Source organism: Thioalkalivibrio sp. ALM2T, assembly GCF_000381505.1.
GTDB classification, from domain to species: Bacteria; Pseudomonadota; Gammaproteobacteria; order Ectothiorhodospirales; family Ectothiorhodospiraceae; genus Thioalkalivibrio; species Thioalkalivibrio versutus.
Window position 1 is genome coordinate 446,229 of the sequence record NZ_KB906556.1, and the last position, 55,224, is coordinate 501,452.

Annotated in this window: 61 protein-coding genes and 1 tRNA gene (2 of these 62 running past the window's edge); 23 read left to right on the plus strand and 39 right to left on the minus strand. The window is 65.3% G+C overall.

All coding sequences use genetic code 11. From position 1 onward, the window contains the following. Positions 1-82, minus strand: the 5' portion of a protein-coding gene (locus tag F816_RS0101995; RefSeq protein ID WP_019593320.1) for a fatty acid desaturase. Its footprint begins 959 nt before the window's first position; the window shows 82 of its 1,041 coding nt (coding positions 1-82); the start codon lies at positions 80-82; its stop codon lies off the left edge, out of view. A 683-nt stretch (positions 83-765) separates the two neighbouring features. Between F816_RS0101995 and F816_RS0102000 the strand changes: the two genes are divergently transcribed. From F816_RS0102000 to F816_RS0102010, 3 genes are all read left to right on the plus strand, one after another. Continuing rightward, positions 766-1,419: a Crp/Fnr family transcriptional regulator gene (locus F816_RS0102000; protein WP_026333095.1), complete on the plus strand. Its 654-nt coding sequence runs from the start codon at positions 766-768 to the stop codon at positions 1,417-1,419. Positions 1,420-1,745: 326 nt separating this feature from the next. Beyond that, the gene (locus tag F816_RS0102005) at positions 1,746-2,066 is read left to right on the plus strand and encodes a rhodanese-like domain-containing protein (RefSeq protein ID WP_018169933.1); all 321 of its coding nucleotides are present in this window, start codon (positions 1,746-1,748) and stop codon (positions 2,064-2,066) included. A gap of 5 nt (positions 2,067-2,071) precedes the next feature. After that, positions 2,072-2,800 carry a glycosyltransferase gene (locus F816_RS0102010; protein ID WP_019593322.1) on the plus strand — a complete coding sequence of 243 codons (729 nt, stop codon included), beginning with the start codon at positions 2,072-2,074 and terminating at the stop codon, positions 2,798-2,800. Positions 2,801-2,822: 22 nt separating this feature from the next. On the opposite strand, the gene F816_RS0102015 is transcribed toward F816_RS0102010, so the two are convergent. From F816_RS0102015 to F816_RS0102025, 3 genes are read right to left on the minus strand one after another with little or no spacing between them, the layout of a single operon-like run. Next, the gene (locus F816_RS0102015) at positions 2,823-4,169 is read right to left on the minus strand and encodes a sigma-54 dependent transcriptional regulator (protein WP_019593323.1); all 1,347 of its coding nucleotides are present in this window, start codon (positions 4,167-4,169) and stop codon (positions 2,823-2,825) included. Then, positions 4,166-5,674, minus strand: coding sequence for a HAMP domain-containing sensor histidine kinase (locus tag F816_RS0102020; RefSeq protein ID WP_019593324.1), 1,509 nt, complete (start codon positions 5,672-5,674; stop codon positions 4,166-4,168). Before F816_RS0102020 ends, F816_RS0102015 begins: the two co-directional genes overlap by 4 nt. Position 5,675: 1 nt before the next feature. Then, positions 5,676-6,515 carry a PhnD/SsuA/transferrin family substrate-binding protein gene (locus F816_RS0102025; RefSeq protein WP_019593325.1) on the minus strand — a complete coding sequence of 280 codons (840 nt, stop codon included), beginning with the start codon at positions 6,513-6,515 and terminating at the stop codon, positions 5,676-5,678. Between the two features lie 320 nt (positions 6,516-6,835). On the opposite strand from F816_RS0102025, the gene F816_RS0102030 reads away from it, so the two are divergent. The 6 genes from F816_RS0102030 (at position 6,836) to F816_RS0102055 (ending at position 14,261) form a co-directional block, all read left to right on the plus strand. After that, positions 6,836-8,044, plus strand: coding sequence for a 4Fe-4S dicluster domain-containing protein (locus F816_RS0102030; RefSeq protein ID WP_019593326.1), 1,209 nt, complete (start codon positions 6,836-6,838; stop codon positions 8,042-8,044). Between the two features lie 66 nt (positions 8,045-8,110). Beyond that, the gene (locus tag F816_RS0102035; RefSeq protein ID WP_019593327.1) at positions 8,111-10,597 is read left to right on the plus strand and encodes a molybdopterin-dependent oxidoreductase; all 2,487 of its coding nucleotides are present in this window, start codon (positions 8,111-8,113) and stop codon (positions 10,595-10,597) included. A 23-nt stretch (positions 10,598-10,620) separates the two neighbouring features. Next, entirely contained in the window at positions 10,621-11,376 is a 756-nt protein-coding gene (locus F816_RS0102040) for a 4Fe-4S dicluster domain-containing protein (RefSeq protein ID WP_369773222.1), read from the plus strand. Between the two features lie 6 nt (positions 11,377-11,382). Then, entirely contained in the window at positions 11,383-12,570 is a 1,188-nt protein-coding gene (nrfD, locus tag F816_RS13975; RefSeq protein WP_019593329.1) for an NrfD/PsrC family molybdoenzyme membrane anchor subunit, read from the plus strand. 229 nt (positions 12,571-12,799) lie between these two features. Next, positions 12,800-13,756, plus strand: a complete 957-nt coding sequence (locus F816_RS14190; protein WP_081622651.1) for a molecular chaperone — start codon at positions 12,800-12,802, stop codon at positions 13,754-13,756. A 19-nt stretch (positions 13,757-13,775) separates the two neighbouring features. Beyond that, entirely contained in the window at positions 13,776-14,261 is a 486-nt protein-coding gene (locus F816_RS0102055) for a peptidylprolyl isomerase (RefSeq protein ID WP_019593331.1), read from the plus strand. Between the two features lie 182 nt (positions 14,262-14,443). On the opposite strand, the gene F816_RS0102060 is transcribed toward F816_RS0102055, so the two are convergent. From F816_RS0102060 to F816_RS0102085, 6 genes are all read right to left on the minus strand, one after another. After that, complete coding sequence (locus F816_RS0102060) at positions 14,444-14,857, minus strand: bacteriohemerythrin (protein WP_019593332.1); 414 nt, start codon at positions 14,855-14,857, stop codon at positions 14,444-14,446. Positions 14,858-14,892: 35 nt separating this feature from the next. Continuing rightward, positions 14,893-15,717 (minus strand): universal stress protein, encoded by an 825-nt coding sequence (locus F816_RS0102065; RefSeq protein ID WP_019593333.1) that lies wholly within the window; start codon positions 15,715-15,717, stop codon positions 14,893-14,895. A gap of 9 nt (positions 15,718-15,726) precedes the next feature. After that, positions 15,727-16,014, minus strand: coding sequence for a CC/Se motif family (seleno)protein (locus F816_RS0102070; protein WP_019593334.1), 288 nt, complete (start codon positions 16,012-16,014; stop codon positions 15,727-15,729). Further along, positions 16,011-17,102: an ACR3 family arsenite efflux transporter gene (arsB, locus tag F816_RS0102075; RefSeq protein WP_019593335.1), complete on the minus strand. Its 1,092-nt coding sequence runs from the start codon at positions 17,100-17,102 to the stop codon at positions 16,011-16,013. The genes F816_RS0102070 and arsB overlap by 4 nt, the downstream gene beginning before the upstream one ends. Before the next feature lie 35 nt (positions 17,103-17,137). Continuing rightward, positions 17,138-17,608: an ArsI/CadI family heavy metal resistance metalloenzyme gene (locus F816_RS0102080; RefSeq protein ID WP_019593336.1), complete on the minus strand. Its 471-nt coding sequence runs from the start codon at positions 17,606-17,608 to the stop codon at positions 17,138-17,140. Between the two features lie 113 nt (positions 17,609-17,721). After that, a complete protein-coding gene (locus F816_RS0102085; protein WP_019593337.1) occupies positions 17,722-18,072 on the minus strand; it encodes a helix-turn-helix transcriptional regulator in 351 nt (116 codons plus the stop codon). 58 nt (positions 18,073-18,130) lie between these two features. On the opposite strand from F816_RS0102085, the gene F816_RS14935 reads away from it, so the two are divergent. After that, positions 18,131-18,880, plus strand: a complete 750-nt coding sequence (locus F816_RS14935) for a VOC family protein (RefSeq protein WP_019593338.1) — start codon at positions 18,131-18,133, stop codon at positions 18,878-18,880. Between the two features lie 63 nt (positions 18,881-18,943). Here F816_RS14935 and F816_RS0102095 read toward each other — a convergent pair whose 3' ends face one another. Then, positions 18,944-19,570 (minus strand): histidine phosphatase family protein, encoded by a 627-nt coding sequence (locus tag F816_RS0102095; protein WP_231363372.1) that lies wholly within the window; start codon positions 19,568-19,570, stop codon positions 18,944-18,946. A gap of 22 nt (positions 19,571-19,592) precedes the next feature. Continuing rightward, the gene (locus F816_RS0102100) at positions 19,593-20,111 is read right to left on the minus strand and encodes a DsrE family protein (RefSeq protein ID WP_019593340.1); all 519 of its coding nucleotides are present in this window, start codon (positions 20,109-20,111) and stop codon (positions 19,593-19,595) included. Between the two features lie 332 nt (positions 20,112-20,443). On the opposite strand from F816_RS0102100, the gene dapC reads away from it, so the two are divergent. Genes dapC through F816_RS0102120 form a run of 4 tightly spaced genes read left to right on the plus strand, consistent with a single transcriptional unit; the run spans position 20,444 to position 23,391 of the window. Continuing rightward, positions 20,444-21,637 (plus strand): succinyldiaminopimelate transaminase, encoded by a 1,194-nt coding sequence (gene dapC, locus F816_RS0102105; protein ID WP_019593341.1) that lies wholly within the window; start codon positions 20,444-20,446, stop codon positions 21,635-21,637. A gap of 45 nt (positions 21,638-21,682) precedes the next feature. Next, the gene (gene dapD, locus F816_RS0102110; RefSeq protein WP_018145491.1) at positions 21,683-22,504 is read left to right on the plus strand and encodes a 2,3,4,5-tetrahydropyridine-2,6-dicarboxylate N-succinyltransferase; all 822 of its coding nucleotides are present in this window, start codon (positions 21,683-21,685) and stop codon (positions 22,502-22,504) included. Then, positions 22,497-22,850: an arsenate reductase gene (locus F816_RS0102115; protein ID WP_019593342.1), complete on the plus strand. Its 354-nt coding sequence runs from the start codon at positions 22,497-22,499 to the stop codon at positions 22,848-22,850. The genes dapD and F816_RS0102115 overlap by 8 nt, the downstream gene beginning before the upstream one ends. Before the next feature lie 13 nt (positions 22,851-22,863). Beyond that, positions 22,864-23,391: a DUF2062 domain-containing protein gene (locus tag F816_RS0102120; RefSeq protein WP_019593343.1), complete on the plus strand. Its 528-nt coding sequence runs from the start codon at positions 22,864-22,866 to the stop codon at positions 23,389-23,391. A 7-nt stretch (positions 23,392-23,398) separates the two neighbouring features. Here F816_RS0102120 and F816_RS0102125 read toward each other — a convergent pair whose 3' ends face one another. Genes F816_RS0102125 through F816_RS0102135 form a run of 3 tightly spaced genes read right to left on the minus strand, consistent with a single transcriptional unit; the run spans position 23,399 to position 25,189 of the window. Beyond that, entirely contained in the window at positions 23,399-23,620 is a 222-nt protein-coding gene (locus F816_RS0102125; protein WP_019571771.1) for a hypothetical protein, read from the minus strand. Continuing rightward, positions 23,608-24,390, minus strand: a complete 783-nt coding sequence (locus F816_RS0102130; protein WP_019593344.1) for a type III pantothenate kinase — start codon at positions 24,388-24,390, stop codon at positions 23,608-23,610. The genes F816_RS0102125 and F816_RS0102130 overlap by 13 nt, the downstream gene beginning before the upstream one ends. After that, on the minus strand, positions 24,383-25,189 hold the full coding sequence (locus F816_RS0102135; RefSeq protein WP_019593345.1) for a biotin--[acetyl-CoA-carboxylase] ligase: 807 nt from the start codon (positions 25,187-25,189) through the stop codon (positions 24,383-24,385). Before F816_RS0102135 ends, F816_RS0102130 begins: the two co-directional genes overlap by 8 nt. A 113-nt stretch (positions 25,190-25,302) precedes the next feature. On the opposite strand from F816_RS0102135, the gene F816_RS0102140 reads away from it, so the two are divergent. After that, entirely contained in the window at positions 25,303-26,046 is a 744-nt protein-coding gene (locus F816_RS0102140; protein WP_019593346.1) for a lytic transglycosylase domain-containing protein, read from the plus strand. 8 nt (positions 26,047-26,054) lie between these two features. Here the strand turns inward: F816_RS0102140 and F816_RS0102145 are convergent, their stop codons facing one another. Both F816_RS0102145 and F816_RS0102150 read right to left on the minus strand, forming a co-directional pair. Next, complete coding sequence (locus F816_RS0102145; protein ID WP_081622652.1) at positions 26,055-26,375, minus strand: DUF2007 domain-containing protein; 321 nt, start codon at positions 26,373-26,375, stop codon at positions 26,055-26,057. A gap of 49 nt (positions 26,376-26,424) precedes the next feature. Next, a complete protein-coding gene (locus F816_RS0102150) occupies positions 26,425-27,042 on the minus strand; it encodes a hypothetical protein (protein WP_019593348.1) in 618 nt (205 codons plus the stop codon). A 200-nt stretch (positions 27,043-27,242) separates the two neighbouring features. On the opposite strand from F816_RS0102150, the gene ppk1 reads away from it, so the two are divergent. Beyond that, on the plus strand, positions 27,243-29,327 hold the full coding sequence (gene ppk1 / locus F816_RS0102155; protein WP_019593349.1) for a polyphosphate kinase 1: 2,085 nt from the start codon (positions 27,243-27,245) through the stop codon (positions 29,325-29,327). Positions 29,328-29,550: 223 nt separating this feature from the next. On the opposite strand, the gene F816_RS0102160 is transcribed toward ppk1, so the two are convergent. The 4 genes from F816_RS0102160 to egtD form a co-directional block, all read right to left on the minus strand. Next, positions 29,551-29,766, minus strand: coding sequence for a hypothetical protein (locus F816_RS0102160; RefSeq protein ID WP_019593350.1), 216 nt, complete (start codon positions 29,764-29,766; stop codon positions 29,551-29,553). A gap of 118 nt (positions 29,767-29,884) precedes the next feature. Continuing rightward, on the minus strand, positions 29,885-31,384 hold the full coding sequence (gene ppx, locus F816_RS0102165; RefSeq protein ID WP_019593351.1) for an exopolyphosphatase: 1,500 nt from the start codon (positions 31,382-31,384) through the stop codon (positions 29,885-29,887). Positions 31,385-31,386: 2 nt separating this feature from the next. Beyond that, positions 31,387-31,899 carry a histidine phosphatase family protein gene (locus tag F816_RS0102170; protein WP_019593352.1) on the minus strand — a complete coding sequence of 171 codons (513 nt, stop codon included), beginning with the start codon at positions 31,897-31,899 and terminating at the stop codon, positions 31,387-31,389. A 5-nt stretch (positions 31,900-31,904) separates the two neighbouring features. Further along, positions 31,905-32,927: an L-histidine N(alpha)-methyltransferase gene (gene egtD / locus F816_RS0102175; RefSeq protein WP_019593353.1), complete on the minus strand. Its 1,023-nt coding sequence runs from the start codon at positions 32,925-32,927 to the stop codon at positions 31,905-31,907. Between the two features lie 71 nt (positions 32,928-32,998). Between egtD and egtC the strand changes: the two genes are divergently transcribed. Genes egtC through F816_RS0102190 form a run of 3 tightly spaced genes read left to right on the plus strand, consistent with a single transcriptional unit; the run spans position 32,999 to position 35,749 of the window. Next, on the plus strand, positions 32,999-33,781 hold the full coding sequence (gene egtC, locus F816_RS0102180; protein ID WP_018938513.1) for an ergothioneine biosynthesis protein EgtC: 783 nt from the start codon (positions 32,999-33,001) through the stop codon (positions 33,779-33,781). A gap of 15 nt (positions 33,782-33,796) precedes the next feature. Continuing rightward, complete coding sequence (locus F816_RS0102185) at positions 33,797-34,987, plus strand: SUMF1/EgtB/PvdO family nonheme iron enzyme (protein WP_019593354.1); 1,191 nt, start codon at positions 33,797-33,799, stop codon at positions 34,985-34,987. Between the two features lie 12 nt (positions 34,988-34,999). Further along, positions 35,000-35,749, plus strand: coding sequence for an SIMPL domain-containing protein (locus tag F816_RS0102190; protein WP_019593355.1), 750 nt, complete (start codon positions 35,000-35,002; stop codon positions 35,747-35,749). Positions 35,750-36,492: 743 nt separating this feature from the next. Here the strand turns inward: F816_RS0102190 and F816_RS0102195 are convergent. From F816_RS0102195 to F816_RS0102260, 14 genes are all read right to left on the minus strand, one after another. After that, positions 36,493-37,182 (minus strand): hypothetical protein, encoded by a 690-nt coding sequence (locus tag F816_RS0102195; protein WP_019593356.1) that lies wholly within the window; start codon positions 37,180-37,182, stop codon positions 36,493-36,495. 77 nt (positions 37,183-37,259) lie between these two features. After that, positions 37,260-38,516, minus strand: a complete 1,257-nt coding sequence (gene flgL, locus F816_RS0102200) for a flagellar hook-associated protein FlgL (protein ID WP_019593357.1) — start codon at positions 38,514-38,516, stop codon at positions 37,260-37,262. A gap of 21 nt (positions 38,517-38,537) precedes the next feature. Then, complete coding sequence (gene flgK, locus F816_RS0102205; RefSeq protein WP_019593358.1) at positions 38,538-40,415, minus strand: flagellar hook-associated protein FlgK; 1,878 nt, start codon at positions 40,413-40,415, stop codon at positions 38,538-38,540. A gap of 62 nt (positions 40,416-40,477) precedes the next feature. Then, on the minus strand, positions 40,478-41,518 hold the full coding sequence (gene flgJ / locus F816_RS0102210; protein ID WP_019593359.1) for a flagellar assembly peptidoglycan hydrolase FlgJ: 1,041 nt from the start codon (positions 41,516-41,518) through the stop codon (positions 40,478-40,480). After that, positions 41,518-42,735, minus strand: coding sequence for a flagellar basal body P-ring protein FlgI (locus tag F816_RS0102215; RefSeq protein ID WP_019593360.1), 1,218 nt, complete (start codon positions 42,733-42,735; stop codon positions 41,518-41,520). Before F816_RS0102215 ends, flgJ begins: the two co-directional genes overlap by 1 nt. 27 nt (positions 42,736-42,762) lie before the next feature. Beyond that, on the minus strand, positions 42,763-43,461 hold the full coding sequence (gene flgH / locus F816_RS0102220; protein ID WP_018145469.1) for a flagellar basal body L-ring protein FlgH: 699 nt from the start codon (positions 43,459-43,461) through the stop codon (positions 42,763-42,765). 4 nt (positions 43,462-43,465) lie between these two features. Further along, entirely contained in the window at positions 43,466-44,254 is a 789-nt protein-coding gene (flgG, locus tag F816_RS0102225) for a flagellar basal-body rod protein FlgG (RefSeq protein ID WP_018145468.1), read from the minus strand. Between the two features lie 36 nt (positions 44,255-44,290). Beyond that, positions 44,291-45,031: a flagellar basal-body rod protein FlgF gene (gene flgF / locus F816_RS0102230; protein WP_018145467.1), complete on the minus strand. Its 741-nt coding sequence runs from the start codon at positions 45,029-45,031 to the stop codon at positions 44,291-44,293. A gap of 32 nt (positions 45,032-45,063) precedes the next feature. Continuing rightward, a complete protein-coding gene (flgE, locus tag F816_RS0102235) occupies positions 45,064-46,308 on the minus strand; it encodes a flagellar hook protein FlgE (RefSeq protein ID WP_019593361.1) in 1,245 nt (414 codons plus the stop codon). A 43-nt stretch (positions 46,309-46,351) separates the two neighbouring features. Next, positions 46,352-47,026: a flagellar hook assembly protein FlgD gene (locus F816_RS0102240; RefSeq protein ID WP_018650013.1), complete on the minus strand. Its 675-nt coding sequence runs from the start codon at positions 47,024-47,026 to the stop codon at positions 46,352-46,354. A 10-nt stretch (positions 47,027-47,036) separates the two neighbouring features. Beyond that, entirely contained in the window at positions 47,037-47,456 is a 420-nt protein-coding gene (gene flgC / locus F816_RS0102245; protein WP_018145464.1) for a flagellar basal body rod protein FlgC, read from the minus strand. A 331-nt stretch (positions 47,457-47,787) separates the two neighbouring features. Beyond that, on the minus strand, positions 47,788-48,195 hold the full coding sequence (gene flgB / locus F816_RS0102250) for a flagellar basal body rod protein FlgB (RefSeq protein ID WP_038085186.1): 408 nt from the start codon (positions 48,193-48,195) through the stop codon (positions 47,788-47,790). Positions 48,196-48,411: 216 nt separating this feature from the next. Further along, complete coding sequence (locus tag F816_RS0102255; RefSeq protein WP_018145462.1) at positions 48,412-49,227, minus strand: protein-glutamate O-methyltransferase CheR; 816 nt, start codon at positions 49,225-49,227, stop codon at positions 48,412-48,414. A 204-nt stretch (positions 49,228-49,431) separates the two neighbouring features. Further along, positions 49,432-50,370, minus strand: a complete 939-nt coding sequence (locus tag F816_RS0102260) for a chemotaxis protein CheV (RefSeq protein WP_019593363.1) — start codon at positions 50,368-50,370, stop codon at positions 49,432-49,434. 522 nt (positions 50,371-50,892) lie between these two features. On the opposite strand from F816_RS0102260, the gene flgA reads away from it, so the two are divergent. The 4 genes from flgA to F816_RS0102280 all read left to right on the plus strand — a co-directional run bounded on the left by flgA (position 50,893) and on the right by F816_RS0102280 (position 53,324). After that, on the plus strand, positions 50,893-51,570 hold the full coding sequence (flgA, locus tag F816_RS0102265; RefSeq protein WP_019593364.1) for a flagellar basal body P-ring formation chaperone FlgA: 678 nt from the start codon (positions 50,893-50,895) through the stop codon (positions 51,568-51,570). Positions 51,571-51,709: 139 nt separating this feature from the next. Next, positions 51,710-52,024 (plus strand): flagellar biosynthesis anti-sigma factor FlgM, encoded by a 315-nt coding sequence (gene flgM, locus F816_RS0102270; protein ID WP_019593365.1) that lies wholly within the window; start codon positions 51,710-51,712, stop codon positions 52,022-52,024. A gap of 15 nt (positions 52,025-52,039) precedes the next feature. Continuing rightward, entirely contained in the window at positions 52,040-52,525 is a 486-nt protein-coding gene (locus F816_RS0102275; RefSeq protein ID WP_019593366.1) for a flagella synthesis protein FlgN, read from the plus strand. An 82-nt stretch (positions 52,526-52,607) separates the two neighbouring features. Continuing rightward, positions 52,608-53,324 carry a flagellar brake protein gene (locus F816_RS0102280; RefSeq protein ID WP_019568523.1) on the plus strand — a complete coding sequence of 239 codons (717 nt, stop codon included), beginning with the start codon at positions 52,608-52,610 and terminating at the stop codon, positions 53,322-53,324. Positions 53,325-53,407: 83 nt separating this feature from the next. On the opposite strand, the gene F816_RS0102285 is transcribed toward F816_RS0102280, so the two are convergent. The 4 genes from F816_RS0102285 to pheT all read right to left on the minus strand — a co-directional run. Continuing rightward, a tRNA-Pro gene (locus F816_RS0102285) sits at positions 53,408-53,484 on the minus strand. A 247-nt stretch (positions 53,485-53,731) separates the two neighbouring features. Beyond that, positions 53,732-54,088 (minus strand): MerR family transcriptional regulator, encoded by a 357-nt coding sequence (locus F816_RS0102290; RefSeq protein WP_018140933.1) that lies wholly within the window; start codon positions 54,086-54,088, stop codon positions 53,732-53,734. After that, positions 54,072-54,371 carry an integration host factor subunit alpha gene (locus tag F816_RS0102295; RefSeq protein ID WP_018140932.1) on the minus strand — a complete coding sequence of 100 codons (300 nt, stop codon included), beginning with the start codon at positions 54,369-54,371 and terminating at the stop codon, positions 54,072-54,074. The genes F816_RS0102290 and F816_RS0102295 overlap by 17 nt, the downstream gene beginning before the upstream one ends. 3 nt (positions 54,372-54,374) lie before the next feature. Further along, positions 54,375-55,224 carry the end of a phenylalanine--tRNA ligase subunit beta gene (pheT, locus tag F816_RS0102300; protein ID WP_019593367.1) on the minus strand. Its footprint extends 1,511 nt past the window's final position, so the window shows 850 of its 2,361 coding nt (coding positions 1,512-2,361); its start codon lies off the right edge, out of view; it ends in the stop codon at positions 54,375-54,377.

The following is a 55,224-nucleotide window of genomic DNA, read 5'->3' on the forward strand; positions in this document are numbered from 1 at the left end:
ACGGCGTACGATACTCGGACAGTGCGCGCTGTAACGCTCGGGGATCATCGGCGGTTGCGACAACCGCTGCTTGTGGCTCCATGCTGGGACTCCGTACTTGGCTCGACTCCAGCGGCCGGGTTCGCACCCCACCGCCGGCGAGCCGGTTTCTAACACCGGGCTTTCGGTCTCGATACTAGGAGCGGGTCCGAAAGCCATACACTTCCAGCCTATAGTGGGGCCCGGCGCACTCACCGTATGTTCGATCCCACACACTGCGCCCGCAGTACCATGGCAGTTTCGTCCCCTCCCCCCACGCACCTTGTCGTCTGTTCGCCTCCGCGAGGCTGTGCAGACACCCTGGTCACGCCAATGGGACACGCACATTGAACGTGGAACGTCCAAACCTCTGTAACACCCGGGTGTTACTCGATCTGCCCGCGATTCAGTCTCGGCTCCGCGTGGCCCAGGGCGACACGCATGCGGGTGGCCGCCCCCCGAAAGAATCCTTTCAAGTTCACGTTTACGTGAATAGAGCGTTGACGCCCAGCATCCGGAAGTCTATTAGAGCAACATGGCTTTGTAACGATCTCCATGAACACTTCAGCCAGCAGCGATGGGGCACCGTCGCGCTTGCGGCCACCGGGGGGTGCTTATGTACTGATTCAACCTTCGGGCAGGGGGGCCAGGATGCCGTACTCCGATAGACCACGCGCGAACGAGTTGCTCGCAGGACTTTCGCTCGACGATTACGCGCATCTTTCCCCGCAAATGGAGGCGGTACCCATGCCTTTGGGGGAAGTCCTCGCCGAGCCCGGACACCCGATGCGCTACGCCTACTTCCCCACCACGGCCATCGTGTCCCTCCTCAACGTGATGCAGGATGGCGCAACGACCGAAGTTGCCGTGGTTGGATACGAGGGCATGATCGGGGTCTCCTTGTTCATGGGCGGCGAAAGCACATCCAGCCGCGCTGTCGTGCATAGCGCCGGACACGGGTTCCGGCTGAAGGCCCAGGTCCTGAAAGACGAGTTCACCCACGGCGGGCACATGCAGCAATTGCTGTTGCGCTATACCCAGGCGCTGCTGACCCAGATGGCACAAACGGCGGTATGCAACCGCCACCACACCCTGGACCAGCAACTCGCCCGCTGGCTGCTACTGAATCTTGACCGTCTGCACGCGAACACCCTCGAAATGACCCAGGAACTGATCTCCCATATCCTGGGCGTGCGCCGGGAAGGCATCACCTGCGCCGCTGGAAAACTGCAAAAAGCGGGCCTGATCGAGTATCACCGCGGGCACATCACCGTGCTCGACCGGCCCGGTCTGGAGGCGTGTGCCTGTGAATGCTATGCGGCGGTCCGGGCGGAATACCTTCGGCTGCTGTCAACGCCGCCCGAGCGGCAGCCGGTGGGCCGATTAAGCGTGTCTCGCTGACAGCCCCCGCGATCGCAATGGATGCAGCGCCTCTGGTGCCAGACCCATCCACCACGAACGTCGCGGGCCCGGTCGCCATTCGCAGGCTCTCGCACGCCTCCCCATCGCCGCAGTGATACAAGAACCGCCGCAACCTCCAGCCAGCCCCCCTGCCGCAAACCAGGTGATGCGATCCCGAGCGCCTCGACCCGCCGTACCCATGAATTGGTGTCTCCCCCCGCGCCAGCATGCCGGTCGATCCCCCTCGACGCGGTAATGATCGTGTTTCTTGCGCCCCGGCCCGCCGCACCCTAGCGTGGCGGGCTTACTCAGGCACGGATCGACCCATGCGCCAGATGTCTCCCCGAGAACTACAGGACTACCTCGCCCAGGCGGAGCACCCGCCGCTGCTCCTGGATGTCCGCGAGCCCTGGGAATACGAACACTGCCACATCGGGGGCTCGCAACTGCTCCCGATGGGCCAGATCCCGACGGCCTATCAGGATCTGAACGCCGAGGACGAGATCGTGGTGATCTGCCACCACGGGGTGCGCAGCCAGCAGGTCTGCGGATTCCTGGACCGGGCCGGATTCCAGCACGTGATCAACCTGACCGGCGGCGTGGATGCATGGGCGCGCGATGTCGACCCCCACATGCCGACCTACTGACCCGCGTGTCCCGCAGACCGGCCCTGTCGATCATCATCCCGGCCTGGAACGAGGCCGAATGGCTGCCGCGCACCCTGGCGGCGGTGCAGGAAGCGCTATCCGGCATTGACCGGAATAGCGAGATCATCGTGGTCGACAACGCCTCGACCGACCGCACGCCACAGATTGCCCACGCTGCGGGATGCCGCGTCGTGTTCGAACCCGAGCGCCGCATCAGCCGCGCCCGCAATGCCGGCGCGACCGCAGCCTGCGGCGATTACCTCCTGTTCGTCGATGCCGACACCTGGCCCGACCGCGCCCTGTTGCAGGCAACACTGGAAGCGCTAGACAGCGGCGAGGTCTGCGGGGGTGGCGCACGGGTGACCTTCGACCACCTCAGCCACCGGATCTATCGCTGGGGTGCCACCGCGTGGAACACCCTCTCCGCGCGCCTGGCTCTGGCGGCTGGCTGCTACGTCTTCTGCACCCGCGAGGCCTTCGCGGCGGTGGACGGCTTTAGCGAGGCCGTGTACGCGGGGGAAGAGGTGTTCCTGTCCCGCGCGCTGAGACGCTGGGGCCGCGCGCACGGCCAGCGCGTCGAGATCCTGGAAACGCCCGTACTGACCTCCGGCCGCAAGGCGGACTGGTTCCATCCAGGTCGCCACATCCTCGTGGTGACGCAGGTGTTGCTGTTCCCCTGGAGCCTGCGCTCACGACGCCTCAGCTGGTTCTGGTACACCCGCCCACGACAGTGACGGAACCGGAACCCGGCGCGCCTCAGCCCTGGCGACCGGTATCCGGCGACAACCCAAGACGCTTCATGCGCTCCCAGAGGTTCTTGCGGCTGATACCCAAATTGGCGGCCGTGTTGGCGATATGACCATCGTGTAGTTCCAGCGCCCGCAAAATGTAGCTTTCCTCGCAGGCCTGCAGGTACTGACGGAGACGCGCGCCCTCCGCCTCGCCCCCCGTGGAGGGTTCCTCGCCCGGTTCGTCAAACAGGCTGTCAGCCTGCAGGTTCGGACCGGGGCTCATGATGCAGGCACGCTCGATTGCGTGCTTGAGTTCGCGGATATTGCCTGGCCAGCGATGGCGCAATAGCGCGTTTTCCGCAGGAGGCGTGAGTGTCTTGCGCGGCTCCCCGCGTTCCCGCGCATCAGCGTCGAGGAAGCGTCGTACCAGCCAGAGAATGTCCTCGGGACGATCACGCAGCGGCGGGATACGAAGGTGGATCACATGGATGCGGTAGTAGAGATCCTCGCGGAACTGTCCTTCGCGCACCATCTCCAGCAGATCGCGATGGGTGGCACAGATCAGCCGCAGTTCCACCGGAATCGGTTTTTCCCCACCCACGCGTACAATCTGGCGCTCCTGGATGGCGCGCAGCAGCTTGACCTGCATCACCGGCGGCATGTCACCGATCTCGTCCAGGAACAGCGTCCCGCCATGGGCCTGCTCGAATACGCCGGGACGCGCCCGCACGGCACCCGTGAACGCCCCCTTCTCGTGACCGAACAGCTCGGCCTCCAGCAGCGTCTCGGTCAGCCCACCGCAGTTGACCGGCACAAACGGCTGATCCGAGCGCAGTGGGTCAAGACGATGCAGTTCACGCGCGACCGCTTCCTTGCCGGTACCCGACTCGCCGGTAATGAGTACCGTGCTCGCCTGCCCGGCAAGCCGCCCCAACAGCGCGGAGATCCGGCGCATTGCGGCCGAGGTGCCCAGTGTGGTTTCGCCCGAGGCATTCTCGCCACGGTCGTTGGCAAGATCCGCAACCTTGTCCACCAGCGCATCGAGATCGAACGGCTTGGTAATGTAATCGGCCGCCCCACGCTTGAGCAGGGCCACGGCGCGATCCACGGCTCCGTAGGCCGTAATGAACAACCACGGCACGGAGACACCATGGCTCTCCTGCCACTCCAGGAAGAGCTCATCGCCGTAGCCGTCGCCCAGCCGAATGTCGCTCAGGACGACGGCGTAATCGCCCCTTGTCAGTCGCTCCCGGGCCTCGGCAACGCTTCGGGCCCAATCCACCGCATAGCCTTCCAGCTCGAAGCGATCACAAAGGGATTCGCCCATGATCGCGTCGTCCTCGATCAGGCACAGCCGCGGTCGTGCGTTCATGCGGAATCCCCGTCCGACAATGGCAGCGTCACCTCGAAGATGGTCGCCGACTCGTTGCTTTTCACCTCGATACGGCCATCCAGTTGCTGGATCAACTGGTAGGTCACCCAGAGGCCGAGCCCGTGGCCGTTACCACCGCTCTGGGCAAACGGCTCGAACAAGTGGGCCATGCGTTCGCGACTAATATGTTCACCTCCGTTCGACACAGCCGCGCGGAAAAACGCGTCATCGGCGCGCAGCGAGCAGACCACCTCGCCCCCCGCCTCGCTAGCCTGCACCGCATTCAGCAATAGATTGAGCAGGACCTGACGCACCTGAGACGACGGGAGTGCGAGAGGCACGTCGATTGCATTGTCCCAGACGAGGTGCAGCCCCTTGCGCTGGATATCCGGCTGGACCAGCGTGCGGATATCCTGCAGATCTTCGGGTGTCAGCGCATGGCTCTCCAGGCGCGCCTCCACCAGGAGCGCACCGACCGTACCCTTGATCTGGACCAGCCCACGCTCCAGCAAGGAGATCGTGCGATCCGCACCCGGGTCGCGCTCTGCGCCGTGGCGTTTGTAGGTGCTGATCGCGTTCAGCATCCCGCCCAGGGGGTTATTGATCTCGTGCGCGATACCCGCGGTAAGACGTCCGACCGCCGCCAACCGCTCGGAGGCCACCATGCTGCGCTCCAGCTCCTGCTTCTCGCGCAGCTCGTCCAGCATGCGACGAAAGCGCATGGAGACCTGACCGATCTCGTCGCGCCCATCGTACAGGTCACACTGGATATCGCTGGGGACCTCACTGCCCACCCGCCGCATGCAGGCCGACAGGTGCGCCAGCGGGTCGGTCAGGCGCTTGCCCCAGAACCAGCCAAGCGGCAGGAGTGCCAGCAAGACCAGAAGCGTGGCCAGAATCACCTGTTCGACTGTATTCAGGAATCGGGGAAGCAGCAGATCATTCGAGTAGTTCAGCACCAAGGTGCCCAGGCGCGCGCCATCCTCTGCAAGCACCGGTACGACCATCGCGTAGCGGTCGGGCCAGATATCGCGCGCCACGAATGGTTCGCTGCCGTTGTGGCTTGCGATACGCTCCGCCAACGCCTCGTATTCAGTACCAATCTGTGCGAGCTGCACCAGCATGGGGTAACGGCGTGGTTGCGAAGCCACATAGATCGCCTGCTGGGTATCCAGTACCAGGATCTCGCGCTGAGCGACGTCGTTCCCAGCCACGCCGTTGTCCGCAGCGGGGCCCCCGGCGGCCTCTCCCGCCACCCGCGACTCGCGCTCCAGCGGTGTCATGATGGTTTCGTAGGCTTGCCAGACATCATCGCGCGTCAGGGCGGGTGACAAGGTTCGGGCCAGAACGGTGCCCAGGCCGAGCGCGTTGTCGATCATTTCCTCACGGTTGTCCTGATAGGCCCGCGCCAGGAGAACGGTCGACAGAACAATCGCGGTCAGCAGGATCACCAGGGTGACGCTCAGCGGTGTCTTGACCCGGTAGCTCAGGTCCCGCAGCCGCACCTCAGGCCCGCTCCACAAGCTGCTTGAGGCGTTCGATACCGGCGTACAGACCCTCTTCCGGTTCGCGGAAGCCATCCAGGTAAAACTGATCGAGGAGTCCCTGCCCGGTTTCCGAATCCGCCATCCCCTTCAGCGCCGCCCGGAACCGATCACGCAGCTCGCCCTCCACCTCCGGGTAGGCGACCACCGGCGGGAAGCCGAAGGCATCCGAGCGCCACACCACCCGTGTCCTTCGGGTGAGCTCCGGATGCAGCCGCGCCAGTGACTCATAGACATAGCCATCCACGGCGCCGCCCTGGGCCAGTCCCACCGCCACGGCCTCGACCACGTTTCGGTGAGCACCCGCAAAGAAGCTGCGGCGGAAGAAGAACTCGGCGTCATGCCCCGCCTCCAGCAGCTGCGCCTGAGGCACCAGCCAGCCCGAATTCGACAAGGGATCCGAATAGGCAAACACCCGACCTTCGAGATCGTCCAGACCACGCGTCCAGTCGTCATCGGCTGATACGATCAGATAGGACTGATACAGGGGGCGGCCTTCGTAGACGGGCACCAGGACGAGCTCCAGCTGATCCCGGTAGCGCACGAACGGATAGCCGCACAGCCAGGCGAAATCCACCCGTCCGTTCAAGACCAGTTCGGTGATCTCGCGATAGGTCCCCCGCTGGACAAACGCGACCGGGCGTCCGAGTGCCTCTTCCAGGTAGACCTGCCACCGATTCAGGAAGGTCTGATCATCGAGGAAGACCGGCGTCAGGCCGATGCGCACCGAGTCCCGCGACCACACCGCCCCCGGGGCCAGCGAGGCCAGGGCGGCGGTACGAAGAAACTGGCGGCGCTGCATGGGCGAACCCCTGATCGAAGCCGGCCCGAAAGGCCGGATTGCCTCGAGTATACAAACACCGCCTGCATCCGCCGCAACCGGTGCGCGCACGCCGCAATCCACGGCGTTACCACCTGGTAACAACCGCTGCCCGACCGTCCTGTCGACCGTTACCGATTGGTAACCCCCAGCGCCTGGCGACTCACCGTCACCCCCCTGAAAACCCAGCCCATGGGCCAATTTGTCCGCATTGGCATATCACGTGCAAAGGCCTCCCCAAGAGCGGGACACCCGCCAACCCGGCACATGCCGGGGAACCGAGAGGAGGAGTACGCCAAACGATGTCGACCGTCGCCCGACCCGTCGGAACCCTGCAGCGCCCGAATCCGCGTGCCCACCTGTGGGTGGATGTCGGGGCCTGCCTGCCGCACCGTTTTCCGGATCTGGATTGCCATGCCTGTGCAGATGCCTGTCCGGTAGACACGCTGAACGTGGGTGAGGACGGTCCGATCGCGGGTGACGATTGCCTGAACTGTGGCCGCTGCACCGCCCAGTGCCCAACCGGCGCACTCGCAGTCCCCGGACTGAAGACCGAAACCGCCGAATTCACCTCGGACGCCGCAGTCCGTATCGATTGCTGGCGCGTACCGGCGGAAGCCTCGCCCGCGGGCACCCTGCGCGTGCCCTGCCATGGTGGGCTGCGTACCACCCAGCTACTCGCCCTGGCGCGCGAAAGCGGGGACGCCCCCGTTCATCTCCTGGACCGCGGGGGCTGCGCCGATTGTCCCGCCTCCGATGCCCGTGATTCGCCCGCCCAGCGCGCAGTCGCCGAAGTCAACCATTGGCTGGAACGGATGGAAGTCCCGGCCGACAACCGCGTCCGCATGACGCCGCACCCCTGCAGTCAGCCGCTGTTGCCCACCATTCCCGACCCTGAAGCTCGTCGGCCGGTCAGCCGCCGGGGATTCTTCCGTGCGCTGCAGGGTGCCGCAACGCATGCCCTGGAACGGGCAGAGACGGACCGTACCGAGACCGTCGGCGAACCCTATCCCGTCGATGGTCACGCACGCATCCACGCGCGCGAACGCAGCCTTTTTCTGGCCGAGATCGCCCGCCTCAGCCGCCGGACCGGCGCGCGTTTCCCGTCGGCCGAGTTGTTCCCCCGCATTCGGGTCACCCAGGACTGCTGCAACGAAAACCTGTGCGCAGCACTCTGCCCGACCGCCGCGCTTCAGCCCTACCAGGACGGCGCGGAAGCCGGCATCCGTCTGGACGCCGCCGCCTGCATTGGCTGCGGCGCCTGCGAATCGGCCTGCCCCCACGGGGCGCTAACACTGGGCCCCGGTACGACAGATGACCACACCCCGCGCTGGCAGGAACCGACCCGTCACCGCCTGCGCAGCTGCAGCGAATGCGAAACCGCGTTCGCCGATCACGGCGAAACCCCCGACGACGCGCTGCCGGTCTGCCCGGCCTGCGCGCGCTCCCACGACTTTGCCCGTGCGGGCTTCGAGACCCTGTTCCGGGCCTCCGGAGCCTTCGCGCGATGACACCCGACCACACCGGACCCGTTCGGGGCTCGCAGACCCCGCAGTAGCCCAAGGAGAGAACCCATCATGAAACTACTGAGCACCCTGATGTCACGGCGGCGCTTCCTGCAGACCAGCTCCACGGCGACCGCCGCTGGCGCGGCCGCCGCGGGCCTGGGCGGCCTCGGCACCCTGCAGTCGCGCCCGGCCCATGCCGAGCCGGAGATGCCCGAGGGCGAGACCGTCGTCAACAAGAGCATCTGCCACCAGTGTCCGGCACGCTGCGGGATCGACGTGTACACCACGAACGGGCGCGTACACGCCATCTATGGCTCGCAGAACAACCCGATCGCCAATGGTCGCCTCTGCCCCAAGGGACACCTCGGTACCTACATCCTCCACGACCCCGACCGCTTCAAGGGCCCGATGCGCCGCACCAACCCGAACAAGGGGCGTGACGAGGATCCCGGCTTCGAGCCGATCTCCTGGGACGAGGCCCTCGATATCGTCGCCGACCGCCTGAACAACCTGCGCGACCGCGGCGAGTCGCATCGCTTTGCCCTTCTGTACGGCCGCGGATGGGGCGCCTCCTGCGCGGGACTGCAAGGCACCTTCGGGAAGCTCTACGGGTCGCCCAATGTGGGCCTGGGCCACTCCTCCATGTGCTCCGACGGCTCGATCGTGGCCAAGGGCCTGACGGACGGCAACGAGTCATACAACGCCTACGACTACGAGAACACCAATTATCTGCTGATCTTCGGTGCCGGCTTCCTGGAGGCATTCCGCCCCTACAACTACTTGATGCAGGTGTGGGGACACATGCGCACCAAGAGCCCGAAGACCCGGGTCACCACCATTGATGTGCACGCAAACGCCACCAGCGCGGCCTCCGACCGCCAGTTGCTGATCAAGCCCGGCACCGATGGCGCCCTGGCCCTGGCGATCGCCCACGTGATGCTGACCGAGGGTCTGTGGGACAAGGAGTTCGTCGGCGACTTTTCCGACGGCCAGAACCACTTCGAAGCGGGGCGTCAGGTACCGCGTGGCCTGTTCGAGGAAAAGTGGGTCAGCGGAATGGAGCGCTGGTGGAACGACGAGGTGAAGGATCGCACTCCGGAATGGGCGGAAGAGGTCACGACCCTCCCCGCCGCGAAGATCCGTGAACTGGCCCTTGAATTCGGAAGCACTCGTCCGGCGATGGCGTTGTTCGAACGGGGTCCGACCGCACACTCCAACGGCACCTACAACGGCATGGCGATCCATGCCCTGAACGCACTCACCGGCGCCCTGTTCGCCGAGGGCGGGCTGTTCTACCAGATGGGGCCGAGCTACGGATCCATGCCGGTGGATGCGGACGATTACCTGGACGACCACGCCCGCGAGATGGACGGCAAGTACCCGCGCATCGACATGCAGGGCACGGACCGCTGGCCGCTGGCGCGCAACATGATGCAGGAGATCGGCCCCAATCACATGAAGGGCGAGCCCTACAAGCTCGACACGATGATGTTCTACCTGACCAATCCCATCTGGACCGCCCCGGATGGCCAGGTCTGGGAAGAGGCCCTGAAGGATGTATTCATCATCGACACCTCGCCGTTCCCGGGCGAGACCGCCAAGTACGCGGACCTGATCCTGCCGGACCACACCTACCTGGAGCGATTGCAGGACACGCCGACCTACCCGTTCAAGGGCTGGCCGATGGCGGGGCTGCGTACCCCGGCAATCGAGCCGCTGTACGACACCAAGGTCTTCGGCGACACGCTGATCGAGATCGGCAAGCGCATCAACGGCCCGATGGGCGAGTACTACCGCGAACTGGGCGATACCGAGAACGTCTTGCGCCACCTGGCCGAAGGCTTCCGCGACGATCCCGGTGACAACGGGGTCAACGACTTCGAGTCCTGGAAGCGCGAGGGTGTCTGGTACAAGAAGCCGTACCACTGGAAGCAGTACCGGGGTGTGTTCTACGAGTGGGATGGCGAGGGCTACAACCACGAGATGACCGAAGACGAGGTGCAAGAAAAGCTCCTCAAGACGGCATCCGGCAAGTTCGAGTTCGACTCCGCGAAGCTGCAGTTGCATGCCGACTACGTGAACCGCGAGTTCGGCATTCGCCGCGACCGCGCCGGTTTGGTCCAGTGGGTCGAGCCGGTGCATCCCGGTGGTGGCGATCTCTACATCTCCACCCCAAAAGTTGCGATGCACGCGGAAGGCCGCGGCGGCAATCTGCCGCAGGCCATGTCCTACCTGCAGCCCGTCTTTGGTGGCCGCAAGGAGGCCTTCATCGAGATCAATCCGCAGACCGCCCGCGAACGCGGCATCCGCAATGGCGATCAGGTGCGGGTGTCCTCCGATGTCGGCGAGTTCACCGCGAGCTGCCGCTTCTTCGAGGGCACGCGCCCCGACACCGTCGTCCTGCCCATGGAACACGGTCACTGGGCCCAGGGACGCTGGGCCGAAAAGGTCGCCGAGCGTACCGGGCATTCCGGTTACGTGACGGTCAACCAGTCCGATCGGATCTCCGGGCTATGCAACTACTACTCCACCCGCGTCCGCGTCGAGCGGGCCTGAGAACAGACTGAGGAGCCAACACCATGAAATGGGGAATGGTCATCGACCTCGAGAAGTGCACCGGCTGCCAGGCCTGTTCCACGGCCTGCGCGATGGAAAACAACACCCTGCCCGGCGAGTCATGGCAGGACGTCCTGTACTACCACGAGGGCACGTTCCCGAACGTGTCCATCAAGTGGTTCCCGCGGCCCTGCATGCAGTGCGAAAACCCGTCCTGCGTGCATGTCTGTCCGACTCGCGCCACCTACAAGACCGATGACGGCGTGGTCCTGATCGACTGGGACAAGTGCATCGGCTGCAAGTACTGCATGATCGCCTGCCCCTACGGCGTGCGCTTCTACACCGACGAAAAGCCGCTGCTGGAACCGGACATGAAGGACATCTTCCCGTCCGAGAACGACCAGCAGTGGGCACCGCCCTACCAGAACCCGAACTCCGACTGGAGCAAGGGCATCGGTATCCAGCCCAAGGGCGTCGTGTCCAAGTGCACCTTCTGCTACCACAAGATCAGCGAGGCGCCGGAAGGTGTCGCCGATCTCGACGAGGACGATCCCGACCTGGTCGATTACGTGCCGGCCTGCGTACGCACCTGCCCGCCCAAGGCTCGTTTCTTCGGCGATCTGGACAACCCGGAGAGCAACGTGAACCGCCTGATCGCCGACAAGCGCGGCGTCCGTCTGCTCGAGCACACCGGCAACCGGCCGCAGGTGTACTACCTCGGCGATCACGGCACCGTGCCCGAGTTCACCACGCCCCAGAAGAACGGATCCGAGGAGTAATCAACCATGAGCAATGCCACGCAAACCATGGACGCCCCGGGTTCCTCCGGGAGCATGTCCACCGTCATACTGATTGCGGGCGCCATCGTGCTCGTGATCGGCGCCATCGGCCTGAGCCCGCTCCTGACCCAGGGCAGTGCCGCCTTTAACCAGGGCACCAACATGATGTGGGGCCTCCCGGTGGTGACCTACGCCTACATGGCGCTGGCCTCCTTTGGGGTCGCCATCGTGACGTCGCTAGGCATGGTGTTCCACGTCGGGAATTTCGATGCCATTGCCCGGCGAACACTACTCCTGGCTCTGGGTCTGTCCCTGGGTGCCTTGCTGGCCCTGGCGCTGGAACTGGGGCACGCCTTCCGCACGCTCTGGGCGATCCCGCTGAACATGCAGGTGCGCTCGCCCATGCTGTGGATGGGTGTGTTCTGGGCCGCCTACGTGGTCCTGCTGCTGGTCGCGCTATCCCGCCTGCGCGGTGGTAACAGCATCCGCGACGCCGGCATGCGGGGAGTCGGCATCCTGCTTCTGCTGGCGGCGTTGGGCGCACTGTTCACCCAGGGGCTGGTGTACGGGATGATGGTCATGCGCCCGGTCTGGTACGGGGCGGCCACTCCGCTGTACTTCCTGGTCGGCGCCACGGTCGCCGGGTTCGCGTTCGCCCTGCTATTCACCAACCTCGCCTATCGCCTCGATCATTCGTCCATGGGCGACAAGACCCGCAACGTGATGCAGGAAACCCTGCCGCTCGCGCTACTCCTGGCGGTCATCCTGTACGCCATCGTACTGGCAGCTCGCGTAACCACGGGCCTGTGGTCCGTGGCGGACGGGGTGCAGGAGGTCTATCTGCACATGGTCGGCTCCGGCCTGTTCTGGTTCGAGGTCATCGTGTGCGTCGCACTGCCCCTGGTCATCCTGGCCACCGGCCTGCGACGTAGCGCACTGATGCAGGTGGTAGCCGCCACGCTCCTGATCATCGGCCTGTTCATTGCCCGTTACGAATTCATCGTCGGCGGGCAGCTCGTGCCGCTGTTCAAGGGGGCCTGGATCAGTGGCCTCGATGTCTCGGGCTTTACGCCCTACACACCCAGCCTCACCGAATGGATGGTGCTGGTGATCGCGGCCGGCCTTGCCCTGGTGGTTTATGCCCTGGGGGACAAGCTGGTCAATCCGGATGGCAGTTCGCCGGATGGCGACTGACCCCCTGGCATGACGCACGCTCGGGTCCTCTTGCTCCTCCACCCCGCTGGCCGCAGCCCCCTGAGCGGCCCACGGGCTCCGGACCCGCGTGTTCACGCATGCGTTTTACCCCGACGTGCTTCCAACGTCACACCTCGTTGGGCCGGCACCCCCACCGGCCCCTTTTTAATTCGCAACACCCACGGGTCCGGCGCAGCGCGCCGGATCCAGTGGGCAACAGGAGCGCACGATGCCGACTCCCGAAACCCTACGTCCGATGAACCACGTTTCCGCCCAGGCGTTCGCTTCCGAGCCCCAGGAGCAGGCGCGGCAACTGGCGCTGCGTGCCGAACGCTGTCTGTGCTTCGCACGTTGTCTACTCACGCCACAAGATGCTGCTCAAAGGGAGGCCATACGCGATTACCTCCTGCAGGACCTGCAAGGCATGACCCACGAGCTGGGAGAGGAAATGCCTGCAGCGGCCGAACAGCTCGCAACCGCTATTCCGAATGCCTTCGGCGATCTCGGGACGGCCCTGCGCAGCTATGCCGACCTGTTCCTGACACCCCCGGTGCCTGCCCACCTGAACACCGGCTGGTATCAGGATGGCAGTCTCATGGGGCGCCATGTCGATATCCTCCGGGCCTGGTATAACCGCCACGGCATGGAGGTCTCGGAGCACTTTCGCGACCTGCCGGACCATGCCTCGATGCAGATCGAGTTCCTGGCGGTCCTGTATGCCGAGGCTGCGGAGGCACTCGAGTCCGGTAACATCGATGCCGCCCGCCAGTCCATGGCGGATGCGCACGGCTTCATTGGGGCCTTCCCCGCCAACTGGATCGCCCCATTGCGCCGCGATATCGCCCGCTGTGTGGAGGGACCCAACGCCCCCGAGCAGTTCTATCTCGCGCTGATTGACTGGCTCGACCATGCCCTGACCGCCGATCGCGCCTGGCTCACCCGACTGGGCGTATTCCAGCCGGCTCCGGAAACCGAAGCCGAGTCCACAAGAACCGGCAAGGCGCATCCAGTGGCTGCCGCCAATACCGCGCCAGTGGGATCCGACGAGGCGCACGCCTTCATGGTCGAGCAATTGCGCGCCGCGGGGCTGGATGCCTCGCACCTGGGCACCCCGGCCCCGGAGCGCGACGCAGCGATGGGGCTCCACCCCATGCGTCCGGTCGAACCGCGCGGCAAGGGCCGCTGAATCGTTTGGGAGAACAACCATGAACGTCACCATCATCCGCGGCGCGACCGTGACCCTGCAGTATCAGGTGAGCGACGATGAAGATGGATCGCCCCTTGATGAAAGCCTGCGACATGATCCGGAAACCTCGATTCGCTATATTCACGGGCAGGAGGAGCCAGGCCTCCCCGGCCTGGCACCGGCGCTGCAGGGAATGCAGGCGGGCTCTCACGGCGAGATCGTGATCCCGCCCGTACTCGCCTTCGGTGAACATCGTCCGGAACTGGTCTTCGAGGCCGTGCGCGAAAACCTGCCCGCGGACGCCGCCCTCGAGCCGGGCAAGCCGTTGTACAGCCGCAGCGAACGCGGCGTGTTCCAGCTGCGCGTCCTGCACCTGACCCAGAAGGGGGCAATGCTCGACGGCAATCACCCGATGGCGGGCCGCGTGCTGCGGGTGCACTACCGGATCCTGCAAGTGGAGGACGCCGAAGACAGCCCGCACCCGCGCACGGCAACCGGCGGCTAATCACTCCCACCGACACGGGTCTGTTTACCCGATGGAGACACCGGACACCATCCCGTCATTGCGAAGGACGGAGCGACGAAGCTCTCGCTTACGAAGAACCTCAACTGCGGCAGTTGAACGCAGCTTTGCTGCTTGTGTGCTTCGCCGCCAGTCACTTCCCGCGGGGACGGCGGAGGCAGACCCTACGCACCGACCCTCTGCGCGAACTGCGCCAGCAGGGCATCCATGGTGGTGAAATGGCGCTGATACCAGGGGATGATTTCGTCATCCAGCGCCGCCCCCAGATCGCCGGCGGCCACCGAGCCGTCTTCCAGCCCAACCAATAGCGCTTCCCAGCGGGCCAGATGGGCGGCGTGCTCCTGGCGGTGATAGTCCGTTTGTGGAAACCCCGTGCGCTCCATCAGCGCGTCCTCGCGGGCAAAGTGCTCGCGGTTGTAGTCCACGAACGCGGCGAATGCGGAACGCAGCGCCACGATATCGCCGGTCGCCCGGGCCTCCCCGACCTGTTCCAGCAGCCGGGCGGCTTCGTGATGATCCTCGTTCATGAAGGCCTGCTCCAGCTCGGGCACCTTCAGGACACGTTGTGCATCGCTCATGGTTGGCTCCTCATCTCGCGAACGGTCGGCGTGGGTCAATCGCGGCTCGGCACCAGCAAGGTCAGGCGACGCGCCTGACGGCATACCGCCTCGGCCGTACTGCCGAGCAACAGGTCGGTGACGGGATTGCGGCCGCGCTTGCCGATGATCACCAGGTCCGCAGCCTTTTCCTCCGCCACTCGACCGATCACGACCGAGGGCTTGCCCTGGCCCGCGAGTACGGTATCGAAGCCGCGCTCCCCGGCCCGCTGCGCAAGACCCTCGACATGGTTCTCGATGGCCCGACGCTCATCGGCTCGATCCGGATCATCGTCCCAGCGCCCGACGGAAACCACCACGCCGCGCCGGCACTCGGGCAGTACCGCGAGGAAGACCTCCTCCGCGGTCGCGGCGGCCTTCGAACCATCCGTCGCCAGCAACGGGCGACACACCGGCGTTTCTGCCAGCGCAACACCGTCGTCCACAGGCGCCAGCAGCAAGGGCCGTCGAGCACGGCGCGCCAAATCCAGCACCGTACTGCCCAGAAACAGGTCGCGCAGCGTGCTGTGACCATGGCTCCCGGCCAGAATCACGCCGGCACCGCGCTCGCGGGCGATACGTTCCAGCTCGGATGCCACTGCTCCCGCGCAGACCGCCGTATCGATCTCCAAGCCGCGGTCACGAAGCCGGGCGGCCAACTCCTCCAGACGCTCTTCGTAATACGGGCCGTGCCCGACCTCGGGAGCCTGGGTATAGCCCTCGGCCAGCACATGGGCAAGCGTCAGTCGCCGGCACCCCAGGGCCTTCAGGCGCTCCAGCTGGCCCTCGAGCCGGGCCCAGGCGGGCGAGAAATCCACTGCCACCAGAATATGTTCGAACATCGTATGCTCCTAGACTTGTCCCATCTCGCCTTCCACCACCAGCCGGCGCCAGCGGAACAGGCCCTCCAGATCGATACGATAGGGGCCTGTTCCCAGGTCATCAGCGACGAAGATCCGGACCCCATTGATCTCCCTTTCGGTGTAACCGGCCGCATTGCGCGGCGCGCCCGGCTCGGCCACCGGTACCCCGGCCTGACCACCACAGCAGCCATGCCGCGTGGACAGCCGCAGGGTGAACTCCCCGCCGTTCCCGGCCAGCCAGTCGCGAGCCGCCTCAGTCAGCGTGATGTCCGTCATGCCGAAGAGGCCTGGGCTTCGGCGGGGAACCAGTGGCGCGTGCGATTGGCGATCCGCACTAGTGCCAGCATCAGTGGCACCTCCACCAGCACCCCGACCACGGTCACCAGTGCGGCGCCCGACTGGAGCCCGAACATGGCGATTGCGGCGGCTACGGCCAACTCGAAGAAGTTGCTCGCCCCGATCATCGCGCCGGGTGCCGCAACCGCGTGACGCACGCGCCAGGCTTTCGCCCAGAAATAGGCGATGTAGAACACCAGGAACGTCTGGATGATCAGCGGGACCGCGATCAGCGCGATATGCCCGGGGTTCTCCAGGATGCGCTCGCCCTGGAAGGCGAACAGCAGGACCAGCGTCACCAGCAACCCGATGGGCGTGACGGGAGCCAGGCGCTTCATGAACACGTTGTCGAACCACTCGATACCCTTGCTGCGAATCAGCCAGATGCGCGTGACATAGCCCGCGCTAAACGGGATCACGATGTACAGCAGTACCGACAACGCGACCGTATCCCAGGGCACATGGATATTCGACACCCCCAGCAGCAGGACTACGATGGGCGCGAAGGCAAACAGCATGATGATGTCGTTCACCGCGACCTGGACCAGTGTGTAGGCCGCATCGCCGCGCGTCAGATAGCTCCAGACAAAGACCATCGCGGTACACGGGGCCGCGCCGAGCAGGATCGCCCCGGCCAGATACTCACGACCCAGATCCTCCGGGATCCAGGCGGCGTACACGAACATAAAGAAGAACCAGGCCAGCGCGAACATCGTGAACGGCTTGATCAGCCAGTTCACCGAGGTGGTGATCGCCAGGCCTCTGGGCTCCCGGCGCACGCCGAGGATGGCGCTGAAGTCGATCTGCACCATCATCGGATAGATCATCGCCCAGATCAGGATCGCCACCGGGATCGAAACCTGCGCGTACTCCCACTGCGCCAGGGTTTCCGGCACCACCGGCAGGAATTGCCCCAGGGCCACCCCGGCCACGATGCAAAGCGCCACCCACACACTCAGGTAGCGCTCGAAGATCCCCATGCCTTCCTTCGTCGAGATCGCCTCGGCGGAGGTATTTCGATCGGTCATTGCCTACTCCGTGTTTGCAAGTGGCGGCTGACGCCTCAGCAGCAGCCCTTCGATGCGGTTGGGCTGCAGGACGAGGACGCGTCGGAGGCGACCCCGCCCGGCACACAGCAGTCGCCCGAGTCCTCGGCACTCGCCCCAAACATCGGGATGCTCCCGAGCGTCTGGTAGCTCTCCCAGGCAATGCCGGCCGGGTCGGTGGTCCAGTACTTGTCCGACTGCGCGTAACAGCACAGCGTGCCCATTTCCTCGTGCACATCCGCGTCGATCTGTTCGAGGCGGCGGCCCATGCCCTCGAGTTCGTCCGCATCGTCCACCTGAATCCCGAGGTGGTTCACCCCAACCGGCGCACCCCGCGCCGAGACCGCAAAATTGACTCGTGGATCCTCCAGCATCCACTTCGCATAGTCGTCCTTGACCACACTCGGCTCGGCCGCGAACAGTTGCGAGTAAAACCGGATCGCCGGTTCCAGTTCGGGCACGGAAAGGTGCAGGTGCATGCGCTTCATAAGCTTAGTCTCCTGTCGGTTCAAGACGTCGATTCATCCCGCTGGACAGCCATGGACCACTGCCTTCCCGCCCCCCGTAGCCGCCCCTCTCAGGGAGATCGAGCCGGTATCAGTCATGGCAGTGACTTCTCCCTGGACTCCAGGCATTCGGTCGTGCCGGGCAGCGCACAACCCTCGGATTCGGCCGCGCAGCAGTTCTCGGTCAGATATCGAACCAGATCATCCATCGCACTCAGGTTGGCGCGGTAGCGCTGATAGCGGCCCTCCTGCGTCACCCGCAACAAGTCCGCCTGGGTCAGCGTCTTCAGATGAAAGGACAGGTTGGTTCGCGGCAGGGACAGCGTCTCGGCGATCTCCCCGGCCACAAGGCCCTCGTGCCCGTGGCGGACCAGCAGACGCACGATATCCAGGCGGACGCCGGAAGCCAGTGACTCGAACATATGGGTAGCGGTGCTCTTGTCCATGATGCAAAGATTCAAGTATCGTTGAATTGTTGTCAAATTCCTCACCGGAGGCCCTACCATGTCCCACACCCTGCCTGTCATCGGGGCGCTGGAGCCTCGCTACCAGTCCCTGCTCGAGCGCGTCCTGGCCGAGTTCGACCTGCGCCCCGAAACGGTCACCGTGGACGAACCCGGCCCCGGCAAGCCGGTATCGCTGGACAAGCGCGCCTCGCGGGCCCTGCGCGAAGCGGGCACGGACTTCTACAACTGGGATCTGCTGTTCGACAACCTGGGGCCGGATGACGTCGACGGGGAGATCGAGGCCAAGCTGCGCGAGCGCGCCCGCATCCTGCAGGCGGTGCGCGATCTCGACCCCGGCTTTGCCTCGCAGGAGGTCCACGGGAGCATCCGCGTCCACGACCTCGCCGCCTCCGCGCGTTTCTACACCTGGCTGTTCGGGGTCGAACCGGCCGAGTGGACCCACCGCTACGTGACCTTCCTGCGCCCGGACACCCGCACCAACTTCGTGTTGCTGGTCAACGACGGCATGACCCTGCATCACGACACGCTGTTCCATCTGGGGATGGGTGTGGGTGACAAGCACACCGTCGTGCGCGCCTACCACTCGGCACGCAACAACGGCTTTCACATCGAGAAGCCCCCACGTACCACCTGGCGCGGCACGCCGCTGCACGAGCTGTGGCTGAAGGACCCGGACGGGACCCTGATCGAGATCTACGCCATACTCACACAGGAGGAGCTGGAGCAAATGCCGGCCGACCAGGAACCTGTCTTTCTGGTGCAGGATGAATCACCAGCCCGACCGTGAAACAAGAACGGGACCCTCCTCGGTGCCGCTCACATTGCTACATACCGATCTGCTGTGGCGTCGTTACCGATCGGACCCGTAGTAGTCCTCCACAGGGATCACGCCGAGCACCTCGACGCTGCCCATGCCTTCCGGGCGCATCACGACCAGGCTTCCGGCATCCACATTCTCGAACACCATCGTATTGATGTTGGGCCGGTGTGTGACCAGAAACAGATTGCCCTCACCGGAATGTTCGCTCATCCGGTCGCGGACGTCCTCGATCAGCCATTCTGATTCGCCCTCCGGCATCGCGGCGATCAGGTTGAGCGCATCCCAGCGCTCGTACTCACCGAAGGCTCCGTCGGCTGTCTGCCGCGCCCGACAGAATTCGCTGCTCACCACCGCACTGACTTCAATCCCGCGTTCCTTGAGCACCTTGCCCAACGCCTCGGCCTGGGCTCGCCCCTCGCCGGTCAGCTGCACCTCTGCGCTGCAGTCGCCATCCGTTGCCAGATGCATAGACTTTTCGGCCTCGGCCTCTTCCGACTCGGTATGACGTAGCAAGACCACCTTGCCGCCCTCTTCCAGCGCACCCCAAAGGGCCTCGTCAGCGACCGCTGCCGACGAAACGCCGAACGCGGCGGTTGCTACCAAGGCACCTGCCAAAAGGCCGCGCGAGCGGTGCATCGCGATTTGAGCAAAACTCATTTTTTTCACGTAAGCATCTCCCTCAGTTTCGGTAGGCATGCATCACCGCATACCCCTCATGATGCAGGTCACCTAGCTGAACGATGCCTGAATCCACCCGTTCAATTGGTTGGTAGAAGGCGTCCATGTCCAGACCCACCGCGGCGCGAGTGCTATTGCACAACTCCAAGCGGACGTTGTGCATGTTCACAAGCTGCATCAGGCGTGCCCGCAATTCATCACGTTGTTCGGCAAACTCGCCCTCCGGATCCACCTCGAAGGGTGTGCCATCCAGATTGTCGTCGGTCACAAAGCGGATGCCCTGGGCGCGGAACACCAGGCGGATATCGTAGTCGATCAGGCGGCCCTCATAGGCTTCGACCATGCTGTTGATACTGCCGAGCATCGAGCTGTACTGCGAGGGATCATCGAACCCTACATGCCAGGCTATGTTGCGGTCATCGAATGCCAGCGCCTGCGACGCCGGCCACATCAGCAGTGCGGCCAGCAGGCCGACCGACGCCACTCGCAGCAAGCGACGGGCAATGCGGTATCTTTTCATCGGACTACTCCTCGGATTTAACGGAGCCGCAGCGGCCGCCCCATTCTCTGGTTTCGGATCGGTCACCTTCCGGGACCAATCCCGGTCACCTCGCAGTTGCCCTTCTTTTTTGTTGCGCCGAAGCGTCCGATTTCCACCAAAAACGAAGGGTTTTATCCCGACTTTAGAAAATCCGACGGCGAAGAACCAGCCTTCACAACATGTAGTTTCAACGCAGGTTGCAAACGGCGCCCCCTCACACAGCACGGGCATCACGAGAGGCGCGTCTCGCCGACTCCTCCGGTATACTGCGTGGTCTTCCGTTCAACTCCGACCACGACGCCCGAGCCGCCATGAACCCGCGCCTGGACCGGCTACAGCCCTATCCGTTTGAACGCCTGCGCCAGCTGTTCGCGGACCTGCAACCGCCTGCGGACCGGGAGCCCATCGCACTGTCGATTGGCGAGCCGCGTCACGCACTGCCCGATTTCGTCGAACCCGTCCTGCGGGCCTCCCTCCAGGGCTTCAACCACTACCCGACCACCCGCGGCGAACCGGCCCTGCGCGAGTCCATCGCGGCGTGGCTGCAACGGCGCTTTGATCTCGGCAATGTGGACACGGAACGGCAGGTGCTTCCGGTCAGCGGAACGCGCGAGGCCCTGTTCGCGATTGCCCAGGCGGTCGTGGCGGAGAAGCCCGGCGCCCGTGTGCTGATGCCGAATCCGTTCTACCAGATCTACGAGGGCGCGGCGCTGCTCGCCGGGGCCGAGCCGGCCTTCTACAACCTGGCGCCGGAGAACGGCTACCTGCCCGATTTCTCGGCAATCGATACGACCATCTGGGAGGACGTGCAGCTCGTCTACATCTGCAACCCGGGCAACCCCGCCGGCGCCTGCATGTCCGAGGCCGCGATGCAGGATCTGATCCGCCTGGCCGAGCGCCACGACTTCATCATCGCGGCGGACGAATGCTACTCCGAGATCTACCACCCCGATGCCGAACCGCCGGCAGGCCTGCTGGGGGCCGCGGCGCGCATGGGCAACGCCGCGTTCGACCGCTGCATCGTGTTTCACAGCCTGTCCAAGCGCTCCAACCTGCCGGGGCTACGCTCTGGTTTCGTGGCCGGAGATGCGGCCCTGCTCGACCGCTTCGCGCTTTACCGGACCTACCATGGCTGCACCCTGCCGCCGCCGACCCAGGCCGTCAGCCGCGCCGCCTGGTCAGACGAGGCCCACGTGGCCGAGAATCGTGCCCTCTATGCCGAGAAATTCGCTGCGGTGGTCCCGATCCTGGAATCGGTAATCGACGTGCGAGCACCCGCCGCCGGCTTCTACCTGTGGCCGCGCGTGCCGGATGGTGACGACGAGGGCTTTGCCCGACGCCTCTTCGGCGAGGCGGGGGTCACGGTCCTGCCAGGGCGCTACCTCTCCCGGACCGACCCCGAGACCGGGCACAATCCCGGGGCCGGGCACGTGCGCATGGCGCTGGTCGCCGAGCCCGCCGCCTGCATCGAGGCAGCCGAGCGGATCACCGCTCTTTATCGTTAACGCCATTCATTAAACTATTTTTCATTGCCTTAAAGGGAATACCTAATGTCCGATATCCAGAGCACCATCGAAGCCGCCTTTGAACGCCGCGCCGACATCAACCCGCGCAACGTGGAAACCAACGTCCGCGACGCCGTGAACGAGGCGCTGGATATGCTGGACACCGGCCGTGCCCGCGTCGCCGAGAAAAAGGACGGCGACTGGGTGGTGAACGAATGGCTCAAGAAGGCCGTGCTGCTGTCGTTCCGCATCTCCGAGAACGAGTTCATCAAGGGCGGCTTCACCAACTACTACGACAAGGTCCCGTCCAAGTACGCGGACACCTCCAGCCGCGACTTCCGCGAGGCGGGCGTGCGCGTCGTGCCCCCGGCCACCGCCCGTCGCGGGAGCTTCATCGCGCCCAACACCGTGCTGATGCCCTCCTACGTGAACATCGGTGCCTATGTGGATGAAGGCACCATGGTGGACACGTGGGCCACGGTCGGCTCCTGCGCCCAGATCGGCAAGAACGTGCACCTCTCCGGCGGCGTGGGCATCGGCGGCGTACTGGAGCCGCTGCAGGCCGCCCCGACCATCATCGAGGACAACTGCTTCATCGGCGCGCGCTCCGAGGTGGTCGAGGGCGTGATCGTCGAGGAAGGCGCGGTCATCTCCATGGGCGTGTACCTGGGCCAGTCCACCCGCATCTACGACCGCGAGAACGACGAGATCCTCTACGGCCGCGTGCCGGCTGGCTCCGTGGTCGTCTCGGGCAACCTTCCGTCGAAGGATGGCAAGTACTCGCTGTACTGCGCCGTGATCGTGAAGCGCGTGGACGAGAAGACCAAGGCCAAGGTGGGCCTGAACGCCCTGCTGCGCGATGTCTGAGATCGCGCTCTACGGCATCGCCTACTGCGATACTGTCCGCAAGGCCCGCCGGTCGCTGGATGCGGCCGGCGTGGGCTATCGTTTCGTGGACGTTCGCAAGGACGGACTGGAGGCGGACCGGCTGCGCGGCTGGGTCAAAGCAGTCGGCTGGGAGACCCTGATCAACCGGCGCGGGACGACCTGGCGCCAACTATCCGGGGATGAGCGCGAGGGACTGGACGCGGAACGCGCCATCGCGCTGATGCTCGAACACCCGGCGCTCATCAAGCGGCCCGTCATCGAACAGGACGACGCGATCACCGTCGGCTGGACACCCGAGACCGCGGCCCGGTGGGGAGCGGCCTGAGGCACCCGCGGCCATGCTGAGGCGGGCCAGCATTCGTTGGCGGGCCTTGCGCTGGCGCGCCCACAACTGGCTGGCCCGTCATCCGCGCCTGCATTCCGGGCTGCATGCCGCCGGGAGCATGAAGAGCGGCCCGGAGGCGCTGGCCCGCGGGGTCGCGATCGGGCTGTTTATTGGCCTAACCCCCACGGTCGGCTTCCAGACCGTGTTGATGATCATTCTCTGCATTGCACTGGCGGGCAATTTTCCCACGGCGTTCGTGGCCTCGTTCGTCAGCAACCCCTTCACCGCTGCGCCGCTGTACTGGGGCTTCCACGAACTCGGCGAGACCGTGTTCTACTATGTCCCCCTGATCTCGCACGACCCCGACGCCTGGTATCTGCAGGGCATCGGGGACGAGATCACCTATACCCTGATGGGCAGCCTGCTGATCGCCACGCCAACCGCCATTGCCGGCTACTGGGCCTCCCGCCGCCTGTCGGCCGCCTGGCAACGCCACCGCGACCGGCGCCGTGCCGAACGCGCTGCACAGCGGGAGCGTTAGAGCCCCACTACGGGACCTCGCTCCGACGCCATTCACGCCAGACCGAATCACCCGGGTCCGGGTCACCAGCAGGCGCCTCCAGCCACGCATCCAGCAGCTCCACCTCGCCACCATTGCGCTCCAGCGGGGGCACGTCCGCGTAGGGATCGGGGTTGAGGCGGCCGTCGTGCCAGGCCCAGGTGAAATACCCCAGGTTCACCAACGCGAGAAACAGGATCAGCCAGCGCATTCGGCGCCCTCCCAGCGCGACAGCTCCCAGAGGCCGTCCAGCACCAGGTTCGGGAAAATCGTGGACTCTGCGCGCAGCACCGGCGCCAGCCAGTAGGCATCGCCCCCCGTCAGCCAGCAGGCCGCGCCCGCCCGCTCCGCGGTCCGTGAGCGCGCGATCAGCCCATCCAGCGCGCCGGCCAGCCCCAGGCTCCATCCGCGCTCCAGGGCCTCGGTGCTGTTCAGGCCCGGCGCGGTCTCCAGATCATCCGGCCACTGCGTGGCCTCGCGCGGCGCAATGCGATCTGTCAGACGCGTCTGCAGCGCCTCCCAGCCAAGCTGGCGCCCCGGCAACAGATAGCCTCCCGCATGGCGACCGTCCGCCTCCAGTACATCCACGGTGACCGCGGTGCCGGCATCCACCAGGATCATCGGCGCATCGCAACGGGCCCGCGCCGCGACCAGCGCGCAGTAGCGATCGACGCCCAGCTGCCCCGCCGCATAGTCGATCCGCAGGCCATGCGGCCCGTTCGCCGGCACCGTCACCGCGTGCACCGGCGCGTCGATCCCGGCAGCCGCCAGTTCGGCCGAGAACGCCTCCTCGCGTTCGCCGGGCCCGACGCGCGATAACCAGACGGCCTTGAGCGGGGCCTCGCACGCCATCGAGGCCAGACCGCGGACACATCCGGCCGGGTCACGGTTCGCCCCGGACCCCAGCACTTCGCCCTCCGCGTTGCGCACCTGCCACTTCACACGAGTGCTGCCGATATCCACCAGGGCAATGTCAGACATGTTCGCAACTCCGTACCGAGACCTCGCCCGAATGCAGGTGCCGGATCGCACCGTCGTCGAACTGCACAACCAGGCAGCCGCTCGCCGAATCGATTCCATGCGCCTGTCCGCGGGCGCCGTCATCCAGGATTTCGATCGGCCGGCCGCGCAGGCAGTCCAGCCGTACCAGCTCACGCTCCAGCGGCACAAGCCCTTCGCCCATCAACAGCGGATGCAGGCGACATTGCTCCGCGATCACCCGGGCTGCAAGCTCCAGGAGATCCGGAACCGGGCCGGGGAGCTGGGTCGCGAGATCGGTCACCGCGCGGTCCAGCCCCAGGGCACCGGCGCCTTGCCGGTTGAGTCCAATCCCCACCACCAGCCAGCCTGGCTGGCCACCACTCGCCGCGCGCTGCTCCACCAGGATTCCGCCCAGCTTGGCGGAATCGACCATCAGATCATTGGGCCACTTGAGCCGCACACCTTCCAGACCCAGCGCTTCCAGCGCATGGATGACGCCAACGCCAACCCCGACCGGATAGGCGGGCGGCACCCGCCCCTGCATGATGGGCCATGCCAGCGACAGCGCCAGGCTCGCCCCCGGAGGCGAATGCCAGACGCGACCGCGCCGCCCGCGACCCGCTGTCTGGGCCTGCGCCACGCAGGCGCGTGGCAGATCGCCCGCCTCGGGGCGGGTCTCCAGCAGATAGCGATTGGTCGAGTCCACCGACTCCAGCACCTCGACCGCCGGCACCGTCACACCGGCCCCGTCGACCAGGCGTTCGACACGCGCTTTCAGGCGTGCGCTCTCCGGCGCCATAATGCAAACTGTGAACGCGGTCTCGGTCATCGGGATCAGTACTCGGCTCGCATCCGGGCCAGGGGGAACAGGGCTTGCATACAAGGCACCATGGTAAGCATTCCGGCCGGACGGTGCTGCGCCTGCTGATACTGGTGGCAGGGCTGGCTCTGGCCGGCACTAGCGCGGCCGAGCTCTACTCCTTTCGCGATGCCTCCGGGGCCCGGGTCCTGACCGACGAGCGCCCGCAGGGCGTTCCCTACGAGACCATCCGCTCGCCCGGCGGCACCGGCACGGCCACCTCTACACCCGGCGGTGGAAACTGGTCACCCAGTCAGATCTTCGTGTTCCAGGGCCCGGGTGGAGAACGCCTGATCACCAACCAGCGTCAGCAGAATAGCGGCATGGAGTTGATCGCCACCTACGGCCGACCGACCGCCCGCGCACGTTGCGGTGCCCGCGCCCGCAATGCCCTGGCCACCGGCGGTGGCGACTTCGCGGACCTCATCCACAACGCCGCCCACCGCCAGGGCGTGGACCCGGCGCTGGTGCAGTCGGTGATTCACGTGGAGTCCTGCTTCGATCCGCAGGCGGTATCCCGGGTGGGCGCGCACGGCTTGATGCAGCTGATGCCCGCCACCGCCGCCGATCTCGGGGTGACCGACCGCTTTGATCCCGCCCAGAATATCGATGGCGGCACGCGCTACCTGGCCGCCATGCTCGATCGCTTCGAGGGGGATCTGGATCTCGCCCTGGCCGCCTACAATGCCGGCCCCGGCGCGGTGGAACGGCATGGCGGCGTGCCCCCGTTTCGCGAGACGCAGAACTACATCCAGCGCATCCGCGCCCAGTATGGCGGCAACGGTCGGCTCGACTGACAGGCGCCTCAGAACTTGGGCTTGTCCCGGCCGCAGTTCCAGCACTGGGTGAACTGCGGCTCGATCACCTCGCCGCAGCGCGGGCACTTCCAGTCGCGGCCGTCGTGTTCGGGCTCGCCCTCCAGGTATTCCATGATGATGGCGCGCGCCTCCTCGGCCTGTTCCTCGTGCACCACCATAATGCGGGCCCAGGTCTCGGTCGGCGGGACTTCCCCGACGGCACCGTAAAGCCCGGCCTGGTTCACGTAGGCCGGGATGCCAGCCTCCTGCAGCAGGGTCTCGATAAACCCGGCCATCACCGGGTCGGCGGCAGAATAGACGGTCCTCATGATCGCGACCGTAGCACGCAGCCGGGACCCGGCGCAGCGGCGGTGGCGCCTACTGCACGGTGCCCTGGTTGGCGGCCTGGAAGTACTCCATCGCCTTCTGGATGGCGAAGAACGGGGCCTCGTCGAGGGCGATCTGCGTATGCGGCAAGTTGATGTCCGCGTAGTACTTGCGCATGGCCAGCACGTGGATCGGCAGCTCGCGCGCGAACATCGGGTTTTCGAAGTTGAAGTACTGCCCGAGCCCCAGCACGAGGTCCTGGCGCTCTTCGGCCGTCAGGCTCTCCGGCGACACCACGACATCCGGCAGCTGCCCGGCCTGGCCATCGACCGAGACCACAACCTGGCGATCGCCTTCGGCCGTGGCGGGCACATCGTCGCCACTGACCAGCTGCAGGTTCTCGGACAGGTCCAGGTAGCCCTTGGACAGGATATGGCCGTGGGGCTGAAACACCTTGCTGGACATGTTCACTGCCCACAGCTCCAGGGTCTCCTTGAGGTCCTGGGCCGCCTGCACCTCGCCCAGGGCAAACAACTGCCGGGCGTAGAGGATGTCCCAGACCCAGACCTGACCGTATTCGGGCAGCTCGCCTTCGGCGACCACCGAGACCTTGTGCAGGTCCGGCTGTGCCTCGTCGCGCGCGTGCAGTGTCAGGGTAAATTCGGCCAACGGACTTCTCCTTACGGCAGCGCATTTCGCGCTGCATGATCGAGCATTCAAGTATAGCCACCAGCACCGAGACAGCGCAGTTCAGGTACGCCGCCCGGGGACTTCCAGGACCGTTCCGGGCCGTCCCAACCGACCCCGGTTCACAGAACTGACATAATGCCGTCATAGACTCTCGGACCCACTTCTGCCGCGAGTCGTGCATGCCGGATGCCGACGTGACCCAAACCGACCTGTTCCTCAACCGCGAGCTGTCCCTGCTGGAATTCAACCGCCGGGTACTCGCCATCGCCCAGGACCCGGCCTTCCCGCTACTGGAACGCCTGCGCTACCTCAGCATCTCCTCCACCAACCTGGACGAATTCTTCGAGGTCCGCGTGGGCTCGCTGCGCCAGCAGGTCGAACTGAACGTGCAGGCCCCGGGCCCGGATGGCCTTTCGGCCGCCGAACAGCTGCGCCAGATCGCGCCCCGCGCCCATGACCTGGTGGAACAGCAGTACAGCACCCTGAACGACGAGCTGATCCCGGCGCTCGCAGCGGAGGGGATCCACTTCGTTCGGCGCACACACTGGGACGCGGCCCAGCGGGACTGGGTGCGGGAGTACTTCCGCGAACAACTCCAGCCGGTCCTGAGCCCGATCGGCCTGGACCCCGCCCATCCGTTCCCGCGCATCCTCAACAAGAGCCTGAACTTCATCGTCACCCTCAAGGGCAAAGATGCCTTCGGGCGTGAGTCCGGCCGCGCCGTGGTCCAGGCCCCGCGTTCCCTGCCGCGCCTGGTACGGCTGCCGCGCGAGGTCGCCAGCGGCGACAACGACTTCGTGCTGCTGTCGTCCATCCTGCATGCGCACGTGGACGAGCTGTTCCAGGGCATGAAGGTCACCGGCTGCTACCAGTTCCGGCTGACCCGCAACTCGGACCTGTTCGTGCAGGAAGAGGAGATCGACGACCTCCTGAACGCCCTGGAGGGCGAGCTGCCCCAGCGCAACTACGGTGCCGGCGTGCGCCTCGAGGTCGCGGACAACTGCCCGCAGGAGGTCGCGAAGTTCCTGCTGCAGCAATTCCACCTGGAGCCGGACGACCTGTACCAGGTCACCGGACTGGTCAACCTGAACCGGCTGATGGCCGTGCACGAACTGGTGGACCGGCCGGACCTCAAGTTTCCCCCACTGGTCCCCGCCCTGCCCCGCAGTGACACGAGCGGCAGCGGCATCTTTGCCTGCATCCGCGACCAGGAGCTGCTGCTGCATCACCCCTACCAGTCGTTCATGCCGGTGGTCGACTTCCTGCGCCAGGCGGCGGCCGACCCGCGGGTGCTGGCCATCAAGCAGACGCTCTACCGCACCGGCACCCGCTCGCCGCTGGTCGAGATCCTGATCGAGGCGGCGCAGGCTGGCAAGGAGGTCACCGTCGTGATCGAGCTGCGGGCGCGCTTCGACGAAGCCGACAACATCGAACTGGCCAACCGCATGCAGGACGCCGGGGTCCACGTCACCTACGGCGTGGTCGGCTACAAGACCCACGCCAAGCTGGCCCTGGTCGTGCGCCGCGATGGCGACCGCATCACCCGCTACGCCCACCTGGGCACCGGGAACTATCACTCCGGCACGGCCAAGGCCTATACCGACTTCGGCCTGCTGACCGCCGACCCCGTGCTTACCGAGGACGTCCACCGCGTGTTCCTCCAGCTCACCGGTCTGGGCAAGGTGACCCGGCTGCGCCAGCTGCTCCAGGCGCCGTTCCGCCTGCACGCCGCGATGCTGGAGAAGATCCAGCGCGAGATCGACAACCACCAGGCCGGTAAGCCCGCCCGCATCGTCGCGCGCATGAACTCGCTCAACGAGGCGAAGATCATCCAGGCCCTCTACAAGGCTTCGCAGGCGGGCGTCCCCATCCAGCTGGTCGTGCGCGGCATCTGCAGCCTGCGCCCCGGGGTGCCCGGCATCTCGGAAACCATCGAGGTACGCTCGGTCCTGGGCCGGTTCCTGGAACACTCCCGCGTGTTCTATTTCGAGAACGGCGGCGACCCCGAGGTGTTCCTGTCCAGCGCCGACTGGATGCCGCGCAACTTCTTCCGCCGCGTCGAGGTGGCCTTCCCCGTACGCGACCCGGAACTGCGCGACCGCGTCGCCGAGGAATCCCTGTTCAACTACCTGCAGGACAGCTCCACCGCCTGGGCACTGCAGCCCGACGGCAGCTACCAACGCATCCGGCCAACCGCGGGCGAGCCCCCCTATTACGCCCAGGAATCCCTGACCGCCCAACTGTCGGGTGCCACCACGGGCTGAGCGACCCTCTGTCTCGCCGACTTCAGAATCCCTCATTAGCAACGAGCTTCAGCCAATTGCAGGGAACGTTCTCCCAGGCGTTGGCTCCCTTCCGCCGCGGTAGGGTGCCGTTGAGCGCAGCGAAACGCACCATTTCCGGCGTCGTGCCAATCCCTTGATGGGATTCGCTGCGCTCATCCCATCCTACGACCCGGCGGCTGGCTGAACGTCATGGCTAGTCAGGTCAGGATTTGTCGTGGTCCCGGTCCGCTGAAGCGGTGCCGGAACGCGGGACATCGTGCATCCCGCCCAGCAAGCTGACCTCGGCGTCACCGTGCCGCAGCAGGTCCTGCAGCAGGACCACGATCCCGGCCACGCAGAGGAATAGCCCGAAATTCAGGCCGATCGACTGCACATGACGGAGCAAGAACGGCAGCGCCAGCAACCGTTTGTGTCGCATCAACCGAAACCCGGTCGCCGACCACCAGATGCCGATCTACAGTGGCACCGCGAGTACGTAGATCCAGACCCCCAATGTCAGCATCCTGCGTTCCTTGTGTCAGATTCGGAATAGGGGCTCACTCGAACTCCAGTTCCAGCTTGTGGCGCGCCCAGTCCTCGCGTTCCGCATCCAGGTCGGCGCGCGTTAGCGGGTGGGTATCCAGCCAGTCGGGCGCGAAGGTCAGCTTCAGCCCCTGCTGCGTCGCCTCGATGCGCTCCAGCGGCACCGGATCCGGCGCGCGCGAACGATGCAGCAACACGGCCAGACGCAGCAGGGCCGCCATCAACAGCAGCGGCCGCGCGCGATCCTCTCGCACCCCGGACAACAACTTGGGCTTCAGCCCGCCCCGGTGCAGGCGCACCAGCCACGCCAACTCGGCCTGTTCGGGCTGCGAGAAACCCGGAAGGTCGGCCCAGGTGAGGATGTACTCCCCATGTTTGTGGTATTTGCTGTGGGCCAGTGCCAGGCCGATCTCGTGCAGTTCGGCCGCCCAGTCGAGGCGTTCGGCGTCGTCCTCGCCAAGCTCCCAGGCCGCGCGAACGGCGGTCACCAGACGCGCCACCGTCGCCTGCACCCGCTCCGCCTGGGACGCATCGACCGCGAACCGCCGGCGCAGATGGTGAATAGTACTGCCCCGCACGTCCTCGTGCCGAAAACGTCCCAGAAGGTCGTGAATCACGCCCTCGCGCAGGGCCCCATCCGAGGGGTGCAGCCGCTCGATCCCCAACGCCTCGAAAGCACCCAGAAGCACCGCAAGACCACCGGCAATCACGGGCGCCCGGTCCTCGGCCAGACCGGGCCATTTCAGCCGCTTGATGGCCCCCTGCTCGATCAGGGCATCGCGAAGCCGCTCCAGGTTCTCGCGGCTTACACCCGGCGCATCGTCCAATTCCCCCTCATGCACCATGCGGTCCAGGGCCAGGATCGTACCCGACGCCCCCAGCGCCTGCTCCCAGCCAGCCGCGCGGTAGGCACTCGCGATGGGTTGCAGCTCCCGCTGCGCCTGCAGTTGCGCGGCCGCGAAGGCCTTGCGCGTCAGTTTGCCATCGGCGAAGAAACGCTGGGTGAACGTCACGCAGCCCATCTCCAGGCTCTCGGCCAGGACCGGCTCGAAGCGCTCTCCAATAATGAATTCGGTACTGCCGCCACCGATATCCATCACCAGCCGGCGGCCGCTATCGTCCGCCAGCGCATGTGCCACACCCAGGTAGATCAGCCGCGCTTCCTCGCGCCCGGCAATGATCTCCACCGGATGCCCCAGAGCCTCTTCCGCCGTGCGCAGGAAGGCGCGGCTGTCGTCCATCTGGCGCAAGGTGTTGGTGCCGACCACGCGCACGCAGCCGCGCCGCAGCTGGCGCAATCGCTGGCCGAAGCGATCCAGACAAGCCAGGGCACGCTGCCCCACCTCCGGATCCAGCTGTCCATCGGGATCCAGACCGCTGGCAAGACGCACCGTCTCCTTGATGCGGTCGACCTTCAGGACCTCGCCGTCCTGGCGCCGTGCCACGATCATGTGGAAGCTGTTGGATCCCAGATCAACGGCCGCAACCGTCTCGGCATCGTTCTCCGTGTGCATGTTCAATCCACCTCACCGCCGGCCAGCCGTTCAAGGATACGTCGGGGCAGGTGCCAGGCGAGCTGCATGGGGCCCGGCAGCGCGCCCGTCAATCCGCAGGCATCGCCCTTGCCCATATGAACCAGACTCCGACCGCCCGTCGTGCCCAGCAGACAGCTTACGAGCAGCGACAGGTCCGGCTCGTGTCCCACGATCACCAGGCCGCCATCCGCCGGGAGATTGCGGGCCAGGGCCTCGACCTCCAGCCCCGTGGGCTGCCCGGGCGCCAGCCATTTCTTCTGCCGCACCGGGACATCCAGCGCCTGGGACAGGGGGATCGCCGTCTGGCGTGCCCGCAGATAGGGGCTGCAAAGGAGCTCGACCGATCCCGGCAGCAGATCCCCGAGTGCCTGTGCCATGCGTACCGCACTCACCTGGCCCTTGTCGGTCAGCGGCCGGTCACGATCCGCCCCGTCCCAGTCGCCGGGGTTTCCGGCCTGGGCGTGCCGCACCAGCACCAGCCGCGGTGCGCGCATCCCGCTCAGTCCGCCCCCGGCCGCAGCAGAAACAGGGAGTACCACTCCTCGGGCGCGGACCACTGTGCCGCATGTTCGAGCCCGGCCGCTGTCAGCAGACGATCGATGGCCTCACGGCTGAACTTGCGCGAGATCTCGGTCCGGATCACCTCGCCTTCGGCGATCTCCAGAACCGCCTCCGGCTCCGACACGCGCACCGTCTGTTGCCGCCGCGACACCAGGTGCATCTCGATCCGCGAGAGGTCTTCGACGAACGGAGCGCGATGCTCGAAACCCTCCGGATCGAAGTCCGCCCCCAACTCGGTATTCAACACCGACAGCAGGTTCAGGTTGAATGCCGCGGTTACCCCCGCCGCATCGTTGTAGGCCGCCTCCAGGACCGGGCGCGGCTTGACCCGGTCCAGCCCCAGCAGCAGCCGGTCTTCGGGGTTCATGGTCTCGCGGATTCGTCGCAGCAATGCAGCCGCCTCGGCGTCCTCGAAATTCCCCAGACTGCTGCCGAGAAAGGCAAACAGACGCGGACCGTCGGCTTGCGCACCGGAGACATCGGCCAGATGGGTCAGCGCCGCCGCATAGTCCCCGCACAGGCTGTCCACCCGCATCTGATCGAAGCGCTGCAGGAGTCGCGTGCCGGCCTCGTCGAGGATCTCGGCACAGACGTCGTTCGCGACGTAATGGGGCGCGGAGACGCGGGCTTCCAGCGCCGCCAGCAGGTACTCGGTCTTGCGCGACGTCCCGCTGCCGAGTTCAAACAGCGTGCGCGCCCCGGACGCCTCCAGGATCGCTTCGGCATGCCGCTCCAGCAGGTCGGCCTCCAGGCGCGTGGGGTAATACTCCGGGGTATCGCAGATCGCATCGAACAGCTGCGATCCGCGCGCATCGTAGAAATACTTCGGCGGCAGGGACCGGGGCGGCTCGAGCATCCCCGCGCGGAAATCGGCCAGCAAGTCGGCGTGGGCGTCGCGTTCCTCGACCACCTGGCGGCTGTAACGAGGGGAAATAGAGACAGCACTGGGTTCGGCGGACATCCGGGCTTCCGTATCGGGGTGGTTTGCGGCACGCTAGCACGAAACCCCGGACGCCCCAACTGACCCTAGCCATGTGCCGACACCTCGCCTATCTGGGTCCTCCGATCACGCTGCGCAGCCTGATCCTGGATCCGCCACACAACCTGATCGAACAAGCCATGGCCCCGCAGGAGCTGGTGTATGCCCGCGTCAACGCCGACGGCTTCGGCTTCGGCTGGTTTGGCGAGGGGGGCATTGCGCGCCATTACCGGCGCGCCGATCCGCTCTGGCAGGATCCCAACCTGGTGGATCTGGCCAGCGACATGACCCAGCCCCTGTGGGTTGCGGCCATCCGCAGTGCAACCCCCGGCTTCGGCGGCGACACCGTCAACGCCCAGCCATTCGCCCGCGATGGCCTGCTGTACAGCCACAACGGCCTGATCAGCCGCTTCCGTCCCGACATCCGGCGGCAGATCCAGAACATCCTCAGCCAGGAGGTCGAATCGAGCATCGAGGGAACCACCGATTCCGAATACCTCTTCGCCCTGGTCCGGCAATACCTGGCCGATGACGACAACGCGACGCTGGAGGGCGCCCTCGGCGAGGCGTTCTCCACCGTGGAGACTTGGCTGGGTGCCGACACCGCCCTGCTGAACGTGATCCTGTCCGACGGCCGCCGCATCATCGCCAGCCGCCATGCGGTCAATGCGCCCTGTCCCAGCCTCTACTACACCACCGATGACGAGACGTTCCCCGACGACAGCGTCGTTGTGGCCTCCGAGCCCCTCACCGACCGCGAACGCTGGCGCCCGGTCCCCCCCGGCCATCTTTTGATCCTCGATCCCGACGAACCGCCGGAACTCCTGGCACTGTAACACGCTCCACCGGATATGAATGCCGCCCATCCGCAGCCAAGTGCAAACCCGCACCCATCCGACCTCCTGGACTGCCTGGCGACCCAGCACGACCGCCTGAACACGGCACTGGAGTCGACACCGGGGAACGAATGGCGCAATCAGTATCACCCGGACCTGAGTCCCATCGGGTGGCACTACGCCCATTGCCATTTCATCGAGGCGGTATGGCTACACGAACGCATCCTGGGTGAACCACCGCCCGACCGGCGCGACTGGCACGATCTCTACTTCCCGGAACAGAGCCCGAAGTGGCGCCGCGGCGGAAGACTCCCGACGCGCCAATCCCTGCTGGAATGGGGCCAGGCCAGCCAGCAACATCACCTGGACTTGTTGCACAACCATCCAGCGGTGCGGCGGCATCCCCTGCTCGAGCGGGACTACCTGACCGGTTTTCTCGCGCAGCACCACGCCATGCACCTGGAAAGCCTGGAGCAGGTGCGCTGGTTCGCCCGCCTGCATCGCCCCGCCCCACCCCAAACGCAGGAGCCAAAACCCGCACTGGCGGCCGGCGGCGACTGGATCGAGTGCCCGGGCGGCGAACATGTCAGCGGCAGCGACGCGGCAACCGCCTTCGACAACGAGCGTGGCCTCCACCCGGTCCGACTCGCCCCCCACACGATCCGCTCGCATCCGGTCTCCAATGCCGAGATCGCCGCGTTTATCGAGGCCGGAGGCTACCGCCCGGGCCCCCACTGGGACCCGCCGGGTCGAACCTGGCTGGTACAAACGGGCATCGCGGCCCCTCTCGGGTGGCGGAAGCTACCCGACGGGACCCGGGTACAAACCCTCCCCCACGGCACCCAGGCACTCGATCCGCATGCACCCGCCGTCGGACTCTCCTGGTTCGAGGCCTCGGCCTACGCCCGCTGGGTGGGTGCCCGCCTCCCCCACGAACACGAATGGGAACACGCCGCCCAGGCCGGGCGGTTGCGCGCCACGGGCCAGGTATGGGAATGGTGCGGCAACCCCTTTCAGCCCTACCCGGGCTTCCAGCCGTTCCCGTACAAGGAATACTCCCTACCCTGGTTCGACGGCGAACACTACGTTTTGCGCGGCGGAAGCGCCTGGAGCGATCCATTGCTCACCCGCTCTACAATGCGCAACTTCTTCACCCCCGAAAAACGCCACGTGTTCGCCGGCCTCCGGCTTGCGCGCAATCTGTAGAGGTTCATGAACATGCGACCGAAGAACACTCCCCTCGCGCCCCGCCCGTCCTGGCTCGTCGCCGGGCTCGCCGCCCTGGTCCTGGCGTTTCCGGCTACTGCCATCGCAAGCGACGGCGGAACCACGCTGGCCCTGACCGGCAAGGCCGAGCGCCAGGTCGCCAACGACCACATGACCGTGCTGATGACGACCGAGGCCCGCGCCCCGGAGGCCGCCACGGCCGCCGCCACCGTCAACCGCAACATGCAAGCCGCACTGGAACGCGCCGGCGAACAAGATGGGATTGACGCCCGCACCATCGGCTATTCCACCCGCGCCATTCACGACTCCGACGACCGCAGCCGCATCAATGCCTGGCTGGTCCAGCAGAACCTGGAACTGACCGGAGCCGATTTCGATCGGTTGACCGAACTGGTCGGCGCGCTCCAGCAGCGGGACCTCAACGTCAGCCAGATCCGATTCTCCCTCAGCCCCGAGGCGCGCCAGGAACATCGCGAGGCGATGATCGAAGAGGCCATGGAAGACCTGAAGGAACAAGCACGCGTCATCGCCCGCTCGCTGGGAGCCACACACCTGCGCACACTGGAAGTGGAATTGCCGGACGACCACTACGATCGGCCACAGCCCATGATGGCCATGCGCGCCATGGACGAGTCAGCCAGCCAGCCGTCGCTGGAGGCCGGGCATTCCACCTTGACCCTCAGCGTACGTGGACGCCTGCAGGCCCTGGGCGCCGAGACCCTGCGCGTCACCCCGCGTTAGCGTAAACGTCAATCGCAGAGTGCCGTGAGGCGCCCGCCGAACCGCACCGTTCCCATGCGGCCCCCGGTCCCCGAGCGCCGGGTGTCCAGCGGTGCGCGCGGCGCTCCCATTCTCGTCACCCCGGCCTTGGCACTTCCGCTCTCGTCATCCCGGCCGTAGCGCTCCCGTTCTCGTCATCCCGGCCGTAGCGCAGCGAAGAGCCGGGATCTCCCCGCGCACCAACACCCCGACATCTGTGCCACCTCCAACGATGGAGATCCCGGATAACCGCTACGCAGTTTCCGGGATGACGGTGGTTGGGGAGCATTCTGAGGGTTAGTCGGTCATTCCGAATGTGGGTGCAACCATCCAGCCCCAATCCCCCGGCCGTTATCCCAGCGGGACCCTGCTTTCCCATCATCCCGGCCATAGTGCCCCCCTTCTCGTCATCCCGGCCGTAGCGCAGCGAAGAGCCGGGATCTCCCCGCGCACCAACACCCCGACATCTGTGCCACCTCCAACGATGGAGATCCCGGATAACCGCTGCGCGGTTTCCGGGATGACGGGCTCACGGTGAGGATCCGGGCGGCCGATGGGCTTGGTACTCCGTGCCATCGCCGTTTATGCGTTGCGTCTCCCTGAGGATCGAAACGCATTAGGGGGCACCGCAACCGACCCGCACTCCTCCGCGCCTAGTAGAAGCATTGACGGAAAAATGAACGCGTGCGGGAAACGGTGTGATTCGCGGACGGACTCGGGCGGCTTTAGCGGGCGAGTTCCAGCACCAGTTCGCCGTCGCGGACCTCGATGGACTCGATGCCCGCGCGCAGTTGCTGGAAGGGCTCCAGCGCCAGCAGGTCCTCGTCCTTCAACCCGCCCAGCCAGGCATCCGGCAGCGGGATCCCCGCGACGCTGACACCGACCAGGCGCGCATGCACCCGCCCATCGTCAGTCTCAAAGCGCACGCCCGAGCGGACATTCAGGACACGCCCCCCCAGCAATGGGATATCGGCCGGAACCTCAATACGCACCCGAGTGCTGACCTGCCCGGGCGTAAGACGCATGGCCACGCGTCCGGCCAGGTCCGGGTCCTGGGCGATCAGGGCATTCAATTCGCGCTCGCTGAAGCGCACGCTGCGTGCCTCGGCCCGTTCCTCGTAGAGTTCCGGGACCAGCGGCTCGGCCTCGGCGTCGAGATCGATGATCGGGTCACCGGGTGCCTGGTCCGGGCGGGGCTCGGCATCGCGCGGCGCCAGCGCCTGCAGCTTGGCCTCCAGCTCGGCCTGCTCCTCGACGTCCAGCGTCACCGCCTCGGGCTCGCCCGACTGCAGGTGGATTACACCCCAGAAGCCCGCCCACAACGCCGCCAGGATCAGCAGGACAATCAGGTAGCGCGGGGGACGCCCGGTGGAACGGTACTGGATGGGCGCGGAGGGTTCGTTGTTCTTGGCCATGCCGGACTCTCGCAGATCAGGACGGCGTCATGGTCGCACAAAGGCGCAACCATGGCCCGCCCACCTGAGCTCTCGGATCAGAGGAAGTCGAACAGCGACAATCGGTTCACCTGGGTATAGGTCTGCTGCGCGGCCTGCAGGGCCACCTGCTGCTGGTTGAAACGGCTGATCGCCTCGGCATAGTCCAGGTCGCGAATCTCGGAGACAGCGCTGTTCAGGTCCACCAGGCGGTCCTCGTTCAAATCCTTTTGCTGATCGAAGCTCTTCAGGCGCGACCCCACCTCGGCGCGTATGTCACTGAAGTTGCCCAGCACGGCATCCAGGTCGGCGAGCGCCGTGTTGCTGGCTGTCGCGAGATTCGCCCGAGTCTCCGGAGTCGCTCCCCCTTGCTCAAGGGCTTCGATGATCGAGTCCAGTGTTGCGAACACGTCCTTGGTATCGGCTGCGCGCGAAAGGACCTCGTCTCCCGGCTGGGGATTCCCACTCAAAGTGATATTACGCCCTTCGAAACGGATGGACTCGCCAGAAACATAAGGCCGGTCTTCCATCGGATCCCCATTAGGATCCTCGGCGAACTGGGTCACTCCATTCTCGTCCTCGTAGGTGATCGAAAACTGGAGGTTGCCGTCTCCATCATCAGAAAACCCGATGGTGTAATCGCGTCCGTCGAGGCTGCCAACGTCACTTACGCCAGTTTGCTCCACAACGAGGCTGCTGCCCGCCTCGCGATTGATGATTTCAGTCCCGACTCGGCCATCGTTTTCCGGAATATCCATGAACACGCGCGCGCCAGTGTCGCCCACAGGAATCTTTCGATTGGCCGAGATCGCGACCTCGCGAACGCTCCCCGTGCCCTCGGCCCCTTCATAGCGAACTGCACCCGTGCCATCCTGCTGGAAGGGCTGCTGCAACGACTTCGTCCCCGCAAACAAGTACTCGCCGTTCGGATCCTTGGTGTTCGCAATATCAAACATCCCCTCGCGCAGCTGGCGCAGCTCGCCCGCGAGATAACTGCGCGTCTCGTTCGTCTGGCTGTCGTTGTTGCCGGCCACCACCAGCTCGCGCGCCCGCTGTAGCAGGTCCGTCCCGCTTTGCAGGGCCGACTCCTCCTGCTGCAGGCGCGGCTGGGTGTTGTCGATGTTTCGCTGGTACTGCTTGGTGGCCTGGATAATGCGCTCGAATTGATTGACCTGGGTCGCACCGCTCGGGTCATCGGATGGCGACAGGATGCGCTCGCCCCGTCCCATCTGCAGCGAGGTCCGATTCAACTCGGTCTGGCCACGCTGTATCTGGTCGATGCCGGACTGAAAGATCTGAGTGGTCGAGATGCGCATAATCCGTGTCTCCAGAGGCCGCTAGCGACGGAACGCGCCGAGCAGCGAATCGAACAGCGAATTGCTGACCGAAATGACCTGAGCGGCCGCCTGATAGGCCTGCTGATAGCGGATCAGATCCGCCGCCTCTTCGTCGAGGTTGACCCCGGACACCGCCTCGCGCTGGGCGCGGGCCTGTTCCAGCTGGGCATTGGCCGATTCCTGCGCCACCTGGGCCTGGCGCGTACGCGTGCCGACATTGGCCAGCAGGCTGTTGTAGCCATCCCCGAAGGTACGGTCACCACCCACCAGCCGCTCGTCCGACAGATCGTTCATCGCCAGCATGTTGCGGTTGTCGCCCGGATACCCCTCGTTGCTGCTCACAAAAAAGGTATCGCCGTCCGCCGGCGTACCACGGATTTCCATCTCCCAACCGTTGGCCGTAATGGTCGTTACGCCATCAGGATCCAGTGCGAAGGTTTCCGTTCCAACTTCGAAATTTCCTCCGGTGAACTCAACCACCACCTCATCAAGCAGGTCCGGATCATCGGCATCCACCGCCTGCACCGAACCAATCGTCGCATTACCAGTATTGCCCTCACCAAGATCTGCGCGGACGGCCGCGGCAGCCGCAATACCGGAGGGGTCCGTCATCTCGACCGACAGATCACGAGCTCCGTTGCGCGTCGGCTGGATCAGCCATTCATCGCCATCCTCCGCACCCGTGATGCCTCCCGTATCGACGCTGATCCCGTTCCCTTCCAGAACACCCGCGGGACCGGATGCGACCAAGGCGCCGTCGGACAGCCGGGTCAACTCGTACTCATCTGCCGCATCGTCATACCGCAGGCGGTAATCCGACGTGGTGATTGCGCGGACATCCGTGAACTCGACCTCCGGAACATCATTCGAACCGTTGCCCGGGAAACCACGGACCGCCGAATCCGCGATCCCGAAGATATCCGTGCCCAACTCCCCGTTAAGATCCAGCCCAAGCTGGTTCTGCTGGTTGTATTCCTCGCCGATACTGATGGCGAGTCGTCCCAGCGTGTTCTGGGCCTCGTCGATGATGCCGGTACGTGTCTCCAGCAAAGCGCCCAGCTCGCCGCCCTGGATGAAGCGGGAGATATTGACCGGATCGCCGCTGGTGGCCAGTCCGATATCCGGCGAGCGCGGATCCCCGGTCAGCGACTCGGCGACCAGTTCGCGGTTGTTACCGCCCAGCACCAGCGCCTGGCCATTGCCGACGAACACATTCACCGCGCCGTCGTCCTGCTCGGTGATGCGGACGTTCACCTTCTCCGCCAGCTGGTTCAGCACGCGATCGCGCTGGTCCAGCAGATCGTTCGGGGTGCCTTGGGTGGACTTGGACACGATCTCGCGGTTGAGCCCCGCGACCGCCTCGGTCAGCGAGTTGATCTCGTCGACGTTGGTACGGATCTGCCCGTTGATGATGTCGCGCTGCTCCTCGATGCGACGGTCGATCGAGCCGAATCGCTCGGCCAGAGACTCCGCCTCGGTCAGGAAGACCGTGCGCGCGGCGCTGGAGGTCGGATCGTTGGCCAGGTCCTGGCCGGCATCAAAAAAGTCCTGCAGCACCGGCGTCAGGCCGGAACTGGAGCTGCCCAGCAGGTCGTCGATGCGCCCGGCCAGCGAGGCCTTCAGCTCGGCGTTCGACTGATCGGAGATCGAATTGCGCAGCTGGGTGTTCACGAAGTCGTCGGAGATACGGCGGATCGTGTCCACCTGCACGCCCTGGCCCTGGAAGCTGCCTCCCAGGAACTGCGGGGTCAGATTGGAGAGCTCGGTGCGCTGGCGGCTGTAGCCTTCGGTCGCCGAGTTCGCGATGTTGTTGCTGGTCGTGCCGATCGCGCGCTGGAACGCCAGCAGCGCGGAGGTGCCGATGCCGGACGCGCTCATGCCCGTGCCTCCCGCGACAACGCCTGTTCAGTAACCGGACTGGGCCATTTCTGCTTCATGCTCTACCCCTTGGTACGGGTAACGGCGGCATCCGCCGCGACTTGAGTCGATCCGCTGTCACGATGCGCCGCCATCTGGTCGCGCACCCGCAGGACCTTGTCCGCGTAGGCCGGGTCGGTGGCATAGCCGGCGTCCTGCAGCTCGCGGATGTACTGCGCGTCATCCCCGGCCTGGAGGGCCCGGTGGTAACGCGGGTTATTACGAATGAACTCGACGTAATCGGAGAACGACTCGGCCGGGTCGGCATAGGCGCGGAAGCGCGCCTGTTCGCGCTGGGCCACGCCCTCGCGGAACTCCAGCGTGCCCACCGAGACGCGATCGCCCTCCCAGCGGCTGTCGGCCTTGATGCCGAACAGGTTGAAGCTCGGCTGGCCATCGGCCCGCGACGGGACGTGCTGCCCCCAGCCGGTCTCCAGCGCGCTCTGCGCCAGCAGGATGCCTGGCTCAACGCCCAGCTCCGCCGCGGCATCCCGCGCCAGGGGTTCCAGGGTCTGCACAAAGTCCGCGGCGTCCCGCGGCGGCCAGGCAATGGGTGCCGGTTGCGGCGCCGCCTTGCGAGCCGCCTCCGGCGACACAGCTTCCGGGCGTTGCGGGCCCACCGGGCGCAACTCGAATTCCGCCTCGCCCTGCAACGCCCGCAGGGTATCCAGCTCCGAGCGTCGACGCGGCAGTTCGAGCGCCGCCTGGCGATCCGGGTCGTTCAGCGTCTCGGGATCCACAGGCTGCTGGGCAGAGAGCTGACGCATCAGGGCATCGCGCAGGCCGATGCCGTCGCCCTGGCTCATGGCCTTCGCGAACTCCTGATCCTGCATCTCCAGGTACATGTTGCTCTGGTCGTTGTCGAACAGGCCGTCGCCCAGCGAGGCCTCGCGCATCTGCTTGAGCATCTGGCCGATCAGCATCGCCTCGAACTCGCGGGCCACGGCTTCCAGACCCTTCTGATCGCCGGCACGCGCGCCCCGGGCCAGGTCCTGCAGACCACTGGGGTCCGAGGCCATGGCCGCGCGGGCTTGCATCTGGGTATCCATGCCCGAGCCAATCATCAGATCACCACCAACTCCGCGCGCAGCGCACCGGCCTCGCGCAGGGCCTCCAGGATCGCGACCAGATCGCCCGGGGCCGCGCCCACGTTGTTCACGGCGCGGACAATCTCGTCCAGCGAGGTGCCCGGGTCGAACAGGAACATGGTGTTGTCGCCCTCCTCGATCGCGATGTCGGTATCCGGCTGGATGGCGGTCTCGCCCTCGCCAAAGGGCGCAGGCTGCACGACCTGAGGGGCCTCGCTGATGGTGACGGTCAGGCTGCCGTGGGAGACGGCCGCAGGGGTCACCTGCACACTGGAGCCGATCACCACGGTCCCGGTACGCGAGTTCACGATCACGCGCGCCGGCGGCGTGCCGCGTTCGATCGGCAGGTTCTCCAGCTCGGCCACGAAACCGACCCGGTGATCCGGGTTCGCCGGCGCCCGCACCCGCACGGACGAGCCGTCGAGGGCATGGGCCACGCCATGGCCGAAGGTATCGTTCACCGTCTGCACCAGGCGGTTGGCGGTAGTGAAGTCCGGCCGGTTGAGGTTCAGGGTGACGTGATCGCCCTGGGCGAACGCGGTCGGGACCTCGCGCTCCACGGTTGCTCCGTTGGGGATACGGCCGACGCTGGGCACGTTCACGGTGATGCGCGAGCCATCGGTACCTTCCGCGCCAAACCCGCCCACGATCAGATTGCCCTGGGCGATGCTGTAGGTCTGGCCATCCGCCCCCTTGAGCGGTGTCATCAGCAACGTGCCGCCGCGCAGGCTGGTCGCGTTGCCCATGGACGACACGGTGATATCGATCCGCTGACCCGCCTTGGCGAACGGTGGCAGTTCAGCCGTGACCATCACCGCGGCCACGTTGCGCAGCTGCGGGTTGCCAGCATCCGGCGTCAGCCCCAGCTGGCCCAGCATGTTGTTCAGGCTCTGAACGGTGAACGGGGTCTGGGTGGTCTGGTCCCCCGTACCATCGAGGCCGACCACCAGGCCATAACCGATCAGCTGGTTGTCACGCACGCCGGAGACGCTGGCCACATCCTTGACCCGCTCCATGTAGCTGCGCTCCTGCATGGCCACCTGCTGCTGCATCGCGGTCTGCGCCGAGACCGCGGCACTCCCCAGCCCCGCCACCAGCAGCGCCGCCAGGAACAGTAGCCCCAGCCGGCGCCAGTCGCCGAACGGCGCAGCCGGTAAGCCTGAGGCGCGTTGTGTCGTGCGTGTGGAATCCATGTCGTACCTCGCCACGGTCATGCCGGGTCAGAAGGGCCAGATCGGGCTGTTGAAGAAGCGCGTGATCCACCCAGGTGTGTTGCTGTCCGCCAGTACGCCGGAACCGCCGTAGTACACGCGGGCGTTGGCCACCTGGGTGGAGAGCACGGTGTTGTTGGTGGTCACGTCCACCGGGCGCACGATGCCGCGAAAGCGCACGTACTCCTCGCCCTGGTTGATGCCCAGCCATTTCTCGCCCTGCACGACCAGGTTGCCGTTCGCCAGCACCTCGGCCACGGTCACGGTGATCTCGCCGTCGAGCTGGTTGCTCTGCGAGGAATCCCCGGACCCGTCGAAGTCCCGCGAACTCGAGTTGCTCGCCCCAAACAACGGGCGACCGTTGAACGTGGCGTCGCGGCCGAAGGCCGAGAGATTGCCCAGCTCCAGGTTCGAATCCTTGCCGGTCGAAGTCGACGCCGACTTCTGCGCGTTGGTGCTCTCCGCAAGGATGACCGTCAGGATGTCGCCGACATTGCGCGCCTTGTAGTCCTCGAACAGCCCCTGGGAATGGGCGGCCTGGTAGATGCCGCCATTGTTCTGCGACTGCGGGACCGGCTGCGCCGGCATCACCGGCTGGTACTCCGGGTTGTCGTCCGGCTTGGTCGTCTGAGTGGCGGCGCAGGCGGACAGCAGCAACGCGGCGGTCACAGCCAGGGCCAGGCGGAGAACGGTTCCGAGGCGCGTCATCAGATCACCCGATCGTCTGGTTGACGAACTGCAGCGACTGGTCGGCCGCGGAGATCGCCTTGGAGTTGACCTCGTAGGCGCGCTGAGTCTCGATCATGTTCACCAGTTCTTCGGCGATGTTCACGTTCGAGGTCTCCAGCGAGCCCTGCACCACGGTGCCGGTGCCGTTCAGGCCCGGCAGGGACTGCTGCGCCACGCCCGAGGCCGCGGACTCGCGAAACAGGTTCTCGCCCACCGCCTGCAGACCGGCCGGATTCACGAAATCCGCCAGCTGGATATTGCCCAGCTCCACCGGGGCGGCCTGCCCCGGAATCTGCGCGGTCACCGTGCCGTCCTTGCCGATCGAGAGGGACTGGGTGTCCTCCGGCACAAACAGACCCGGCTGCAGCGGGTAGCCATTGGACATCACCACCTGGCCATCCGAGTTCAACTGGAAGCTGCCGTCCCGGGTGTAGCCCACATTTCCGTCCGGCAGCAGGATCTGGAAGAACCCGCGGCCCTCGATGGCCATATCCAGCGAGTTGTCCGTCTGCTGCAGGTTGCCCTGCTGAAACATCTTCTCGGTGGAGACGGCGCGCACCCCGGTACCGATCTGCAGGCCCGAGGGCAGCTGCTGGTCCTGAGTGGCCTGGGCGCCCGGCTGGCGTACCGTCTGATAGATCAGGTCCTCGAATACCGCCCGGTCTTTCTTGAAGCCGGTGGTATTCACGTTGGCCAGGTTGTTCGAGACCGTCGACATGCGCGTGTGCTGCGCGTCGAGGCCGGTCTTGGCGATCCACAGTGCCTGGTTCATGGTGTTCTCCTGTCAGTCCTGCAAAGTGACCGCTGCCTAGCCGAGGCCGAGCAAGCGGTTGCTGCTTTGTTCAAGCGTGTTGGCGCTGTCCATCATCTTCACTTGCATCTCGAAGTGTCGGGACAGCTCGATCATCCGGGTCAGGGCCTCCACGGTGTTCACATTGCTGCCCTCCAGCATCCCGGAGACCACGCGCACCTCGGCGTCCGCCGGGGCCTCGCCCCCTTCCGCCAGGCGGAACAGGCCGTCATCCCCGCGCTGGAGTTCGTCGGTGTCCGGGTTGACCAGGCGGATGCGTTCCACCGCCGCCAGGGCCTCCGGGCCCACGCCCAGGGGGCGCACGCTGATGGTGCCGTCGGTGCCGATCTCGATCTGCTCTGCCGGCGGGATGGCAATCGGGCCGCCATCCCCCAGCACCTGGTGGCCCTGCGCGGTGCGCAGCAGCCCGAAGGCGTCCACATGCAGCGAGCCGGCGCGGGTGTAGCCTTCCTCCCCGTCCGGGCCCTGGACCGCGATAAAGCCTTCGCCCTCAATGGCGATGTCCATATCGCGGCCGGTGCTCTGCATCTTGCCCTTGCTGAAATCCACCGCATCGTTGCCGATCTGGGTGTAGTCGCGCGAGGCATGGCCCGGCCCGCGCACCGGCAAGGTATCCGCCGTGGCCAGCGCCTGGCGGAAGCCGTCGGTATTGGCGTTGGCCAGGTTGTGGTTGTTGATGGCCTGTGCGTGCATCGTCTCCTTCGCACCGGACATCGCGATGTACAGAAATCGATCCATGCTCAAGCCCTCTTCAGCGTCTCATCCGCGACTTAACGGATGTTGATGATCGTCTGGGTGACCTGATCGGCCGTGGAGATCGTCTGCGCGTTCGCCTGGAAGTTGCGCTGCGCAGTGATCAGATTCACCAGCTCCTGCGCGATATCCACATTGGAGGCCTCAAGTGCACCGGCCTGTACGGAACCTAGGTTGCTCGACCCTGGACGATCCAGTCGCACGTCACCCGCCGCGAAGGTTTCGGCCCAGTTGTTGTCACCTAGCTGTTCCAGACCCTGCGGGTTGGGGAAATTCGCCAGCGCCAGCTGGCCGAGAACCGAGGACTGACCATTGGTGAAGCGCGCGAACACTACACCGGTCTGGTCGATATCGATGCCGGTCAGCTGGCCGGAGGCGAAACCGTCCTGATTCAGGTCGTTCACCGAGAAATCACCACCGAACTGCGTGGTCCCGTCGAAGTTGATATCGAAGACCAAGTCATCCGCGCCGTCCAAGCTACCGCCCGGGACGGTGAGGCCTTCCGCGGGCGGATCTACACCCACCAGCTGGCCATTGACATCGAACTCCAGACCCAACGGCCCTGAATCACCACCCCCATAGTTAGCGAGCTCCTCCAAGTTTCCATCGTCTCGCCGCACCGCAACATGGGCATTCCACTCGTTCTGGGCAGTCTTCACGAAGTAGAGGTTGGCGTCCCGCGCAATACCTAGGGAGTCATACATGGTGAGCGAGGTGGAGAAGTTGTAGGTCTCCGGGTCATCGAGAACGAAATCGTCCGGATCGTCACTCAATGTCGCCGCATCCGAACGCAAGTTAATCAGTGCCTCAAGGTTTTCGGTGGCCTGGGGAGCGGCCGTATCGGTTTGCAGACGCAGATCTCCGAGATTGGTCCCACCAGCCTCGTCATAGCCACGCAGACGTAGCCCCTGGTTGTTCACCAGGTAGCCGTCGCGATCGACCTGGAAGGCTCCCGCCCGGCTGTACACCGTGCTGCCCTGGTCGTTCAGGACAAAGAAGCCCTCGCCGTTGATTGCCAGGTCCAGGCCGTTCTCGGTGAACTCGGTCCGGCCCTGCGAGAACTGCTGGGTCACCGCCTGCAGGCGCGTGCCGGAGCCGATCGCCGTCTGACTGATGCCACCGAAGCTCTGGGCAAACACGTCACCGAACTCCGCCCGCGAGCGCTTGAAACCGGTGGTCCCCGAGTTCGAGACGTTATTGCCGGTGGTCTGTAGGTCGGCCTGGGCCGCGTTCAGTCCGCTCAATCCGATATTGAAGGGCATGGGGTGTTTCCTCCGTTAGGGTTCGTTCGACGCGAGCCGGCCGTTAGCCGCCAATCCGCCGTACATCCGAAAAGCTGATCTCGCCCAGGCCTTGCACGGTCAGTGCCAGCCCGGAATCGTTACCCACCGCGACGCTCTCCACGCGGGCATCCAGAAAGGTATCCACGGCCTCGGACTGGGTCCCGGAGCGGGCCGTGGCCTTGAACTCGTAGACGCCCGGGGGTGCGAAGGTCCCGTCGTCGCGCATGCCGTTCCAGCTGAACTCCTGCAGGCCGCTGCCGGCGGCGCCCAGGTTCATGCGGCGGATGCGCTCGCCGTTCGGGCTGTACACGTCGATCTGCAGCTCCTCCGTGGAGCGATCCAGGTCCACCGCACCCTTGATCAGGCCGTCCGGACCCAGCTCGCCGAATTCGACGGGAACCAGCACGTCCTTGCCTACCAGTGAGGCGGCCTGCAGCGTCTGGTTCTGGCCCAGCGACTGGGCCAGCTGCTGGAAGGATTTGGACAGCTCCTCGATGCCGGTTACGGTCGAGAACTGCGCCATCTGGCCCAGGAAGTCGCCGTTGTCCATCGGCTCCATTGGGTCCTGATTCTCCAGCTGGGTCGTCATCAGCTTGAGGAAGTCGGACTGGCCCAGGCGGTCCATGTCCTTGTCCTGTTTCTGCTCGGGGCGCGAGAGGCCCAGGCGATCCAGCAATTCGGGGGATATCTGTGTCATCGATGGCTCCCTAGCCTTGACCGATCTGCAATGTGCGCTGGAGCAGCTGACGCGAGGTCTCCATCACCTCCACGTTCGCTTCGTAGTTGCGCGAGGCGGACATCATGTTGGCCATCTCCTCCACCACGCTGATGGCCGGACGGAAGATGTAGCCCTCCTCGTTGGCCTGCGGGTGATGGGGTTCGTAATGCGCATGCGGCGCCGCCTGCGACTCGGTCACGCCGGCCACCCGAACGGCCGTCGACGAACCATTCGGGTTGGCCTGGTCCATCACGCTCTGGAACAGCACCTGCTTGGCGCGATAGGCCTCGTCGGGGTTGGTCGCCGCGGTGTTCGCGTTGGCCAGGTTCGAGGCCACGGTGTTCAGGCGCACCGACTGCGCCGACAGCGCCGAGGCGGAGGTATTGAACAGGCTGAAAAGGTTACTCACGACATCGATCTCCCGATCAGTTCCGCGTCACGCGAGGGAAACACTGATGAATGTACGCACTCGCGCTCGAGTCGCTTTTGGGTGCGAACAAGGCGCGGTGACCGCAGTGCAGTCAATCTGCACAAGAGAGCCGCAACGCCGTGCGCACTCAAAAGCGGCCAAGCCCCTGCTTTGAATGGTTGGTGGGGTTGGTACCCCAGGTTCCCCGATCCTGCGTTGCGCCCCGAATTCATCAGAAACGGACGGCTAGACCCACTACCCGCTGCACGACGCGCCTTGTCTCGAAAAACCTGGGGTACCAACGCAAGTGTGTACATTGATCAGCGTTTCCCTAACGATCGCCCCGCAGGGCTTCACGAATGCCGGAGACCCGGCGATTGAGGAATTCCAGGCTGCTCTGGTATTGAACGGCGTTCTCGGCAAAGGCGGCCCGCTCCATCTGCGGGTCCACCGTGTTTCCATCCAGCGACGCCTGCGAGGGGATGCGGTAAAGCGCCTCGACCTGTCCGTTCATCGCGCCAGCATTGGGGTCGAGATGCGCCGCCTGGCTGCGCGCCATGGGCAAGCTATTGCCGCCGCCGGCCGCGGATTCGAGTACCGCACGAAAATCGATATCCCGCGCCTTGTAGTTCGGGGTATCCGCGTTGGCGATGTTGGAGGCCAACAGCTCCATGCGCTGCGCCCGCACATTCACCGCCTGCGGAGAAATACCCATCGCCTTGTCGAGAGAGAGACTCATCGCTTCCGTCCTGTCCGCCCGTGGCGGACCCTCGCTTGGAGAACGGGGCGCACCGATTGCGACCCTTCGCAGGGGGACTGAAGCAATCGTTATGCCATTCTCGAGCGGCGTGCCGCAGGGACGCAGGCACAGCGGGCAGCCAGGGGAAGGGATGGAACGACTCGCCGCCCGCATTGCACGGGCGTTCCCGGGAATCAGCCCCGGGGCTGGATTACGTCAGGACTTCAGACGAAGTACCGAGCCGTACTCGGTTCGTACGGTCTCGAAAGCCTGGGTATAAGGCCCTGCGGTCTCGGAAGCGCCAAGAAACAGATACCCGCCCGGATTCATCTGCCGGGCGATAGCGTCAAGAACCTGTCGCTTGGTGTCGCCAGAGAAATAGATCAGCACGTTGCGGCAGAACACCAGGTCGAACTTGCCCAGCGCCGCATAGCTGTCGATCAGGTTGAGCTTCTGAAAGCGACAGCGACGCTGCACATCCGGGATCACCTTGTGGCCATCCGCGACGGTCTCGAAGAAGCGCGCGCGCCGGCTCTCGCTGAGCCCGCGCACGATGCTCAGGCCGTCGTACACGGCCCGCCGCGCATCGTCCAGGATCTTCTCTGACAGGTCCGTGCCCAGAATGGAAACCGGTACCTTCCGGGCCGGCCGCGACTCCTCCCATTCCGAGACCACCATCGAGATCGTATAGGCCTCCTGCCCACTGGAGCAGCCCGCGGACCAGACCTTGATGCTGCCTCCCTTCGCGGCCAGTTCCGGCAACAGCACGTGGCGCAGGATCTCGAACGGAAAGCCATCGCGGAACCAGGACGTCTCGTTGGTCGTCATCGCATCGATCACGCGGGTGCGCAGGCGCGGATTCGGGGCCTGCCGCATGGCATGCAGCAGTTCCGGGACGCTCTTGAAGTCGAACTCGTCGAGCAGCCGCGACAGACGACTGGAAACCAGGTACTGGCGGCTGTCGCCCAGCACCAGACCGCAGCAGTCCTGCAGAAAGCGGGAGAACTCCTCGTAGTCGCGGGAATCGATCACCAAGTCATCCCTGAGCGCTGTCCATCGTGATTAGGCATCCTGATGACGAATCCTTGACCGGGGCCTCTTGGCCGGAAAACCGGGGTGATCCCGAAGATCGGGTCGAGTATACGGCGTCGCGCGCATGGCACCATACACACCGAGTGGCGGCCACCCGTCGCCGCTCCGGGCTTGCCGAGCGGCAACGCGGTTCCGCCCGACCGGTCATTCGGCCTGCGGATCCGGGCGCCCGGTCTGGTCCAGCACCGCATTCGCCAGCTCGTCGGGATTGAACTTGGACAAAAAGGCATCGGCCCCCGCGCGCTTGACCATATCCGTGTTGAATTCCCCACTCAGTGAGGAGTGCAACAGCACCCGCAAATTCTGCAGCGCGGGATTGTCCCGGATGCGCGCGGTCAGGGTGTAGCCGTCCATGCGTGGCATCTCGATATCCGAGATCACCAGTTCGACCTGGTCCCCTACCGGCCCTTCCGCGGCCTTCTGCTCAAGGAAGTCCAGTGCTTCCTGGCCATCCTTGAAGACATCGTATTCGAAACCGAGCCCCTTGATCGCCCCCTCGATCTGCTTGCGCGCCACCACCGAGTCATCGACGATCACGACCTTGCGCCCGCTGGCCTCGCGGGCGTTCTCGCGGATGGATGGCGAAATCTCGCTGGGCAGCGGGTTCACGATGGAGAGCACCCGTTCGACATCGATAATCTCGACCAGCTTGTTGTCGATCTCCGTGACGGCCACCAGGAAGGATTCGCGTCCGGTTCCGCGCGGGGGCGACTTCACGTCCTGCCAGTTCACGTTGACGATGCGGTCCACCGCCGACACCCAGAAGCCCTGCACCGAACGATTGAACTCGGTGACCACCACCTTCTGCTCCCCATTGTCGACCGCCCCGACGGCGCCACGCAGGCCCATCGCTCGCGCCAGGTCAATGATCGGCACGGTACCGCCACGCAACGTCGCCACCCCGCGTACGACGCTCATGGAGCCGGGAATCTGACGCAGCGGTGGCGACGGAATCACCTCGCGGACCTTGAAGACATTGATCCCGAAGGTCTGCGACCCGCCCAGATGGAACAGCAGCAGCTCCATGCGGTTCTGCCCCACCAACTGGGTTCGCTGATTCACATCGTCAATGAATTGACTCATCGTGCCGCTCTCCTTGCCCCGATTGCTCTTAGCACCGGACAGGCCTCAAAGGCCAAGTGTGCACCGCGCAACCCCGGCCTGTCATTTGCATTAGCGTGCATGCGCCTTCTGACGCCGCCTCATGGCCATAACGGCCGCCCGCGACGGGCCTTGAATGCGCGCGTGGCACCGGATGCCCGTTCATTGGCACGAGATCTGCTTGTTTTTGCGGACTGAAACCGCTCGCGACTCGCTCGACATCGACGCAAGATCCGCCAAACCCGAGCCATTCGCGCACAGTCCGACGCCCGCACCGAACGGGCTGCGCAGGACAGGACCAAACAGGACCGCGACATGAACCAGCGCCGAAACATTTCAGAATTCTCTTCCGCTGCCAGGAAGACGCTGATCCGTTCGCCCGTTCGCGTTGGGGCCTCATTCGTTCCAGGAAAAGGCGGGCCCTCCGATGCCTCGCCAGCGAGCGTGATCGACTCGAACGCCAGTGTGCGAAGCATTCCGCGTCTCCTTGCCGGAGTCGCCCTCTTGTTCATCCTGGTACTGCTGTCTACCAGCGTCCGGGCCGAAGTCCACCCAGTTGACGACATCCGTCACGCCGCCGAGCAGTTCCTGATTCAGGAACTGGGCGTTACCGATAGCGAGAAGGATGTTTCCATCGAGATTGGCCAGCTCGACAAGCGTCTGCGCCTCGTCCCCTGCACGGACGGCCTGGAAGCGCGTTTACCACCCGGCGGGCGGCGTGACGGCAACACCGCTGTCCATATCCAGTGTGCCGGCCCGGTGACCTGGCAGTTATACGTGCCGGCGACGGTCGAACGTTACGCCGAAGTGCTGGTTGCGAACCGCACCCTGCCGCGCCAGCACACCCTCTCGGCGGGCGACCTGCGTTTCCAGCGAATCGAGACCTCGCGCCATGCCGGCAGTTATCATGAGGAAAAGAATGCCCTGATCGGCCAGCAGACCCGGCGCAGCATCCGCCCGGGTCAGATCATCGGAACCCAGCACGTGAGCCCGCGCGAGATCATCAGTCGCGGCCAGCGGGTTACCATCCTGGCAGAGAACGGCTCAATCGCCATCCGCATGCAGGGCGAAGCGCTGGAGAACGGGACGCTGGGCGAGCGAATCCGCGTCAAGAACGCATCCTCCGGGCGGGTCGTCGAAGGCGAAATCCAGGCCTCCGGCCACATCCGGGTAGCGCTTTGAGGCCTCGCCTCACCAGGCACGCCGATGATCTTCGAAGCGGATTGTGAAGCCGGTTACACTTTTCCGCCCTCGAGGCCTACAGTTTCAGCACCGCTGGCCGTAAACAATTGCAGCACAGTTACAACGACAGGAAGGCATCATGGATATCAAGGGCCTCAACACGAACAGCCTGCGCCCCGACAGCCAGAACCCCGGGGTAAAGGGTCGCGACGAGTCCGGCAACACGGCAAACCGTGCCCCGGCCTCCGGTAACGCATCGGCGCCAAACAATGATTCGGTCACGCTCACCGGGGCCGCCCAGGCAATGAATGCCGCGGCCGGCGCGGGCGACACCGCCCCCTTCGACGCCGCCCGCGTTGCCGAACTGCGCGAGGCGATCTCCAGCGGCAACTATCCGGTGGACAACCAGCAGCTGGCCGATCGCATGATCGACCTCGAAAGCCTGCTGCGCTAACCCGGTCTATCGCCCATGAATGCCGACGCGCACCATCAACTGCAACGCTCGCTCGAGACCTCAATCCGGCTGGCTCATCAGCTGGAAGAGAGCCTGCTACAGGAGACGCGCGCGGTCGAAGCGCGCCAACCCGATACGCTGCAGGGCGTGGTGACGGGCAAGCAGACCCTGCTGCATGAGCTGGAAACCGAGACACGCAACCAGCAAGGCCTGGTCGAGGCCGCCGGCGAGGCCTTCAGCCCCGAGGGCATCGCGCGCCTGTTCTCGAAGATGGACGATGGCGTCGTACTGAACGACCTGTGGCAAGCCCTGCGCCAGTCCATCGAACGCTGCGACACTCTGAATCAGGGCAATGCGCGCCTGATCGACCGTGACCGCCAGCGCGTGGAACTCTCCATGCAGATCCTCCGCGGCGAGGAAACCGGCCCCGCGGCTACCTACGACCCGTATGGCCGCGCCCGGCCCGGAAACCGCGGCGGACGCCAGATCACCCAGGCCTGAGAGGCCGGTGCTGGTGGAGGCTGGCTTTTCGCGGCATCCACCAGTACCTTGCGTCCTCACACCTTCCTAACACTTCGGACGCATGGACGACACGGACTATACCGTCGATAAGCCGGACCGGATTGCCGGCATCCTCAAGGACCTCGACCACAAGCTCACCGTCGTGAGCGTTCGCGTGGATACCGACGGCCCCCTGTACACCTCGGCCCTGGTCCGTCTGGACCCAGCCGCCAAGGAACTCTTTCTCGACGAGCTCACCCCGCCTCGCGCGCACCAGCAGGTTCAGGCCGGCATGGACTTGCGCGTATTCGCCGCGCTGCGCGGGGTTGCAGTGCGATTCGGCACGCATGTAACACGCATCGAGCAGGAGCAAAAAGGCGCGCTCTACGTCTGCACCTATCCGGAAACTCTGTACTACCTGCAACGCCGCGAAACGTTCCGCGTGCACATCCCGATGGCCCAGCGGCCTCAGATCGAACTCCATGCAAAGGCCTGGAAGGATCCCGTGATTGGCGAGGTTGCCGACCTCTCTGCCCAGGGCATGTGCATCGAGTTGTCCACCACCCTTCTGGATGCGCTTGAGGACCAGGCAAACTTGGCCTTCGAGAACCTCCTGCTCCCCGATGTCAGTGAACGCCTTTCCGGGGACCTGCGGCTGGCCAACCGTCGCCGCAGCACGCGTGATGGCTTCGAGTTTGCAGGCTTCGAGATCGTCGGAATGACCCAGTGGATGGAACGCCAGACCAACATCGCCCTGCTCCATTACCAGCGCGAGGCGCGCCGCCGCTCGATGGATTGAGCCTGAGCCGAGGCGACGCCGCCACCTGCAACTCCGAACACAAAAAAGGCCGCTTGAAGCGGCCTTTTTTGATCGTTCCTGTTTGGTCGGGACGGCAGGATTTGAACCTGCGACCCTCTGCACCCCATGCAGATGCGCTACCAGACTGCGCCACGCCCCGAAGCCGCGAACTATATCCGATTCCCCGCCTTCACGAAAGCGTCGGCCACCCCATTGCTGCCAGATCCGTGCGGACCATTCGCGCCACGTACACCGAGAGTGGCGCATTGATGCGATTCGCTGCGCTCGTCGCATCCTACAGAGCGGAAATTTCAAACTGGAGTTGGGTTCAGAAGGACACCGTAGGATGCGACGAGCAAAGCGAATCGCATCAACACAACGTCCGGGCGCCCCCTAGGGTTGGAGCCTCAGGCGCGCAATACGCGCAGAACCGACTCGAGCTCCGAAATCGTGTCCTGGATGATCTGCTGGGCCTGCTGACGATCACCCTTGGCTTCGTCGCCCGAGAGCTTCTGACGGGCACCATTGATGGTGTAGCCCTCTTCGTACAGCAATGCGCGGATCTGACGGATCAGGATCACATCCTGACGCTGGTAGTAGCGACGGTTGCCGCGCCGCTTGACCGGCTCCAGCATCGGGAATTCCTGCTCCCAGTACCGCAGCACATGCGGCTTGACCTGGCACAGCTCCGCGACTTCGCCGATGGTGAAGTAGCGCTTGCCCGGGATCGCGGGCAGCTCCTGGTGGTTACTCGCCTCCAGCATAGCTCTCTACCCGCTCGCGCAGTTTCTGTCCCGGCCGAAAGGTCACCACACGACGCGCGGAGACCGGAATCTCTTCGCCCGTCTTGGGATTGCGCCCTGGCCGCTGGTTCTTGTCGCGCAGGATGAAATTCCCGAACCCGGAAAGCTTCACGCCCTCGCCGGTCTCCAGCGACTGCCGCATCTCCTCGAAGAACATCTCGACGAATTCCTTGGCCTCGCGCTTGTTGAGACCCAGTTCCTCGTTTAGCGCGGCGGCGAGATCCGCCTTGGTTACAGCTGCCATCGGCTATTGTCTCAAGGTTGCGTTGAACCGGGCCTGGAGATGCTGCACCACCGCGTCGGTGATGCCAGCCACGTCCTGTTCGCCTAGGGTGCGATCAAAAGCCCGTAAAATCAAGCCCAAAGCCAGGCTTTTTTCGTCCGGATTCAAGCCTTTGCCCTGGTACACATCGAACAGGCGAACGTCCTGCAGGATCTCCAGGTCAAGCTCGTCGATGGCCGCCAGCACATCGCCCGCCGCCACCGACTCGGCCACCACCAGCGCCAGATCCCGACGGATGGACGGGTACGGCGACAACGGCGAGAACTGCGCCACTGGCGCGCGCACCACGGCGGTCGCGTCCAGATCGAACAGGTAGACCGGCTCCACGTCGAAGCGCTCGCACAACGCCGGGTGCAGGCGCCCGACCCAGCCGATCGGCTGCCCGTCCACCAGTACCCGTGCGGATTGCCCGTCATGCAGCGCCGGATGACGTTCCGCGCGAAAGCCGAGCGGACCGGCGACGCGTTCGCACAGGCCTTCCACGATGCCCTTGGCGTCGAAGAAATCGACCTTCTTCGCCTCCCCTTCCCAGGCTTCCGGCGCCAGCCTCCCACCGAGCAGGCCGGCCAGTCGCGGCTCCTGCCGCAGACCGGACGCATCCGGAACAAAGCGCAGGCCATGCTCGAACAGGCGCAAGTCCGATTGCTGGCGCGCCTGGTTGTAGGCGGCGGTGGTCACCAGCCCGGGCCACAATCCCGGGCGCATCACCGCCAGATCGGACGAAATGGGATTCGCCAGCGCCAGGGGTCTCACGTCCGGGTAGAACGCATTGGCGGCCTCGCGAGCGATAAAGCTGAAGCTGATCACCTCATGG

Coding starts and splice junctions, on each gene's coding strand:
- F816_RS0102000 (WP_026333095.1), top strand. CDS start 766: ATGCCTTTGGGGGAAGTCCTCGCCGAGCCCGGACACCCGATGCGCTAC.
- F816_RS0102005 (WP_018169933.1), top strand. CDS start 1,746: ATGCGCCAGATGTCTCCCCGAGAACTACAGGACTACCTCGCCCAGGCG.
- F816_RS0102015 (WP_019593323.1), bottom strand. CDS start 4,169: ATGAACGCACGACCGCGGCTGTGCCTGATCGAGGACGACGCGATCATG.
- F816_RS0102025 (WP_019593325.1), bottom strand. CDS start 6,515: ATGCAGCGCCGCCAGTTTCTTCGTACCGCCGCCCTGGCCTCGCTGGCC.
- F816_RS0102030 (WP_019593326.1), top strand. CDS start 6,836: ATGTCGACCGTCGCCCGACCCGTCGGAACCCTGCAGCGCCCGAATCCG.
- F816_RS0102035 (WP_019593327.1), top strand. CDS start 8,111: ATGAAACTACTGAGCACCCTGATGTCACGGCGGCGCTTCCTGCAGACC.
- F816_RS0102040 (WP_369773222.1), top strand. CDS start 10,621: ATGAAATGGGGAATGGTCATCGACCTCGAGAAGTGCACCGGCTGCCAG.
- nrfD (WP_019593329.1), top strand. CDS start 11,383: ATGAGCAATGCCACGCAAACCATGGACGCCCCGGGTTCCTCCGGGAGC.
- F816_RS14190 (WP_081622651.1), top strand. CDS start 12,800: ATGCCGACTCCCGAAACCCTACGTCCGATGAACCACGTTTCCGCCCAG.
- F816_RS0102055 (WP_019593331.1), top strand. CDS start 13,776: ATGAACGTCACCATCATCCGCGGCGCGACCGTGACCCTGCAGTATCAG.
- F816_RS0102060 (WP_019593332.1), bottom strand. CDS start 14,857: ATGAGCGATGCACAACGTGTCCTGAAGGTGCCCGAGCTGGAGCAGGCC.
- F816_RS0102065 (WP_019593333.1), bottom strand. CDS start 15,717: ATGTTCGAACATATTCTGGTGGCAGTGGATTTCTCGCCCGCCTGGGCC.
- F816_RS0102070 (WP_019593334.1), bottom strand. CDS start 16,014: ATGACGGACATCACGCTGACTGAGGCGGCTCGCGACTGGCTGGCCGGG.
- arsB (WP_019593335.1), bottom strand. CDS start 17,102: ATGACCGATCGAAATACCTCCGCCGAGGCGATCTCGACGAAGGAAGGC.
- F816_RS0102080 (WP_019593336.1), bottom strand. CDS start 17,608: ATGAAGCGCATGCACCTGCACCTTTCCGTGCCCGAACTGGAACCGGCG.
- F816_RS0102085 (WP_019593337.1), bottom strand. CDS start 18,072: ATGGACAAGAGCACCGCTACCCATATGTTCGAGTCACTGGCTTCCGGC.
- F816_RS14935 (WP_019593338.1), top strand. CDS start 18,131: ATGTCCCACACCCTGCCTGTCATCGGGGCGCTGGAGCCTCGCTACCAG.
- F816_RS0102095 (WP_231363372.1), bottom strand. CDS start 19,570: ATGAGTTTTGCTCAAATCGCGATGCACCGCTCGCGCGGCCTTTTGGCA.
- F816_RS0102100 (WP_019593340.1), bottom strand. CDS start 20,111: ATGAAAAGATACCGCATTGCCCGTCGCTTGCTGCGAGTGGCGTCGGTC.
- dapC (WP_019593341.1), top strand. CDS start 20,444: ATGAACCCGCGCCTGGACCGGCTACAGCCCTATCCGTTTGAACGCCTG.
- dapD (WP_018145491.1), top strand. CDS start 21,683: ATGTCCGATATCCAGAGCACCATCGAAGCCGCCTTTGAACGCCGCGCC.
- F816_RS0102115 (WP_019593342.1), top strand. CDS start 22,497: ATGTCTGAGATCGCGCTCTACGGCATCGCCTACTGCGATACTGTCCGC.
- F816_RS0102120 (WP_019593343.1), top strand. CDS start 22,864: ATGCTGAGGCGGGCCAGCATTCGTTGGCGGGCCTTGCGCTGGCGCGCC.
- F816_RS0102125 (WP_019571771.1), bottom strand. CDS start 23,620: ATGCGCTGGCTGATCCTGTTTCTCGCGTTGGTGAACCTGGGGTATTTC.
- F816_RS0102130 (WP_019593344.1), bottom strand. CDS start 24,390: ATGTCTGACATTGCCCTGGTGGATATCGGCAGCACTCGTGTGAAGTGG.
- F816_RS0102135 (WP_019593345.1), bottom strand. CDS start 25,189: ATGGCGCCGGAGAGCGCACGCCTGAAAGCGCGTGTCGAACGCCTGGTC.
- F816_RS0102145 (WP_081622652.1), bottom strand. CDS start 26,375: ATGAGGACCGTCTATTCTGCCGCCGACCCGGTGATGGCCGGGTTTATC.
- ppk1 (WP_019593349.1), top strand. CDS start 27,243: ATGCCGGATGCCGACGTGACCCAAACCGACCTGTTCCTCAACCGCGAG.
- F816_RS0102160 (WP_019593350.1), bottom strand. CDS start 29,766: ATGCGACACAAACGGTTGCTGGCGCTGCCGTTCTTGCTCCGTCATGTG.
- ppx (WP_019593351.1), bottom strand. CDS start 31,384: ATGCACACGGAGAACGATGCCGAGACGGTTGCGGCCGTTGATCTGGGA.
- F816_RS0102170 (WP_019593352.1), bottom strand. CDS start 31,899: ATGCGCGCACCGCGGCTGGTGCTGGTGCGGCACGCCCAGGCCGGAAAC.
- egtD (WP_019593353.1), bottom strand. CDS start 32,927: ATGTCCGCCGAACCCAGTGCTGTCTCTATTTCCCCTCGTTACAGCCGC.
- egtC (WP_018938513.1), top strand. CDS start 32,999: ATGTGCCGACACCTCGCCTATCTGGGTCCTCCGATCACGCTGCGCAGC.
- F816_RS0102185 (WP_019593354.1), top strand. CDS start 33,797: ATGAATGCCGCCCATCCGCAGCCAAGTGCAAACCCGCACCCATCCGAC.
- F816_RS0102190 (WP_019593355.1), top strand. CDS start 35,000: ATGCGACCGAAGAACACTCCCCTCGCGCCCCGCCCGTCCTGGCTCGTC.
- F816_RS0102195 (WP_019593356.1), bottom strand. CDS start 37,182: ATGGCCAAGAACAACGAACCCTCCGCGCCCATCCAGTACCGTTCCACC.
- flgL (WP_019593357.1), bottom strand. CDS start 38,516: ATGCGCATCTCGACCACTCAGATCTTTCAGTCCGGCATCGACCAGATA.
- flgK (WP_019593358.1), bottom strand. CDS start 40,415: ATGAGCGCGTCCGGCATCGGCACCTCCGCGCTGCTGGCGTTCCAGCGC.
- flgJ (WP_019593359.1), bottom strand. CDS start 41,518: ATGATTGGCTCGGGCATGGATACCCAGATGCAAGCCCGCGCGGCCATG.
- F816_RS0102215 (WP_019593360.1), bottom strand. CDS start 42,735: ATGGATTCCACACGCACGACACAACGCGCCTCAGGCTTACCGGCTGCG.
- flgH (WP_018145469.1), bottom strand. CDS start 43,461: ATGACGCGCCTCGGAACCGTTCTCCGCCTGGCCCTGGCTGTGACCGCC.
- flgG (WP_018145468.1), bottom strand. CDS start 44,254: ATGAACCAGGCACTGTGGATCGCCAAGACCGGCCTCGACGCGCAGCAC.
- flgF (WP_018145467.1), bottom strand. CDS start 45,031: ATGGATCGATTTCTGTACATCGCGATGTCCGGTGCGAAGGAGACGATG.
- flgE (WP_019593361.1), bottom strand. CDS start 46,308: ATGCCCTTCAATATCGGATTGAGCGGACTGAACGCGGCCCAGGCCGAC.
- F816_RS0102240 (WP_018650013.1), bottom strand. CDS start 47,026: ATGACACAGATATCCCCCGAATTGCTGGATCGCCTGGGCCTCTCGCGC.
- flgB (WP_038085186.1), bottom strand. CDS start 48,195: ATGAGTCTCTCTCTCGACAAGGCGATGGGTATTTCTCCGCAGGCGGTG.
- F816_RS0102260 (WP_019593363.1), bottom strand. CDS start 50,370: ATGAGTCAATTCATTGACGATGTGAATCAGCGAACCCAGTTGGTGGGG.
- flgM (WP_019593365.1), top strand. CDS start 51,710: ATGGATATCAAGGGCCTCAACACGAACAGCCTGCGCCCCGACAGCCAG.
- F816_RS0102275 (WP_019593366.1), top strand. CDS start 52,040: ATGAATGCCGACGCGCACCATCAACTGCAACGCTCGCTCGAGACCTCA.
- F816_RS0102280 (WP_019568523.1), top strand. CDS start 52,608: ATGGACGACACGGACTATACCGTCGATAAGCCGGACCGGATTGCCGGC.
- F816_RS0102290 (WP_018140933.1), bottom strand. CDS start 54,088: ATGCTGGAGGCGAGTAACCACCAGGAGCTGCCCGCGATCCCGGGCAAG.
- F816_RS0102295 (WP_018140932.1), bottom strand. CDS start 54,371: ATGGCAGCTGTAACCAAGGCGGATCTCGCCGCCGCGCTAAACGAGGAA.